Annotated in this window: 46 protein-coding genes and 3 rRNA genes (2 of these 49 only partly in view); 26 read left to right on the top strand and 23 right to left on the bottom strand. The window is 29.5% G+C overall.

Features of this window, described 5'->3' with window-relative positions; all coding sequences use genetic code 4:
* From FG904_RS02655 to FG904_RS02635, 5 genes are all read right to left on the bottom strand, one after another.
* A protein-coding gene (locus FG904_RS02655) for an ABC transporter permease (RefSeq protein ID WP_139592372.1) crosses the window boundary here: on the bottom strand, window positions 1–1,504 show its 5' portion. It extends 4,796 nt beyond the left edge of the window; only the first 1,504 of its 6,300 coding nucleotides appear in the window; its start codon is at window positions 1,502–1,504; the stop codon falls past the left edge of the window.
* A gap of 225 nt (window positions 1,505–1,729) precedes the next feature.
* Window positions 1,730–3,736 carry an ATP-dependent zinc metalloprotease FtsH gene (ftsH, locus tag FG904_RS02650; protein WP_246051800.1) on the bottom strand — a complete coding sequence of 669 codons (2,007 nt, stop codon included), beginning with the start codon at window positions 3,734–3,736 and terminating at the stop codon, window positions 1,730–1,732.
* 334 nt (window positions 3,737–4,070) lie between these two features.
* Window positions 4,071–4,703, bottom strand: coding sequence for a tRNA lysidine(34) synthetase TilS (gene tilS / locus FG904_RS02645; RefSeq protein ID WP_139592370.1), 633 nt, complete (start codon window positions 4,701–4,703; stop codon window positions 4,071–4,073).
* Entirely contained in the window at window positions 4,703–5,260 is a 558-nt protein-coding gene (gene pth, locus FG904_RS02640; protein ID WP_139592369.1) for an aminoacyl-tRNA hydrolase, read from the bottom strand. The genes tilS and pth overlap by 1 nt, the downstream gene beginning before the upstream one ends.
* 7 nt (window positions 5,261–5,267) lie before the next feature.
* Window positions 5,268–7,484, bottom strand: a complete 2,217-nt coding sequence (locus FG904_RS02635; RefSeq protein ID WP_139592368.1) for an AAA family ATPase — start codon at window positions 7,482–7,484, stop codon at window positions 5,268–5,270.
* 282 nt (window positions 7,485–7,766) lie between these two features.
* On the opposite strand from FG904_RS02635, the gene FG904_RS02630 reads away from it, so the two are divergent.
* The 6 genes from FG904_RS02630 (at window position 7,767) to FG904_RS02605 (ending at window position 15,171) form a co-directional block, all read left to right on the top strand.
* Complete coding sequence (locus FG904_RS02630; protein WP_139592367.1) at window positions 7,767–9,176, top strand: DnaA ATPase domain-containing protein; 1,410 nt, start codon at window positions 7,767–7,769, stop codon at window positions 9,174–9,176.
* A gap of 147 nt (window positions 9,177–9,323) precedes the next feature.
* Entirely contained in the window at window positions 9,324–10,454 is a 1,131-nt protein-coding gene (locus tag FG904_RS02625; protein WP_139592366.1) for a DNA polymerase III subunit beta, read from the top strand.
* 1 nt (window position 10,455) lies between these two features.
* Window positions 10,456–10,662: an RNA-binding S4 domain-containing protein gene (locus FG904_RS02620; protein WP_139592365.1), complete on the top strand. Its 207-nt coding sequence runs from the start codon at window positions 10,456–10,458 to the stop codon at window positions 10,660–10,662.
* A 98-nt stretch (window positions 10,663–10,760) separates the two neighbouring features.
* On the top strand, window positions 10,761–11,840 hold the full coding sequence (locus FG904_RS02615) for a DNA-methyltransferase (protein WP_139592364.1): 1,080 nt from the start codon (window positions 10,761–10,763) through the stop codon (window positions 11,838–11,840).
* On the top strand, window positions 11,833–12,570 hold the full coding sequence (locus tag FG904_RS02610; protein WP_139592363.1) for a HinfI family type II restriction enzyme: 738 nt from the start codon (window positions 11,833–11,835) through the stop codon (window positions 12,568–12,570). Before FG904_RS02615 ends, FG904_RS02610 begins: the two co-directional genes overlap by 8 nt.
* 138 nt (window positions 12,571–12,708) lie before the next feature.
* Window positions 12,709–15,171 (top strand): S41 family peptidase, encoded by a 2,463-nt coding sequence (locus tag FG904_RS02605; protein ID WP_139592362.1) that lies wholly within the window; start codon window positions 12,709–12,711, stop codon window positions 15,169–15,171.
* A gap of 38 nt (window positions 15,172–15,209) precedes the next feature.
* Here the strand turns inward: FG904_RS02605 and serS are convergent, their stop codons facing one another.
* Window positions 15,210–16,478: a serine--tRNA ligase gene (gene serS / locus FG904_RS02600; protein WP_139592361.1), complete on the bottom strand. Its 1,269-nt coding sequence runs from the start codon at window positions 16,476–16,478 to the stop codon at window positions 15,210–15,212.
* A gap of 211 nt (window positions 16,479–16,689) precedes the next feature.
* On the opposite strand from serS, the gene rpmH reads away from it, so the two are divergent.
* From rpmH to rrf, 4 genes are all read left to right on the top strand, one after another.
* A complete protein-coding gene (rpmH, locus tag FG904_RS02595) occupies window positions 16,690–16,836 on the top strand; it encodes a 50S ribosomal protein L34 (RefSeq protein ID WP_004794083.1) in 147 nt (48 codons plus the stop codon).
* A gap of 22 nt (window positions 16,837–16,858) precedes the next feature.
* Complete coding sequence (rnpA, locus tag FG904_RS02590) at window positions 16,859–17,188, top strand: ribonuclease P protein component (protein WP_139592360.1); 330 nt, start codon at window positions 16,859–16,861, stop codon at window positions 17,186–17,188.
* Complete coding sequence (gene yidC / locus FG904_RS02585; protein WP_139592359.1) at window positions 17,175–19,157, top strand: membrane protein insertase YidC; 1,983 nt, start codon at window positions 17,175–17,177, stop codon at window positions 19,155–19,157. The genes rnpA and yidC overlap by 14 nt, the downstream gene beginning before the upstream one ends.
* A gap of 51 nt (window positions 19,158–19,208) precedes the next feature.
* Window positions 19,209–19,314 (top strand): 5S ribosomal RNA (gene rrf, locus FG904_RS02580).
* Between the two features lie 54 nt (window positions 19,315–19,368).
* Here rrf and FG904_RS02575 read toward each other — a convergent pair.
* Window positions 19,369–19,905, bottom strand: a complete 537-nt coding sequence (locus FG904_RS02575; RefSeq protein WP_139592358.1) for a hypothetical protein — start codon at window positions 19,903–19,905, stop codon at window positions 19,369–19,371.
* A gap of 79 nt (window positions 19,906–19,984) precedes the next feature.
* On the opposite strand from FG904_RS02575, the gene FG904_RS02570 reads away from it, so the two are divergent.
* The 3 genes from FG904_RS02570 to hinT are packed head-to-tail and all read left to right on the top strand — an operon-like array spanning window position 19,985 to window position 23,768.
* The gene (locus tag FG904_RS02570; protein WP_139592357.1) at window positions 19,985–22,192 is read left to right on the top strand and encodes a HinT-interacting membrane complex protein P80; all 2,208 of its coding nucleotides are present in this window, start codon (window positions 19,985–19,987) and stop codon (window positions 22,190–22,192) included.
* Window positions 22,192–23,421 (top strand): HinT-interacting membrane complex lipoprotein P60, encoded by a 1,230-nt coding sequence (locus FG904_RS02565; protein WP_139592356.1) that lies wholly within the window; start codon window positions 22,192–22,194, stop codon window positions 23,419–23,421. The genes FG904_RS02570 and FG904_RS02565 overlap by 1 nt, the downstream gene beginning before the upstream one ends.
* On the top strand, window positions 23,421–23,768 hold the full coding sequence (gene hinT, locus FG904_RS02560; RefSeq protein ID WP_139592355.1) for a histidine triad protein HinT: 348 nt from the start codon (window positions 23,421–23,423) through the stop codon (window positions 23,766–23,768). Before FG904_RS02565 ends, hinT begins: the two co-directional genes overlap by 1 nt.
* A gap of 26 nt (window positions 23,769–23,794) precedes the next feature.
* On the opposite strand, the gene rsmA is transcribed toward hinT, so the two are convergent.
* The 5 genes from rsmA to pyrH are packed head-to-tail and all read right to left on the bottom strand — an operon-like array spanning window position 23,795 to window position 28,082.
* Window positions 23,795–24,577, bottom strand: a complete 783-nt coding sequence (gene rsmA, locus FG904_RS02555; protein WP_139592354.1) for a 16S rRNA (adenine(1518)-N(6)/adenine(1519)-N(6))-dimethyltransferase RsmA — start codon at window positions 24,575–24,577, stop codon at window positions 23,795–23,797.
* Window positions 24,577–25,371 carry a TatD family hydrolase gene (locus FG904_RS02550; RefSeq protein ID WP_139592353.1) on the bottom strand — a complete coding sequence of 265 codons (795 nt, stop codon included), beginning with the start codon at window positions 25,369–25,371 and terminating at the stop codon, window positions 24,577–24,579. The genes rsmA and FG904_RS02550 overlap by 1 nt, the downstream gene beginning before the upstream one ends.
* Before the next feature lies 1 nt (window position 25,372).
* Window positions 25,373–26,770: a tRNA uridine-5-carboxymethylaminomethyl(34) synthesis GTPase MnmE gene (gene mnmE, locus FG904_RS02545; RefSeq protein WP_139592352.1), complete on the bottom strand. Its 1,398-nt coding sequence runs from the start codon at window positions 26,768–26,770 to the stop codon at window positions 25,373–25,375.
* A gap of 41 nt (window positions 26,771–26,811) precedes the next feature.
* Window positions 26,812–27,363 carry a ribosome recycling factor gene (gene frr, locus FG904_RS02540; protein ID WP_139592351.1) on the bottom strand — a complete coding sequence of 184 codons (552 nt, stop codon included), beginning with the start codon at window positions 27,361–27,363 and terminating at the stop codon, window positions 26,812–26,814.
* Entirely contained in the window at window positions 27,363–28,082 is a 720-nt protein-coding gene (gene pyrH, locus FG904_RS02535) for a UMP kinase (RefSeq protein WP_139592350.1), read from the bottom strand. Before pyrH ends, frr begins: the two co-directional genes overlap by 1 nt.
* 168 nt (window positions 28,083–28,250) lie before the next feature.
* Here pyrH and FG904_RS02530 point away from each other — a divergent pair, with 168 nt between their 5' ends.
* The 3 genes from FG904_RS02530 (at window position 28,251) to FG904_RS02520 (ending at window position 30,465) form a co-directional block, all read left to right on the top strand.
* A complete protein-coding gene (locus FG904_RS02530; protein WP_139592349.1) occupies window positions 28,251–28,778 on the top strand; it encodes a dihydrofolate reductase in 528 nt (175 codons plus the stop codon).
* 82 nt (window positions 28,779–28,860) lie between these two features.
* Window positions 28,861–29,769 carry a Cof-type HAD-IIB family hydrolase gene (locus FG904_RS02525; RefSeq protein ID WP_139592348.1) on the top strand — a complete coding sequence of 303 codons (909 nt, stop codon included), beginning with the start codon at window positions 28,861–28,863 and terminating at the stop codon, window positions 29,767–29,769.
* A 3-nt stretch (window positions 29,770–29,772) separates the two neighbouring features.
* Entirely contained in the window at window positions 29,773–30,465 is a 693-nt protein-coding gene (locus FG904_RS02520; protein WP_139592347.1) for a ribonuclease HIII, read from the top strand.
* Window positions 30,466–30,506: 41 nt separating this feature from the next.
* On the opposite strand, the gene FG904_RS02515 is transcribed toward FG904_RS02520, so the two are convergent.
* The gene (locus FG904_RS02515) at window positions 30,507–30,725 is read right to left on the bottom strand and encodes an NINE protein (protein WP_139592346.1); all 219 of its coding nucleotides are present in this window, start codon (window positions 30,723–30,725) and stop codon (window positions 30,507–30,509) included.
* Between the two features lie 190 nt (window positions 30,726–30,915).
* On the opposite strand from FG904_RS02515, the gene FG904_RS02510 reads away from it, so the two are divergent.
* Entirely contained in the window at window positions 30,916–31,740 is an 825-nt protein-coding gene (locus tag FG904_RS02510) for an HAD family hydrolase (RefSeq protein WP_139592345.1), read from the top strand.
* Between the two features lie 216 nt (window positions 31,741–31,956).
* Window positions 31,957–37,473 carry a M60 family metallopeptidase gene (locus tag FG904_RS02505; protein WP_139592344.1) on the top strand — a complete coding sequence of 1,839 codons (5,517 nt, stop codon included), beginning with the start codon at window positions 31,957–31,959 and terminating at the stop codon, window positions 37,471–37,473.
* Window positions 37,474–37,604: 131 nt separating this feature from the next.
* On the opposite strand, the gene FG904_RS03285 is transcribed toward FG904_RS02505, so the two are convergent.
* Window positions 37,605–37,763: a hypothetical protein gene (locus tag FG904_RS03285; RefSeq protein ID WP_158290332.1), complete on the bottom strand. Its 159-nt coding sequence runs from the start codon at window positions 37,761–37,763 to the stop codon at window positions 37,605–37,607.
* Between the two features lie 274 nt (window positions 37,764–38,037).
* Here FG904_RS03285 and FG904_RS02500 point away from each other — a divergent pair, with 274 nt between their 5' ends.
* Window positions 38,038–38,775: a PQ-loop domain-containing transporter gene (locus FG904_RS02500; RefSeq protein ID WP_139592343.1), complete on the top strand. Its 738-nt coding sequence runs from the start codon at window positions 38,038–38,040 to the stop codon at window positions 38,773–38,775.
* A gap of 556 nt (window positions 38,776–39,331) precedes the next feature.
* Here FG904_RS02500 and FG904_RS02495 read toward each other — a convergent pair.
* From FG904_RS02495 to def, 8 genes are all read right to left on the bottom strand, one after another.
* Window positions 39,332–40,975 (bottom strand): hypothetical protein, encoded by a 1,644-nt coding sequence (locus FG904_RS02495; protein ID WP_139592342.1) that lies wholly within the window; start codon window positions 40,973–40,975, stop codon window positions 39,332–39,334.
* A complete protein-coding gene (locus FG904_RS02490) occupies window positions 40,956–42,122 on the bottom strand; it encodes a S8 family serine peptidase (RefSeq protein ID WP_158290331.1) in 1,167 nt (388 codons plus the stop codon). The genes FG904_RS02495 and FG904_RS02490 overlap by 20 nt, the downstream gene beginning before the upstream one ends.
* 313 nt (window positions 42,123–42,435) lie before the next feature.
* Entirely contained in the window at window positions 42,436–43,293 is an 858-nt protein-coding gene (locus tag FG904_RS02485; protein WP_139592340.1) for a S8/S53 family peptidase, read from the bottom strand.
* A gap of 31 nt (window positions 43,294–43,324) precedes the next feature.
* Complete coding sequence (locus FG904_RS02480) at window positions 43,325–44,635, bottom strand: hypothetical protein (protein ID WP_139592339.1); 1,311 nt, start codon at window positions 44,633–44,635, stop codon at window positions 43,325–43,327.
* Window positions 44,636–44,798: 163 nt separating this feature from the next.
* On the bottom strand, window positions 44,799–45,365 hold the full coding sequence (locus FG904_RS02475) for a DJ-1/PfpI family protein (protein ID WP_139592338.1): 567 nt from the start codon (window positions 45,363–45,365) through the stop codon (window positions 44,799–44,801).
* Window positions 45,365–46,378, bottom strand: a complete 1,014-nt coding sequence (locus tag FG904_RS02470; RefSeq protein ID WP_139592337.1) for an MSC_0882 family membrane protein — start codon at window positions 46,376–46,378, stop codon at window positions 45,365–45,367. Before FG904_RS02470 ends, FG904_RS02475 begins: the two co-directional genes overlap by 1 nt.
* A 2-nt stretch (window positions 46,379–46,380) precedes the next feature.
* Window positions 46,381–47,667 carry a hypothetical protein gene (locus tag FG904_RS02465; protein WP_139592336.1) on the bottom strand — a complete coding sequence of 429 codons (1,287 nt, stop codon included), beginning with the start codon at window positions 47,665–47,667 and terminating at the stop codon, window positions 46,381–46,383.
* 14 nt (window positions 47,668–47,681) lie between these two features.
* Window positions 47,682–48,239, bottom strand: a complete 558-nt coding sequence (gene def, locus FG904_RS02460; protein ID WP_139592335.1) for a peptide deformylase — start codon at window positions 48,237–48,239, stop codon at window positions 47,682–47,684.
* Window positions 48,240–48,316: 77 nt separating this feature from the next.
* Here def and FG904_RS02455 point away from each other — a divergent pair, with 77 nt between their 5' ends.
* Window positions 48,317–48,877: a glycerol-3-phosphate acyltransferase gene (locus FG904_RS02455; RefSeq protein WP_246051798.1), complete on the top strand. Its 561-nt coding sequence runs from the start codon at window positions 48,317–48,319 to the stop codon at window positions 48,875–48,877.
* Window positions 48,871–49,074, top strand: a complete 204-nt coding sequence (locus tag FG904_RS03380; protein ID WP_246051797.1) for a hypothetical protein — start codon at window positions 48,871–48,873, stop codon at window positions 49,072–49,074. The genes FG904_RS02455 and FG904_RS03380 overlap by 7 nt, the downstream gene beginning before the upstream one ends.
* Window positions 49,075–49,114: 40 nt before the next feature.
* Here FG904_RS03380 and eno read toward each other — a convergent pair whose 3' ends face one another.
* Window positions 49,115–50,476 carry a phosphopyruvate hydratase gene (gene eno / locus FG904_RS02450; RefSeq protein ID WP_139592334.1) on the bottom strand — a complete coding sequence of 454 codons (1,362 nt, stop codon included), beginning with the start codon at window positions 50,474–50,476 and terminating at the stop codon, window positions 49,115–49,117.
* Window positions 50,477–50,754: 278 nt separating this feature from the next.
* Between eno and FG904_RS02445 the strand changes: the two genes are divergently transcribed.
* From FG904_RS02445 to secY, 5 genes are all read left to right on the top strand, one after another.
* Window positions 50,755–51,729 (top strand): ribose-phosphate pyrophosphokinase, encoded by a 975-nt coding sequence (locus FG904_RS02445; RefSeq protein WP_139592333.1) that lies wholly within the window; start codon window positions 50,755–50,757, stop codon window positions 51,727–51,729.
* A gap of 1 nt (window position 51,730) precedes the next feature.
* Complete coding sequence (gene rsmG, locus FG904_RS02440) at window positions 51,731–52,417, top strand: 16S rRNA (guanine(527)-N(7))-methyltransferase RsmG (protein WP_139592332.1); 687 nt, start codon at window positions 51,731–51,733, stop codon at window positions 52,415–52,417.
* A 210-nt stretch (window positions 52,418–52,627) separates the two neighbouring features.
* A 16S ribosomal RNA gene (locus FG904_RS02435) occupies window positions 52,628–54,134 on the top strand.
* 296 nt (window positions 54,135–54,430) lie between these two features.
* Window positions 54,431–57,317, top strand: a 23S ribosomal RNA gene (locus FG904_RS02430).
* Together the 16S and 23S rRNA genes form the textbook arrangement of a ribosomal RNA operon.
* Window positions 57,318–57,493: 176 nt before the next feature.
* Window positions 57,494–57,671: the 5' end (the start) of a preprotein translocase subunit SecY gene (gene secY, locus FG904_RS02425; protein ID WP_246051796.1), read on the top strand. It continues 1,220 nt past the right edge of the window; the window shows 178 of its 1,398 coding nt (coding positions 1–178); the start codon lies at window positions 57,494–57,496; its stop codon lies beyond the right edge, outside the window.

Below are 57,671 nucleotides of genomic sequence, written 5' to 3'. Positions count from 1 at the left end.
CAACATTTAATGCTTCAATTAATCTATTTAATTCATTTTTTACATTGTCATTAACAATTGTATTGTTTGAGTGTAAATAAACTGAAGTTCTTAATCTAGCTTTTTTAAGTTCTTCGATTAAGCTTTGTTTTTTGTAATTATCTTGTTCACTAAAACCATATTGGTCTTCACGGCGAGCTAAGTGTAGTTTAACTTGATTAACCTCTTGCATAGATACAACAGGTGTACTTTCATTGACAAATTCCCTGTCATCTTTTAATTCACCATTGGAATTAAATCTTTTTAGATAAGTTGTAATACTTTTGTTTCAATATGTAAACTTTTTGAATTCATCAAATTGAGAGGTGTTTTCAATTTCAGTCATGAAAGTTGAATATGAACCTTCTCACAGGTTTTTGTATTGATCATCAAAGGTTGTTTTATATTCTTTCCTTTGATAATATGTGATTTTCTCTTGCTTTGCGGCTCACTTTGTTGGCAGGTTATATTTCTGACCTATTTCAAAAGTGAATTTCATGTTTTTATCAGCTGTTTTGAATTCTTCTTCAAATAAGTTTGAATACGGAATATCTTGCCTTAAGTTTTTAGTAATAAAATCTGCTGTTGAATCATTTGAATTAATATCGATTAAAAAAGGTGTTGTGTTTTTATCAACAACAAAAATATTTTCATTGTTTTCATACTTTTTAAAACCTAATAGTTTAGCAATTTGATCAGGCATAATTGTGAAAACTGGATTAGTTAATTTTCATTGCTGACCTTTAATTAAGTCAAATGTAGCTTCTTTAGTTACTGTGTTAATAAACAATGAAGATAGTTGAGATAAAATGACTTTAATATTTTCAGAACTTGAAATATAAGCTATATCACTTAAGTTGTATGTTTTGTCTAACCTAAATGTGTCTTGATTGTTGATTGTAATTGTTTCTGTATCATTCTTGTAATTTCCAAGCATATCTTTGACATACAGATCCATTACATAATTTGTTTTTGTTTCAAATATTTTTGCTGGTTCATCGTAATTTAAAGTAATTAAACTACTGTTATTGTTGTCAGTATCATAATTTGAATATAGTTGGACAAAATCTTGTCTTTTAATATATTTATTTTTAAATTTTTCCTTATCAACAAAATGACTTAATGGTAAAAAAGAATCTGTAATTTGTTTTAAATCAATTACATTTGCAAGTTCTTTATAATTTGGTCCATCAACATAGTTTAATGGTTTGTTATATGCGCTAGGTAAAGAATCAGATTGGACTAAGCCATTAATGTAGTATCCGTCGTTGTATGCGTTCCCATTTGCTGGAAGGTTTAAATCAACAGTAATATCATGTGCTATTGATTTATTCTTAATTGTTTGATACTGTTGTTTCATCGCTTTAGCAGTATCGTGTAATAATGTAAAAATTCCAGATGTTAAAAACACCAGAATTGTTAATCCGGCTACAGTAGCTTTGTTTTTGAATAATGACCTAAAAACTTCTTTAAAAAGATGCTTCATAGTCTCCTCCAATCTGCTTCTTTATAATTATTAATAATTATAAAGATTTTTAACAAATTTGCTATGTGTCAAAAATCTGCAAAATTGTAGTGACAAAACAAAAACAACACCTTTGGGTGTTGTTAATTTTTAAACATTATTTTGAATTAAATCTTTGTTTTCTTGTGTTTTTAATTCTTCTGTTGGGTTTTTGGGCAAAAGTCGTATTATTAACTTTTGCCTTAATTACAAATTTTCTTTCAGCTCTGAATTTAAGGGTTCTTTTTTATTTTGACTTTCAGATTTTGATTGTGATTTTTCTTTAGTTGCTTCAATTAATTCATCAACTGATAAAGGCTTAGCTTGTTCAATTTCTTCTTCCATATCATCTGGTGGAAGTGTTAAATGTTTAGCGATATATTGGATTTCTTCAGAAACAATTGTTTCTTTTTCTAGTAACAATGTTTTGATTAATTCCAATAATTCCATATTTTCTTCAATTGTTTTAACAGCTAATTCTTTAGCTTCTAAAATGATTTTTCTTACTTCTAAATCGATTTCATGGTTTAGTTCATTTGAAATTCCAGAAGCTGTTGCGAGGGTTTTTCCTAAGAATGGTGAACCTTCTTCTTCTTGATATTTAATTGGACCTAAATCACTCATACCAAATTCAGTAACCATTCTTTTAGCTATTGTTGTGGCTTTGCTAATATCATCTGCTGCACCTGTTGTTATATGGCTTTTTCCATAAACAATTTCTTCAGCAGCTCTACCACCCATAAAACTTGCAATAGAAGCTAAAAGCTCTTGTTTAGTGTAGTTGTACTTTTCATTTTCAGGCATCATTAAGTTATATCCACCTGCTTGTCCACGTGGAATAATTGTAATTTTTTGCACTTTGTTTCCGCCTGGAACATTAATACCAACTACAGCATGTCCTGCTTCGTGGTAAGCAACTAGTGTTAATTCTTCCTGCGTGATTGTTCTTGATTTTTTAGCTGGACCAGCCATTACACGGTCAATCGCTTCATCAATTTGTTCAAGTGTAATTAATGTTGTTTTTTCTCTAATTGATAATAAAATCGCTTCATTAATAACGTTTTCTAATTGAGCACCTGAAAATCCAGGTGTTCTTTTTGCTATGTTTGCAAAAGTTACTTTTTCAGCGAAACGTTTACCTTTAGCATGTAATTTTAAAATTGCTTCACGTTCTTTAACGTCTGGTAAACCAACTGTAATAACTCTATCGAAACGACCAGGTCTTGTTAAAGCTGGATCTAAAACGTCTGTTCTGTTTGTGGCTGCTACAAATAATAAACCTGAATTTTCTTTAATTCCATCCATTTCAACTAAAAGTTGGTTTAAGGTTTGTTCACGTTCATCATTTCCACCACCAATTCCGCTTCCACGTGTTCTACCAATTGCATCAAGCTCATCGATAAAAATAATTGCTGGAGCATGTTTTCTGGCTGTTTCAATTACTTGTCTAACCCTTTTAGCTCCCATACCAACAAATAACTCAACAAAGTTAGATGCTGATACAAAGAAGAAAGGAACATCAGCTTCACCTGCTGTTGCTTTAGCTAATAAAGTTTTTCCAGTACCAGGAGGACCACCTAATAAAATACCTCTTGGCATTCTTGCCCCTGAAATTTCGTATTTTTTAGGATTTTTTAAATAATCTACTATTTCACTAATTTCTTCAATTGGTTCTTTATTTCCTGCAACATCTGAGAATTTTTTATCTGACTTAACTACTTGTGCTGGATTTTCGTCACCGAACATTCCACCACCACCTCTTCCAGACATCATTCTTGTTTGATATCTGAATAAGAATAGCATTAGCGCAATAAATAATATTGTTGGTAAGAAAGGAAGAATGTATTGTGAGAAGAAACCAGGTTGCGGTGCTGAAGTACTATCAATTAAAATTCCATTAATTGAATTTAATTTCTCACCAAACCCTGACTGCAGTGTATCTAGAAAGCCTAGACTACCTGCTAATTGGAATTTAATATTGCTTCCATTAGTCTCATAAGCACCTGTTATTAAATTGTTATAAGGATTAAACTTAATTTCTTTTAAAACTGTATTGGCTTCTTCACCATTTACAATTTTAATAAGCTTTGTTGAAGTTATAACACTTGGTGCATTTAAATCTTTAAGAAAGATGTAAAGAATTACCGCTATTATAACAAGCGCAAAAATTGCTGTTATGATATAGCTTCAATTTCTTTTTTTATTTGAATTCACTCTTTCTCCTTTCATATAATTAATAAATTAATTATATATTAATTTGTTTAATTAAAACCCCCAGAAAACAGGGGTTAAATTGTATTTTTTCATTTTTGTGGTGTAAATTAATACTAAATTTGAACTTTTCCTTTGATTTTCCTTAAATGCGTTTTTTCTTTAAGTAAAAAATTGCTTGTTCTATTATTTGACAAAACAAAATCAATGATTGAATTTATTTTCTTTTTTGATAGATTGATTTTTTCAAAATGCTGATTAATAAACATAAAAATTAATTCTTGTTTATTTTTTAAATTTTTAAAAGTGTCTTGACTAAATCGGCTATTTTGTCAAATTAAAAATTGTTTTTGAATTTGTTTTTCTTTAATTTTCAAAAAAATGTTTCTAAATTTAAAACACCAAATTTTGAATTTTTTTGAATAAATTTGTTTTTATAATTCATTCTTATTATATTTCTTTGATAAGTTGTTTGAAAGTTTGTATAGTCATCGTTAAAAGGTATTTGATATTTAATGCATTTTCTTAGAATTTGAGACTTAAACATCTTAATAAGCGGTCTTTCGATTATCATATTTTTTATTATGTTTTTTTGTTTAATACCAAAGAATAAAGCTTTTCTTTGACTATTTTTTTGCATCATTGCTGTTTCGAAAAAGTCATCTAAATGATGTGCTGTTAAAAGAGTTTGACAATTATATTTTTTATAAATTCTCTTAAAAAAATCATAACGCTGTTCTCTAGCTCAATCTTGAAAGTTACCTGTTTTAAAATCTGTTTTTTGAAGTCTTAAAATCTCAAATTTTATATTATTTTTTATACAAAAATCAGACACTATTTTAGTGTCTAATTCTGCATCTTCTCTTATTCCGTAATTAACATGGGCAACTACAATATCTTTATTTTTGTACTTATTCAATAAATACATACTGTCAGGGCCACCGCTAATTGCTAATAAATATTTTTTCATTATCCTTTGTGCTTAGAATTAAACTTGTTCATTACTGCATAAATATCATTGAATGCATAAGAAATACTTGCTTCAGCTGCGCTATTTAAAACTTCATTTAAAACCTTTAGCTCAGTGTCGCTAAATTTTCCTAACACAAAATCTCTTAATTGACCTTCAAATGGAATTGTAATACCTATTTTTAAACGTTTGAAGTTTTCAGTTCCTAAGTGTTTAATAACACTTAAAACACCGTTATGACTTCCACCACTACCACCTATTTTGATAGCACTTTTTCCTAAAGGAAAGTCTTTTTCATCATGAATTACTAAAACATCATCTGGTTGAATTTTGAAAAAGTTACATAAAGCTTGAATAAATGTTCCTGACTCATTCATGTAAGTTAAGGGTTTTGCTATAACTAAATCATCTACCTTCGCATAAATACCATTAAATTTAGATTTATTAAGTTCTACATTTAGTTTTTCACATATTTTATCAATAGCTAAAAAACCAGCGTTATGTCTTGTGTATTTATAATTTTCTCCAGGATTCCCTAGTCCTACTATTAATTTCATACAACCTCTAATCTACTAAAAATTTTCTTAAATTAGTTTCTATTTTATTATTAGTTTTGTCTACATCTAAACATTTTTGAATATAAAACTCAGGACTTATAGTAATAATTGTTAAGTTCTTAATTGCTCTGGAAGTTGCTGTATATATTAAGTTTTGTTTTAACATACCTGAATAGTCAGGATGAACCACAAAAATTACTGAAGCAATTTCAGAACCTTGGAACTTGTGAACTGTTGAACCATATGAAAGCTTAACTTCTCTTTCAAACTCATTTTTAGTATATGAAATTTCTTTGTTTGGAGCATCAGGTCTTTCATAACTAACAATAATTTTGTCAATTTGTTGTTTGTTATCTTTTGTCTTTTTATTTGAGTAAATAACATCTTTAATAAAACCAATATCACCGTTGCAAATATCATCAGCAATCCTGTTTTCTAGTTGCATAACTTTATCACCAATTTTAAAAGTTATTTTTTGTGTTTTTCTGTTGCTTTCATAAATAACTTTACCGTCCGGATTAATTCTTTCTTGAATTAATGGATTAAGTTTATCCAATCCTAATTCACCTTTGTTTACAGGGCAAATCAACATTGTATTTTTAATATCGTATTTTTCAACTTTCTTTTCAAAGATGTTTAATATATCTTCTTTAAATGTTTGTGGATTTGATACAACTAAATCAACTACACCTTTTTCAAATTCAGGCATTTTTTTGTTTTTTATTGAACTAAAATGTTTTCAAATTGTTTGTGAATCACTTCTAAAAAACTCTTCAAATTTTACAGTCGGAAACTTTTCAGAATTGATTAAATCATTTAATAAATCACCAGGTCCAATTGCTGGCAATTGATCTTTATCGCCAATTAAGACGATTTTTTCAACACTAGGACATGTTTTAAGTAATTTTTCTAATAGATTTACATCAACCATTGAAAACTCATCAATAACTAATATTTTTAAATCTTTTAACTTATCATAAACATCATAAGGTACTGCTGTTTTTGTGTCTTTTATTTGCAATAAACTATGAATTGTTTTAACTTTAGCCTTTGATTTTGAAGCTATATTTGTTGCAGCTCTACCAGTTGGAGCTAAAATCGCATAATCAACTTCTGATTTTAATTTATTAGATTTAAGAGTATCAAAAATATGCTTAATAATAAATGTTTTACCAGTTCCAGGACCACCTGAAATAATTGATACATTTTCATTTATAAAGTTTGAATAAGCTCTTTTTTGAAGCGGAGTAAGAGCGTGAAGTTGTGAATTAGTTTCACTTGTTAAGCTAATTGTAGGTTTATTTTTTTGTATATTTAATAATTTTTTTGCTATGAATTTTTCTTTGTTTAAAAGTGCCGTTCTAGTAACTTTTAAATTTTCTTGATCGGTTAGTGTTAATGAACCATTTTGCAACATTAAATTAATATATTCATTTTCTATATCTTGATTTAGGTCTTGAAAAAAGTCTTGAACATCTTTCATTACAACATCAATTCTGATCAGAGTTGAATTGTAATTTTCATAAAACTTCATTCGATTTAAAAAATAAGCTTCATATCTATAAAAACAGTCATTTTTTCACCCTAAAGAAAGAGCAAATCTGTCAACAACTTCCATAAAACCTATGTATTCATCGTTAATTAAAATATATGGATTGTTGGTTTTATAATGAGTTACATAATTAATGTCTTGGCCTTCGTGTATTTTGTCTAAAATTGGCAAAATTGTTTCTTGTAAACTGTTGGCATAGAAAAATTCTAAGTGACTTTGTGAATTTTTTTCTGATCCAATCAAACCGTTGATTAAATCTCTTTTTTCATCGTAATACATTTTTATAGATTCTATTTGGCTTTCTTTTATTACTTCTAGAAGTTTTTCTTTATATTTTTCTAAATCGTCAACCATTCTGAAAATATCTTTACCGAAAGCTTTGTTAAGCTTAGCTGCTGATAATTTTCCGATATTTGGTATTTTTGTAAATTGATCTTCTCAATTAATTTCTCTAACTTCGATTATAGGAGTAAATGAATTTAATGTTCAACTACCTTTATCGTTTTGATTTAATGTTACTTTATATCTCATTCTTAAATTTGGAAAGTTTTTTGTCATATAAACCCTGTATGTTACATTTTCTTCTGTTTTAAACAAAAACAAGGCTCAGCCTTCATCTTTTCCACCTTTAATTTTTTGAATAAATAAACCATTTTCATTAACTGTATTCATAATATAAATTATAAGATATTTAAAAAATATAAGTGTAATAATTAGTTAATATTTGTATTTTTTGCACCTGATTTATTCACAGGCTTATTAACAACTTTATTTTAATTAATATCAATTAGTTATTAACAACTTTAAAAAATATTTATTCACATTTGTTAATAAGTTATAAAAACTCTATTTTTTAGTGCTAAAAACTGTGAATTACACTGTTAATTAATTGTAAATTACTTATTTATTAATAGTTTTAAAATTTATATTATTAAAAGTGTATAAAATTTAGTTATGAATAACACGCTAAATAAAAAACCTCCCACACCTGAAGAGGTTAATTTAAATGTTAAAGAAAATCAATTAATTCAGTATTTTAAATCTGAGATTAGAGATCCTTTTTTATTTAATACTTTTTTTAAAAAATTAAAAGTTTTAACAATCGAAGATAAAAATATTGTTATTTTTATAAAGAAACCCTATCCAAATCTAGCTGATTTCAAAAAAAACAACAATGAATTTTTTGAAAAAGCTGTTTTCGATGTTCTTGGTAGAGACTATACTTACACTTTAGTTGATGAATTAACAGTTCAAGCTCAAAAAGAAACACAAAAAGTTGTTAAAAGCATAACTGTAACTAAAAAAATAAATCTTTCATCTATCAAAAAAGATTTAGATAAAACAAAAACTTTTAGCAACTATATAAATTGTCATTTTAATAGTGAAGTTTATGAAATTATTCAATCAATAATTAATAATGAATATTCACACAATGTTCTTTTCATTTCAGGTAAATCAGGGCATGGAAAAACACATATTATTTCAGCCCTTGAAAACGAATTAGTTTCAAAAGGAAAATCTGTTTTTGTTATTAAACCAATCGATTTTACAAACCAAGTTACTTCTTACATGAAAGACAATAGAACTGATGTTATAGATAGGTTAACAAATAGCTTAGTTAAAGAATATGACTATTTATTTTTTGATGATTTTCATGTTTTTGGAGAAGGTAACAAAAAAGCTACAAAAGACTTAATTTTTAAGATTTTAGATGATCGTATTTTTGAAGGTAAAATAACCATAATCACCAGTGAGAAAGACTTAAAAGAAATTTCTAAGAATTTTCATGACCGTATTATTTCACGCATTTCATCTGGTTTTCAAACACGTCTTTTAGAGCCTAATTATAATGATTATAAAAAGCTTTTATGTGCTTTTTTACCTAGTGAGAACTTAGATGAAAACGACTTTAGTGAAGAAGCAATTAAGTACATTGCTAGAAGTACAACCAAAAGCTTAAACACTTTAATTGGCGCAATAAAAAGACTTGGTTTTTATCGTGAAAAAATCAAATCAAGCGACAAAGATGTTGTCTTAAATGTTGTTAAGAATATACTTGTAGATTATGTTACTGAAAAAGAAAAAGCCAAGCCGGAAACTATCTTAAAAGAAGTTGCTAAATATTACAAAATCACTACGAAAGATATCACCGGAAAATCAAGAAAAAAAGAAATCGTAGTTGCCCGTTGAGCAGCTGTCCATATGATAAAAATTTATTTCAAAGATATTTCATCTGTTGAAATAGGAAAAATACTGCAAAAAGACCACGCAACAATTCTTAACGTTTTTAAAAAGAACGAAGAAAACAAAGAATCACTTAATATAGTTGTGAATGAACTAAGATCTAAAATTGATTTTATTTAGACTTATTAACACTTATTAAGAATTTAATTCACATATTGAAATTTAAGAAAAAGTTAATTTTTGGCTTAAAAACAGGCTTAATTTTAACTTTTTGCTTAAATTTAACATATTAACAATCTATATTATTAATATTTATTTGGAGAAAATATGAAATTTCAAATTTCAAAAAACAAAATTGAACATTTAGTTGAATTTATTTCAAACTATATAGATAGTAGTGATACATATCCAACTTTTAGATGTATTAATTTTTCAATCGATAATGAATATCTAACTCTTGTTGGGGCTTCATCTATTATGGGTGCTAAAAAAAGAGTAAAAGTTGATGAAACATCAGTTAAAGTAACAAGAGAAGGTAGTGTCTTAATAAACGCTAACATTCTTAAAAATATAATTAAGAAATTCGATAAATTTGTAACATTCGAAACAAAAGGAAATTTAATTGATATTTATGAAGGAACAACTAAATTTACTTTAACTAAAATAGATGCTTCTGAATATCCTCAAATTTCATTTGATGAACCAGAAAATCCACTTCAAATCAATTCGAAAGAATTTGAAAAAATTGTTTCTGATGTTTCAATATCAACCACTCAAACAAGCGATAAATTAATTTCAGTAATTTATAAATGTATAAACTTACACTATTTACATACAGAAGATAACAAACATGCAATTCGTTTTGTTGCTACTGACTCTTATAGACTATCTACTCAATTATTGTTCATTGACCAACCAATTGATTTAAACATAGTTATTGATGCTAAAAACTTAAAGAAAATTATTACAAAAGATGCACCTGAAAACGTGGGAATTTATTTCACTAAATCAAGAATTGGTATCATTTATGAAGATACGACAGTTTGAGTAGTTTTAAACAAAGCTGAACCAATTCAAATTCAAGGATTATTACAAACCAAATTCTCACGTCATTATCAAATTGATAGAGATGAACTAATTAGAACAATAAATAAAGCTTTATTCTACACAAATGAAAAAGACAAAAAGATGGCATTTAATTTTTCTGAAAATGAATTAAATCTAAACTATGAAATTCCTGAGCTTGGAACCGGTACATCAAATACAAACGGATTAAAAATAGTTAAAGGTTATGGTTTAGAAATTGATTTCAATTACAACTATGTAAAAGAAGCAGCTAGTGTATTAAACCCTGGGCTAATTAATATATTTATTTCAGAAAATGCTGACAAAGTTTTAATTTCATCTGAAAGTGACAAAAACCACATTCAGTTTATTACACCTTTAAGAAGGTATTAAAATGACTTTTAAAATTAAAGATGATCACATTAAATTAAGCCAATTTTTAAAAGTTATAGGATTAATTGATACAGGTGGTGCTTCCAAAAACTTTTTAGAAACAAATACTATATTAATTAACGATAAAGTACCAGCTGGCAGAAGTGCTAAATTAAGAGGTGGCGATGTTATATTCATTAACTCAACATATTACAAAATAGAAAAATAAAGAAAAAACACTCATTTTGAGTGTTTTTGAGTCCGGCAAAATAATTCAACAAAATTTAATTGCTATAATTAAAACAACAAGTACTCATTAAGGATAAAATGAAAAAAAATATTTTAAACACAATAATTAGCGGAGATTCTGTAGAAGAAATGAAAAAACTTCCAAACGAATCTTTTGATTTTATATTTGCTGACCCACCATACTTCATGCAAACAGAAGGTGAACTTTTAAGAGTTGGCGGACAAAAATTTAGTGGTGTTGATGATGATTGAGACAAATTTAACAGTTTTAAAGAATATGATGACTTCAGCATAAAATGGTTAAATGAATGTAAAAGAATATTAAAAAAAGATGGAACAATTTGTGTAATTGGTTCATTCCAAAACATTTATAGATTAGGTTATTTTATGCAAAATCTTGATTTTTGAATATTAAATGACATCATTTGACATAAATCAAATCCTGTTCCAAATTTCGCAGGAACTAGGTTTTGTAACGCTCATGAGACAATGATATGGGCATCAAAAAGCAAGAAAACCAAGTTTACCTTTAATTACAAAACAATGAAGCATTTAAATAATAATAAGCAAGAAAAATCAGTCTGAGAAATACCTTTATGCACTGGAAATGAAAGATTAAAGGATGCAACCGGCAAAAAACTTCATTCAACTCAAAAACCAGAAGCATTACTAGAAAAAATTATTTTAGCTTCTACAAAACCTAATGATATTGTTTTTGATCCGTTTTTTGGAACAGGAACTACAGGTGCTGTTGCTAAAAAGTTAGGTAGAAATTTCGTAGGAATAGAAAGAGAACAAAAATATATTGAAGCAGCTCAAAAAAGATTAGATGAAGTGGAAGCAGAGTTAAACGACATAAACCAATTAACATTAGAGAAAAAACCACCTAAAGTTTCGATGCAAGAATTAATTCATAAAGGTTATTTAAAAATAAAACAAGAATTATTTTCTAAAAACAAAGAATCTCAATGCTTTGTACTAGAGAATGGTCATGTTTCTGACGATGAAGACAAACTATCGATTCATAAAATGAGTGCTAAAAAACTAAATAAAATTAATCACAATGGTTGAGATTACTTTTATGTCTACTATAAAGGTGAATTTATTCCATTGAATGATTTAAGATTTATTTACGAAAGTGATAACTGTAATGAATAATGACAATTTTACAAAATGAGTTGAAGAACGAATTTTAAAAATATTGAATGAAAAAGTATTGACACAAAAAGTAGTTGAAATAGTGCGCAAACAAGATAAAAAAGTTCATATAATACCTAAAAAATACAGAATTTTGGCTGGTTTATTACAAAGCATCAATATTCAATTTGGTAATTTTATTGAAGAATTTATAACGAAACTTTTAGAACTAGATGGTAGATATGAAATTATTAAAAAATATAGCAATAAAAGAAATAATAGTTTTAAACTAAATAACTTAAATGAAAAAATAATTGATGAATATATCAACAAACAAACGACTGTTAAATCTAATGTCGAATACGAATTTTCTAATTTACAGCAGACACTGGTTTTAAATTCGATAAATTATCCTGAAAATTCACATCAAACAATGCAGGATGTTGATTTACTTTTTAAAAATAAAATCTCAAATGAAATTTATTATTTAGAAATTAAATATAATGATGATCATGATACTGGTAAATTTATAAACATAAATAAAAAGCTTATAAGAACTTATTCTTGTTTAATCGAAGAATTTGATGTAAAAGATAAGGAAAATATAAAACCTATTTTGTTTTATTTCAATGATAAGAAAAAGAAAGAAAATTGTTATTTACCTAAAAAAACAGTCATTTTAAGAGAAAAAGAATTTTTTAAAAAAGTTTTTAAAAATAGACTATGAAGAAGTTTCGGATTACCTTTCTAAACTTTCTGAAAATGATTTTGTTAAAAAACAATTTGAAAGAATTATCAAAGAATTATAAAACACTCTTTATGAGTGTTTTTTGTTTTTTAAAACTTATTAATAAACTAGAAATCAAATTTATAAGAATATAATTTCATTATGAATAAATTAACAAAAATAAAAGGTATATTATTAATTTTGTCGTCAACAACAGTTTTGACAACTATTTCAACATCGTGTGTTAATTTAAAATCTGAAAGTAACAAAGATATAAAAACAGAAAATCCAAAAAACAAACGAAATAATGATGAAAAAGTAGCAAAACCAATAATTGATAAAACACCAAAAAATCCAAAGAATTCTGCTAACCCAGGAACAGAAGCTAACCCAGGAACAGAAGCTAACCCAGGAACAGAAGCTAACCCAGGAACAGAAGCTAACCCAGGAACAGAAGCTAACCCAGGAACAGAAGCTAACCCAGGAACAGAAGCTAACCCAGGAACAGAAGCTAACCCAGGAACAGAAGCTAACCCAGGAACAGAAGCTAACCCAGGAACAGAAGCTAACCCAGGAACAGAAGCTAACCCAGGAACAGAAGCTAACCCAGGAACAGAAGCTAACCCAGGAACAGAAGCTAACCCAGGAACAGAAGCTAACCCAGGAACAGAAGCTAACCCAGGAACAGAAGCTAACCCAGGAACAGAAGCTAACCCAGGAACATATATTAACAATAATGCTATTAGTGATACAAGCAAAGATCTGAAACCTGCGACAGAATCAGAAAGCGATACTTCAAAAACTAATTCTAGCGACACAACTACAACCGATGTAACAGAAAAAGAAATTGATAATAAACCATTATTAGATCAATTTATTGAAAAGAGAGATGAAAAAGCCAGATCAACTTTTGTTGTTTCAAAACTCCAAAAAACAACAATTCCGTTTGTGAATACAGATCAAGGCAAAAGATTTACAAAATCATCAATAGATTTATATAAAGTAAATGATAAACATGATTTTTACATCAAATTAAACGACGCGCTTTCGTTTATCAAAGGTAAACCTGTTGACGGCTTATTCAGAGGGTTGTTAAACAAAAACGATATAACCATGACAAGAGTTAAACCAACAATTTATGAGTTTGAAATTGGTCATAACGGTTATGAAAAGAGAAAATTTATTATTGATTCGCTTGAAAACAAAATTATTGCTACTGATAGTAAATTGTTTTTCTTCTCAGAACACCCTGAAGACACAAAACATTTTGATGGTGTAATTAAGACCATAGAGTCAAAAGATAATAAAGACAACAAAAATACAGAGTATGATCTCCAAAAATATGGAGCTGAACTGTATTTTGCACGCGAAGAAAACTCAAACGATATATATATACCTTTTTGACTGTTCAATTTAATTTTCGGCAGCAACAATTATTACAATTTTTACTACAACGGCGACAAAGTTTATGGTGTAAATTTCTTAATTCAAGGTAAAACGGTTCAACAAGTTAAAACTTCAAAATTAAACAGAACTAAACCATCAGTAGAAGATAGACAAAGCGTTTACAATCAATTAAAATTTATTTTAGAGAACTTATACGGGCTTAAAAATATCAAACACATAGATGATTTTGATAATTTCATAGGTCAAGCGAATAAAGTTTTATTATTATCAACAGACCCTGTTGATAACGCTAAAGCTTATTTGGATATCATCGAAAACAAACTTGATGAATTGCACAGTGTTTATCATAATTTAGCTTATTATTTTTCCCCATTACAAAAAGTTGAATTTATTAAAAATTCAACACGTTTTAAATCCACAGGTCATGCAGGTGAAAAGTTTGCGATAGCTTATAGAGCTTTATATACTGCAAGCAAAGATGTTGATAGAGAACTTGGCAGATATGATACCAAAAACCTAGTTATAGAGGGACAAACAGCTTTTATAAAAACAAGTTCATTCACATCAGATTTAAACAATCCTAGTCAAGACACTTTTGAAATATTTAAAGACTCATTTGAGCGAATACAAGCACATAACAAAGAAGTGGAAACAGGTCAAAAAACAGCAAAATATAATTCTTCAATTAAATTAAAACCTAACGCACCAAAAGTTAAAAATGTTGTAATAGATATGTCACAAAATGGTGGTGGGAGTGTAGAAGTACTAAATAGAATTTTAGGATTCTTTACAAACAAAACGTTCAAGAAATACGAATATCATATTGCTGATGATTTGTTAACAACTGAAAATTATAAAGTTGATATCAACAAAGATGGTGTAGTAGATGATTTAGATTCATATACGCAATTTAAATTCTATGTTTTAACATCTGAAGCTACATTTAGTGCAGCTAATGCATTTGCTGCGGTTTTAAAAAATAATAAATTAGCTAAAACAATCGGTAGAACTTCCGGTGGTGGAATGAGTTCAATATTACCGGTAATTTTAAGTGATGGAACAAGTTTCCAGCTAAGTTCAAACAATGCTTTAGTTGTATTAGATGAAAATAACCAAATTCAATTTACTGAACAAGGAATTGAACCAGATATCCAATTAGAATATAATCAATTCATTGATTATGAATATATTGATAACTTATTAAAACAACAACAGTAACTAAAAAATCCTTGATAAAAATCAAGGATTTTATTTTGTTATTTAATTACAGTTAAACCACCCATATATGGAACTAAAACATCAGGAACTGTAATTGAACCATCATGATTTTGATAAAGTTCTAATAAACAAGCAATAACTCTATCTACAGCTAAAGCCGAACCATTCATAGTGTGTGCATATTCAGTTTTCTTATCATCTAAACGATACCTAATCATAGCTCTACGAGCTTGGAAATCACCCATATAAGACACACTAGAAACTTCTCTAAACCTTTGTTCAGAAGGAAGTCATAATTCTAAGTCAATTGTTTTTCTTGATGAGAAACCTAAGTCACCAGTACATAAAAGCAATTCTCGATAAGGGATTTGTAATTTTTCTAATACATCTTTAGCATCTTCCAACATAAGTTGAAACTGTTCGATAGCTTGTTCTGCTGTAGTTACTTTTACTAATTCTATTTTCTTAAATTGATGTTGTCTTAAAATACCTTTAGTATCTTTACCTGAACTACCTGCTTCAGATCTGAAACATTCAGTATAACCAGTTGCTTTAAAAGGGGTTGTTAAATCTACAATTTCATCATTATAAATGTTGGTTAATGTTACTTCAGCTGTTGGAATTAAATACTCATCTGCACCTTCAAGTTTGTATAAATCTTCCTTAAATTTTGGTAATTGACCAGTACCATATAATGTTTTTGATTTAACAATAACAGGTGTATTAAATTCTTGATACCCTTTTTGTTGATGTAAATCAAGCATGAAGTTAATTAAAGCCCTAACAAGCCTTGAACCAGCATTTTTGTAAATTACATATCTAGAACCAGATAATTTAACAGCTCTTTCAATATCAATAATGTCTAGTTTCTTAGCAATTTCATAATGAGGTAAAACATCTTTAACTAAACCTCTACCTAAATCATTTCTAGTCATTAAAACAACGTTTTCATTTTCATCTTTTCCAACAGGAACATCATCTAGAGCAATATTAGGAATTTGTAAAATTAATTCATTAATTTGACTATTTAGAGCTTCTGATTCAGTGCTTAAATCATGTTCTTGTTGCTTAATTTGAGCAATTTGTGTTTTTAATTCTGCCAATTGTTCTGGGTTGTCTTTTAATTTACTAAATTGTTTTGATAGTTGAGCAAGCTCATTTTTCTTTAATTGAGCTTGAGACATTAAGTGTCCTCTTTGTTTCGCTAATTCAACAAATTTGTCATAAATTTTGATATCAAAACCACGATCTAAAAGCTTTTGTCTAACTTCGTTTTCAGCTGATAAAACATATTTTAAATTTAACATTATTACCTCTTTTTATATCTTATTTTAAATTATACAATAATTAAATTTAAATAATTAGCAACAAAATTAAACGCTTTAAATAATGTGAAATTTTTACTTTTAAGGCTAAGGCGCTTGTATAAAAATTACTAATTAGCCTTTAAGGCAGAAAAATGTTTTTGTTGTATAATATACATACGCTTATATATAAAATATAAAATAAGGAGGATTTATGAGTAAAAGAACTTATCAACCAAACAAGCGTAAACATGCTAAAGTGCACGGTTTCAGAGCAAGAATGAAAACTGCAAATGGTAGAAAAGTATTAGCAGCAAGAAGAGCTAAAGGTAGAAAAAGATTAACAGTTTCAGATAAATAATCTTAAATTTTAAAATGAAAAAATATATCGTCTTAGAAAAAACTGAGAATTCGACAAGGTTTTGAATAATGGTAAGGGCGATTTTTTAATTAACAAGCAGTTAATTGTTTATTTTAGAAAAAGCAAATACCACAGAGTTGGATTAACAGTACCTAAAAAATTTGCAATTGCAACTCAAAGAAATTATTTCAAAAGACAACTTAAGGCGATTCTGCATGAAGTAAATATTACAGATTTACTTTATGATTTTGTTTTAATTGTTCGAAAAGATTTTATAAATACTTCATTTCAACACAAGTTAAATGAAACAAAAAAACTTTTTGAGAAATTTAGGAAAAATGAAAAAAAATAATTTTACATACTTCACTGGCGACGGTGACCATAAAGAAAAAAGAAGAGAAATTATCAAGAAAACTCTTAAGTGAATTAAGATAGTTTTCTACATAATTATCTTCGGTTTAGCTTTAACAGGGTGTGTTCAATCTTTTGTAATTAAAAACTCATACAACGTAGGGAACGGTGTAGAGTTTTATAACAACAAAGATGAAGTAGCGCCAAGAGTTAATACTTTAAAAAATAAAGAAATAAAAACAGATTATTCTATTGAAAACTCAACTGAGAAATCACAAGAAATCATTAAAATTAACAAATTAGATGTTGATAGCCAAGCTAATTATTTAGTAACTGATGAAAATGTTTTAAAATCACTAAAAAATCAAACAGTTGCTAATGGTGGTGATTACGGAGTTCAAATTAATTATTTAACATCATTTAAATTTGGTAAAAACATTAATCTCGATGGCTGAAATTCAAGTCCTATTCTTGAACGTAATGGAAAATACTTATTCAGATCTGATAATTCAAAAACTTATGAATATGTATCAAATGCGCAACAACAAGATGTTTATACGCTTGCTTATGCACTTGATACAACATCTGGACAAGAAAATCAAACATTACCAATTTTACTTTTACAAACAAGAGATGTTGAAAAACAACAAAATGGTAAAACAAGCATTGTAAAAGAAAACATCTTTACAACAAATGATTCAGGTCAAAAAGTTTATAATGTTGTTTGAATTCCAGGACTTCAAAAAGTTTATACTTATTCAAACAATGACAACAGTCCAAGAAACGCATTTGCCAGAGATGTTTTACAAATGTTTTATCAATACTCATTTGGACCATCTTCAGAAATTTATCAAGCTTTAGGTAAAGATCCTTCTTTATTCCTTAAAGAAAAAATTGATTCGATTTCACAAGATGTAAGAAACAATAACACTGTTGATTCTAATGGTGCAAACGGAGTATTATTTACTTTAACTGAAAGAGAATATGTAGCAGTAATTGCATATCAAAAAACTCTAACAGAATATCTAAAAGAACTTCAATATTTTAATGGTGAAAATAAAGATGTTATAGCTAAAAATGGATTATTAGTTTCAAAATATGACTATAACACTAATTTATTAAAATCTCAAAACGTATCAAAAGCTCCGCTAAGCGGTGATAATCCTATAAGACCTATTACTTCATGAGGTGAAGCATGAGAATACGGACCATTCTTTGGAATATTTGTTTATCCATTAGCTAAATTAATGCAACCATTACGTCGTGCTCTGCCTGAGTGAGACGGATGAGCTTCAATTATCTGTATTATTCTTGCAGTTATAGTAACTCGTTTAATTAACTTAGCTGTTACTTATAAATCTGTCCTTTTCCAAGGTCTACAAGAAGATTTGAAATACAAGAAAGCAGCAATTGATGCAAAATATGCTGGTTTAGAAAATAATAAAGCGATGAAGGTTAGAAAACAACAAGAAATTCAAGCCTTATATGCTAAAAGCAATGTTAATCCAATGGATCAATTTGCTTCAGTATTACTTACCCTTCCTATTTTTCTTGCTATGTGAAGGGTTATTCAGTCAATACCTGAAATTAAACAAACAACTTGATTAGGATTAAATTTCGCATCAACTTCATATCAACAATTATTTAGTGGACAATTTGTTTACATTTGAATATTAATTGTTACTGTGTTAATCCAACTTGCTTCAATGTACTTACCACAATACTTAAACAAGAAAAAACACAGAAAGAGAATTTCAATTGCTGAAGAGCAAGCACTAAAGAAAAACGAAAAAACCCAAAAAATCGTTATGCTGATAATGTGTGTTTTCACAGTTATTCTTACAGCTGGTGTTCAAGTTTACTGATTATTTGGTGGACTATGAAACATCATGCAAACGCTTTCAGTACACAAAATTACAAGAACCAAATGATTTAAAGAAAAAATAGTCCCTAAAGTTATGAAGAAATAATAAAAAACATAAAAAAATACTTGACTGTTAAATCAAATAGTATACAATTTAATCAGTGGTTATAGCAAAGAGGATCACCTGAACCCATTCCGAACTCAGTAGTTAAGCTCTTTAGTGCCGACGATAGCCGAAAGGTGAAAATAGGGAGCCGCTGTTTTTTTTATGCCTTTTTGATAAAAAAACAGCAATAAAAAATCTGGTATTAACCAGATTAAAATGGTTTAAACGATTCGAAGTAACTTAAATAAGGTACTTGTAAATCATCGTCAATTTTTAAAACATTGTAATAATAAGGGTTGATTGTAATAATCTTTTGATAATTTAAGTCTCGTGATTTACTTTCTGATAAATATAACCAGAACGAAGGCTCATTTGTAAATAAATCATCAATCAATTGATACAAATCAAAATTCCTTTTGATCTTGTTTAATTTATTTTTCAGTTTGGCTTCGTCAAACTGTTTTTTATTAGTTTCAATTAATAGACCAATCTTGACATAGTGATTTTCAATTCTTAAATAAGGCAAAAAATAGTCTAAATCATTTTTATGAAATTCGATTATGTGTGGATAAAAATAATGTAATTTCAATAAGCCTGAAACGGTCATTAGGATTCCTAAATCAGTAAATTCTTGATTAAAATTCTTAATGTGATTTATTGATTCGGTATCTAAAGAATAAACAAATTTTAGCTCATTGGCTAAACTATTCACAGTGCTAAAAACCTGTTTGTATATGCTTCTGACCATAATTAAATTATAATTAATATTTTGATATAATAAATAATAATATTGAAATTTTGAAAAAATTAACTTTTATGAGGTGTAAATGGCTAAAAGACAAAAATCATTTTTTGAACGTCTAACTGAATTGAATGACAGGCATGACGAACGTAAAAACAAAAATACTACTAATAAACAAAAAAGAAGCAAGCTATCAATTATTTTATTTTCAATCTTAACAGTTGGAATAATTGCGGCAATTACTATTCCGTTAACTGTGACAGTGACAAAAGTTTCATATAACCAGCCAGTAGAGGGTGATAAGCCTGTTTTTTCATTTAAGAAACCTAATGGTGATTCATCAAACGTTTTAACTGTTAGTGAATTAACAAATAAAATTGACACAGATGCAGCAAAAACAAATGCTCAAATGTCAGACTTATATCACAAAGCAATCAGTTATTTATATCAACAAGAATATGAAGCTTCAATTCAATACCAAAACATTATCAACGGTTCAAGAACAAACAGTGAACAAGTTCAAAATAATCTCCAATTGAAATCTTTAGATGACATTAAAAAGGATGTTAAAAATCAAATTGAAGATTTAAAATCAAACTTAAAGAAAGTTTATGGTTTTGAAAATTGAAATAAACAATTCACTGCTGAACTACAAAAAGAAGAATATGGAAAAAGTGCCACAGAACAACAAGCAATTGATTTTCTAGTATTTAAACAAATCGAAACAGAAGCAAAAAGAAGATTTGAATTAGAATTTAAACTAACTGATAGGGCGTTCATTGACAGAACAGCAACTAAAACAATTTACAAAGTAGATGCTTTAGGCCAACAAGTTAGAGGCGAAAACGGACAACCTATTGTTTTATTCAATCAAGGTGACAAAGTCTTTCCTTATTTAAAAGAAGATGTAAATTATTTTGTTGATCCTAATAATTCAAACAAAATTGTTACTTTATTAACTAAGTCATTTATTACTGAAAAAACCGGCGGAATGGATTTAAAATCACCAGAGCCATTTATTAATGAACTAGCTAAAAAACAACTTGTAATTCCTACAATTATGCAACTACCAGGTGTTGCGTCAAAAGATTTAAATTCAGCATTTACGGTTGATTCAAACCAACTTCAAACATTAAAGAATTTATTCATGTTTAATGTTTATAAAAATACAGAGGCATCAGCTTCAGCAAGTTTTACACTATCATCAAACTTTGATACTTTAAAAAGCTTTAAAACAGCTCCAAATTATGCACTTAAACAAGATGGTGAAACAGATCAACAATTCGCTGAAAGATTAGCTAGACATCAAGTTCTATTAGGTAAACTAACACTATCAGGAAGCCAAAACTTAGCAACCTCAGGCATTGTAGAAGTTAAAGATTTATTTAGTTCAAACCAATATGCAGCTTTATCATTAATTGCTAACGATGTCTTTTCAAAAGATAACAAATCTTCTATTCCTGAAGTTGATTTAGCCAAAATGTTTAGTAAAGACAATTTAACAGCTGAAATAGCAGGTTCTGATGCATATAAAACAGCAGTAGAAGCATTTGAAGCCTTAAAATCAGCTAATAAGACTTTAGATCAAACAGCTTTAGAGTTAGCTTCAATTAATAAACAAATCGAAGACTTCTTTAACGGTTTATCTGAAATAAACAAACAAAACGTTCTAAAAGCAATTTACAACAAAAATCTAGTTCAAAAAGTTAATTCATCAAACAGAATGTCTTTCACTTACAAAATTAAAGATATGGAAGATGCTTATCTAACAGTTTCTGATAAAGAAATTAACATTGTTAGATTTGACAAAATCAATTCAATTGAAGATATTAAAAAATACATTAAATTAGATGGTCAAAGTTTAGCTTCAACTAATAAAACAAACTTCAATATTGCTAACAAATTAAACAAATCATTATCACAAAATGAAATTATTCAAAAAACCTTAAAACTTGAAGGGTTTAATTCTTACTTACAAGAACAAACAAATGAAGTTTCTGAAAATAAAGACAAATATTCAACAGAATTAATAAATTCATTATCAACAAAAATTGATTCAATTGTTGAAGGAAATATTTTAAAAGCAAAAGTGGATATTCTAACTTCAATTTCAAGTTGAATTCAAAATCAACTAAAAACAGAAACAAGCAATAATTTCACAATTTCAAACGGATTAAATAAGATTGTTTATGATTGAGAAAATCAATCATTTAGTGAAAAATCAGCCATTGATACACTATCAGAAGCGGTCTCAAAAGTAATTCAAGATAAAACTGAAGGAGGTAATAATTAATGAGAAAATGATTTAAATTTTTAACATTAGCCCCTGTTTCAGTTTTACCAGTATCTGCAATTGCTTGTGGTATAGTTGAAGATACAGAAGAAAAAATTAAGCAAGATGCTTTATTTAAAAATTCTGAAGTATCTACAATTGCACAAAATTTATGACTAGATTCAACTTTGAAAGCCTTATACAATATTGAAACTAATTTAACTGACAATGAAGCATTTTTAAATGACGCTTATCAAGCTTATCGATCATATTTAGCTAAACAATATACTGATGGATCAACAGGTACTTTATATCTATCAACTCAATTAAATAAATGACAAACCGAAGGTATTTTTACACCTGAACAATTAGAAGTTTTAAAATCATTAGCATCTACAATTTATAAAACACCATTAACAAAAGAACAATTTACAGTTTTATATAACACAGAAAAAACAGGTGTTAAATTAATCGTTAATAAAGTTTTATTAGTAAATAAATACTTCCAAATTAATGACAAAGATCAGTTATTAAAAACTGAAGCATCAGCTTTTGCTTTATATGGTGATAAATTTGATTTAGATGATTTTAATTTAATTAGTTATGTAATTAACAAGCGTTTAGTTCAATTATGACAATATGATAGTTCAAACCCTGTTGATATCTTTTCAACAGCTCAAACATCTATTTCAAATGTAAGCGATTATATTTCATTAATTCAAAATTCCAATGTTGCTGAAACAATTCCTACAGAAGCTTTATTAATTAATACTAATGCTTCTTATGAATTAACAATGGGTGGATACAAAGGACTTCAATCTGATAATTTAAACAACGATTATTCAGTTGATACTCTTTTAACAAAAACAAATGATGACATTTTAATAGGATTTTATAATCCTATTACAAAACAAATGGTTAAAGTTAATTCAGATGGAGTAGTTGCATCAGCTGTTCCTGTTTCAAATAATAACGCTAATATTTCTGTAATTTATCTATCACAAATTAAACCTGTTGGTAAAAAAGAAACTGTGACTGAAAATGGTACAGAAAATACAAAAACAAAATTAAGTTTTAAAGAAACACCATATGCCAATAACTTAAACAAATTAAGACTTCTAGCAGCTGTTTATGATGATGCATTATACAAAAAAGCTGAATCCACATTTGTTAAATTAGGTTATGTTTTAAAAGTTGATATTGAAGATATCAAAAAACAATTAGAAAACTCAGAGTTTGTAGCCAAATAATGGAAAAGTCAATTTTTACACAAATCATTGAAGGAAATATTCCTGCTAAAAAACTATATGAAGATGATATTGTAATAGCAATTTATGACGCATTTCCACAAACAGAAGGACATTTTTTAGTTATTCCAAAATCACAAGAGCAAAATATCTTGTTAAATGATGAAAACACCTATCTGCATGCATTAAAAGTTGCTAGAAAACTAGCACAAAAACATGTTATAGACCAAGGTATTCCGGGTTTCAAATTATTAATAAATACCGGAAAAACAGCCGGGCAAGTAGTAATGCATACACACATACACATCATTCCATATAGAGAAACAGACAAATTAACTTCAAAACACTAATAAAAAATTCGGAAGCAATTCCGAATTTATTTTTTATTGTTTAAAAGTTCATATAATTCAATAATTTGATTAACAGTTAATTGTTGAATTCTCAAATTATCATCATAATTCATTTTAGAAAAAGCTTCTAATATCTGAGTTTTATTATAAACACTTGAAAGTGAATATGAAAGTTTTTTACGACGATGCTCAAAACATAATTTAAAAAAGTCTTTTACTTCATTTCAAGTGTATTTCAAGTCATTCTTAAACTTAAATGAAATAATAGCTGAATCCACTTTTGGGGCTGGTGAAAAACAATTAGCAGGTACAATAAATTCAAGTTTACAATCAGCCAGATATTGTGCTGACACAGATAATTTTGAATACTCTTTAGTATTAAATTTTGCACAAATTCTTTGCGCAACTTCTTTTTGAACCATTAAAATTACACCCTTGAAATTATCTTTAAAATCAAAGATTTTGAATAAGATATCAGTTGTTATGTAATAAGGAATGTTGGCAATAATAAAGTAATCTTTAAAGTCTGTTAAATCAATTTTTAAAAAGTCCTGATTAATTAAGTTTAGTCTAGAGTCATTGATTTCTGCGTTTAAAACATTAATCATATCAGGATCAATTTCAAAGGCATTTAGAGATGAAACTTTAGGTAATAAAGCTTTTGTCAAAGCGCCACGGCCAGGTCCAATTTCAATAACTTTTTGATCGTTAATATCAAATATATTAACGATTTTATTTATGACATTATTGTCTTTTAAAAAGTTTTGACCAAACTCTTTCTTTGCATATCTTTCTTTTTTGTTATTCATTATTTTATGTTTAAAAATTCCTTTATATTTTTGTTGACTCTAGAAACAAATTTATCCATACCCAAACCTAAAAGGCCACATAAATAATAAGCTGTGTAAATAACGGTGTTTGGTTCATTGATTTCGTTTATGTAAGGATGAGGTCTTAAATAAGGGGCATCAGTTTCAGTTAAAATTCTTTCTAGTGGAACAATTTTAGCAACATCTCTAGCAGTTCGATTTGAGCCAAATGTAATAGTTCCGCTGAAACTAATATACCCATTAAGTTTAATAAATTTATGAGCCCATTCAACTGAACCGGCATAAGTATGAAGCATAAATCTTGGTTTATATTTTTCTAGAATTTCAAAAGCATCTTGATAAGCTAAATCTGAATTCTCCTTATCTCTGATGTGCACAACGACCGGCAAATTGTGTTTTAAAGCCAATATAACTTGATTTTCAAATGAAGACAATTGTATTTGTCTATCTGGGGCGTCATCATAGTAATAGTCTAAACCTATTTCACCTATTGCTTTAACATCGCTATTTAGCATTGGTTCAACTGTTAATCATTCTTGCCCCGTTTTAATAGCCTCTGGATGAATTCCAATTGCAATTTCAACTTTATCAGGCAACGCTTGTTTAAGTGCTAATGTTCTTTGATTATCATAAACATTACCACCATTCACAAAGGTGAATTCAATTCTGTTGTATTGAAAAGCGTTTACTATTTCAACAATAGCACTGTCATTAAATCTAGGATCTGCAATATGACTGTGTGCGTCTATAAATAAAGTTTGTTTCTTAGCCATATTATTTACCTAAACAGAAAGTGCTAAACATAACATCTAGTAAATCTTCTCTGTTTACATTTCCTTTTATATTTTGTAAAGCATCTCAAGCTGCATATAAATCCACAATAATCATGTCAAAAGTTGCGTTGTAATTCAAGGCATCTGTGGCTTGTTTTAGTGAATTTAATGCAGATTTTATAAGTGATAATTGACGAGTGTTGTTGAAAATTCTTTCATCAAAAATGTCAATATTAGCAAAATTAGAAACTAAAGCATTTTCAAGTTCAGAAATATTGTCATGTAATGCAGAAATTTTAACTGTATTTGAAGTTAGAATATCGCTTTTATCTAATAAATCAATTTTATTTAAAACTTTAATATAAAACTTATTTAGTTCTTTAGCTTTTTGTTCAATTAGTTGATCAAATTCATTATTTGTTTGAACTGTATCTGTAACATGAACTACTAAGTCAGCTTTCTCAATTTGTTGTAATGACTTGTCAATTCCTATTTTTTCAATAATTTCTTTTGTGTTTCTTAAACCGGCTGTATCAACAAGTTTAAACAACATGTCATTAATTTTATAAGTTGCTTCAACCAAGTCTCTGGTAGTTCCTGCAATATCAGTTACAATAGCTTTATCCTCTGAAAGTAAGGCGTTTAAAATACTGCTTTTTCCAACGTTTGGTTTACCTAAAAAACCAACTTTTACACCCTCGAATACATATCTGGCATCTTCTGAAACTTTAATGATTTTAGTTAAATCTCTCGTTAGTTCAGCAAGATGATTTAGCATGTTTTGATTATCCATATGTTCAATGTCTTCATATTCTGGATAATCGATGTTGACTTCACAAATACCAATTAAAATAGCTATTTTTTGTAAGAAATTGTCAATTAGATTAGAAGTTTTACCATTAAATTTGTTAACGCTAGCATAAGCTTGTTGTGTAGTTTGAGACATAATTAAATCATGAACAGCCTCAGCTTTAACTAAATCCATTTTTCCATTTAAAAATGCTCTACGAGTAAACTCACCACGCTCTGCAAGCCTAGCACCATGGGCTAAAAGTAATTCTAAAACCTTATTTGTAACAACTATTCCACCATGACAATTGATTTCTATTAAAGGCTCTCCAACATAGTTGTTATAAACCAATTGACCATTTTTATCTTTTTTTCCACTAAATCACATTACTAAAACTTCATCAACTAAAGTTTGATCATCATATAAATGACCATAAGTAATTTGATGATCTTCACCAATTTTACCTTTGTAAATTTTTTTAATAATTGAAACAGCATCAGGACCAGCAAGACGAACGATTGAGATTGGTTGATTAATATGCGAACCAGACGAAATGGCTGCTATTGTGTCAGTTGAATAATTAATCGTAGCATTTAATTGTTCATTCATTTTTCTCCTTGTTATATAAAGAAACCGGCATGGTTAGCCGATTATTTATTCATTAGTTCATCTTGTTTTTGCTTTGTAGTTTCATCAACTACAGCAATTAATTTATCAACTTCTTTTTGGACTCTGTCTAAATAGTTCTTTTGTAAATCCTCTGATAATTCTTCATCAGCTTTAATTTCTTTGTTTACATCTTGACGAGCGTTTCTGACACCTACTTTAGCAGCTTCAGTTAATTTAGTAAGTGATTTAATCATTTCTTTTCTACGGTCTGTTGTAAGTGGTGGAAAAGTTAATCTGATTTGAGAACCTTCATCAACTGGTTGAATTCCTAAGTTTGCTTTTTCTAAAGCTTTATTAATTTCCTTTACTGTTGTAATGTCGTAAGGTTTAATTAATAATTGTTGTGGTTCTGGAACGCTGATGTTTGATAATTCTTCAAGCGGTGTTAAAACATCGTAGTAATTAACTTTAATTCCTTTGATGATTTGTGGATTAGCTCTTCCTGTAGAAATTTTCGATAATTCAAAACGATAATGACTAATCGATTTTTCAGCTTTTTCATGTAACTTTAATAAATAAATATCTAATTCCATTATTTAACTACCTCTGTATGTGTTATTTCGCCTCTAAGTGCTCTTAAAATTGAATCTTCTTCTAATAAGTTAAATACCATTAAACTAATGTTATTATCTCTGGCCATACTTGTAGCTGTAAGATCCATAACTTGTAATTTTTTCTCTAATATTTCATCATATGTTATTTTGTCATAACGTTTAGCATTTGGGTTTGTTTTAGGATCTGAATCATAAACTCCATCAGTTCCGTTTTTACCCATTAAAATAACTTCTGCACCAATTTCTGAAGCATATAAAGTTGCAGCTGTATCAGTTGTAAAGTAAGGTCTACCTGTACCACCAACGAAAATAACAATTTCATCTTGTTCCAAGTATTTAATTGCCTTTTCATTAACATAGTTTTCAGCAACTCTTTCATCAAAGTTTAATGAACTATGAACTCTTGCTTTTAGACCAACGTTTCTAAAACCGTCTGCTAAAGCTAGTCCATTCATAGCTGTAGCTAACATACCAATGTAGTCAGCTGTATTTCTTCGAATACCATTTTTTTCAGCAGAAGCACCTCTTCAAAAGTTTCCCCCACCAATAACAATAGAAACTTGAACACCTTCTTTCACTGCTTCTTTAAGTTGAGCAGCAATCTTATAAACTAGTTCATAGTCAATAGCTAAGTGTTTTTCTTTGTTTGCAAAACCTTCACCTGAAAGCTTGATTAAAATTCGTTTATATTTAATCATTTTCCCCTCTATCAACAATTTGTGCAGATTTGTATCTTCAAACTGTGTTTTTGAAATTTAATAAATTTTACCAAAATATAAGGGTTTATTTCATATCTTTAACCTTTGACAATTTAAAAGTTATATAATATTTTTAAGCCTATGAGAGTATCTTAAAAGGAATATTTTATGAATAAAAAAGTTCAATTCAACTTAATTATTGCACTGACAAAAGACGGTTTAATAGGCCAAAACAAGGTTTTACCTTGAAAAATTAGTGAAGAAATAAGACTATTCAATCAACTTACAAACCAGAAAAACAGTATTTTATTATTTGGTAGCAACACTTTTAATCACCTTCCTTCAATCCAATTAGATAAAAGACAAATAATCATAATTGGCAATAAAGACCAAAACGCCTTAAACACTGTATTAAAAGAATTTGCTTCATTAAATGAATTTTTAAATTATGCATCAGAAGAGTTAAATAATCACACAGTTTGAATTTGTGGTGGTAAAACTCTTTATGAAACTTTTCCTAATGAATTAATTAATAAAGTTTATTGTTCTTTCATTAAAGAAAAATACATTGGTAATAGTTATATAGACCTAAAAGTAAACTTTTTACAAAATTTGCACTTAGTAAAAAGTTATAAAGAATTCGATCTATATTTTAAAGATAATCAAAATGTGGAAATATATGAAACAAAACCATAAAAGCCTCAATTTAAGGATTTTATATTGTTATAATAATATAACAGCATTTTTATAGTCAATTGTAATAAGAAAGGAATTTATTATGTCAGAAAATAAAGAAAGATATTTATTTGCTATCGATTTAGACGGTACAACATTACAATCAAGTGCGACAGGTCAAATTCACGACAGAACAATGAGTGCTATTAAAAGAGCAACAGATGAAGGACACGTTGTATGTATTTTAACAGGACGTCCTTGAAGAAGTACAAAAATGATTTATGAAACACTAGGTTTAAACACAGTTGTTTCAAACTTTAATGGTGCTCACATTCATCACCCAAATGATAAAGAATTTATCCCATATTTAAGATATTTAAACTTAAATGAAGCTTTATATATTCTGGGAGATCCTAAGGTAGCTCAAGAAGTAACAAATATTGCTATTGAAGGACCAGACTGAGTTCAATTACAAAAAAGAGATGAAGAACTTGAAAAAGTTTTTGGATTTAAAACAAGTTCAAAATTACAAATTGGTTTAAACTACCACAAATTACCTTTAAAGCCTACAGGAGTTATTTTTGACGTTAAAAACACAACAAATGTTGAAGCGTTAAGAAAATACTTAAAAGTAAGATATGGTGATTTAGCTGAATTCTCATATTGATCAAAAGGTGAAGGCTTATCACCGGTTTTTGATATTACAAATATTATGGCAAACAAAGGTAAAGCTTTAAGTTTATTAATTCGTTACTATGACATTAAAGTTGAAAACACAGTAGCATTAGGTGACGGATTTAACGATGTTCCAATGTTTAAAATTGCTAACGTCTCAGTAGCGATGGCTAACGCAACAAAAGATGTTAAAAAATATGCTTCAATTAGAGTTACAAAAACAAATAAAGAAGGTGGAGTTGGTGATTATATCCACAAATTCTTAGATAACCCTAAAGCAGAAATTGAAAAATCAAACGCAAGAAAAAGAAAAATTCAAGCAGTTGAGGAAGAATAATTCATGAATTTTTTTGATGATATAAAGAAATTTGATTTAAGTCAAAAGGAAGTTATTGGGGTTGATGAAACTGGAGTTGGTGATTTCTTCACACCTTTAGTAGCTTGTGCAGTTTATTTGCCGAATCAGTTAATTGATCAAGTTAGATTATTAGGGGTTAGAGATTCTAAAAAACTTACTGATAAAAAAATAATTCAAATAGCAAATCAATTAATTGATATTGTTCCATTTTCAAGTTATGTTATGACTCAAAACGGATACAATACTTTGTCAAAAAATTACAATGCAAATGAACTTAAATTTTTTACTCATGCTTCTGCACTAGCAAATTTACACAAATTTAAACCAGAATCACACAAAGCTAATTTAATCATAATTGACAAGTATTCAACAACAAATTCGATTCTAAATTATCATCAAAAAATATTTCAATTTAATAATTGATCAAAATTACAGGAGCTAAATTTAGACACTTTATTAATAAATAAAGCAGAAGATGTTCATTTAGCAGTTGCTTGTGCATCAATAATTGCTAGATACAAACTGCTAGAATATATGGAAAAACAACAAGCTGAATGAAGCTTCACTTTTCCATTAGGGGCATCAAAAGCAGTAAAAGCTAAAGTTAGAGAATTTGCCGAAACTTTTGGTGAAGATCAATTAAAAACAGTTTGCAAAATGAATTTTAAAATGTAATTTAATGAAATAAAAAACCTGCAAATGCAGGTTTTTAATTTTTAAACATTTTTAATGTATAGACCTTGACCATCTTTCATTTGACCTGTCGCTAATAATACAATATCGATTATTCATCAAACGAATCCAATACCAAAACAAATTATTAGGAATAATTTTAATATTCCTAAACCTACACGACCAACATACATACGGTCAATTCCCGGTAAAAGAATAGCCAATAATAACGCTAACACAAAACTTTTACTTGAGTATATCATCCAATCTCCTTTATGATTAATTTCTATAATCATATACTAAAATATTTCAATCTTATATTTTTAAATAAAAGCAGTCATTTGTTTCATATTAAAATCATTCTGCAAATTTGTGAAAACTTAAATTAAATATTAACCACTAATTTATCTTCTTTTATAATTGATAAGCAAGCATTTTTAAAAGGAGAATTACATGAAGTTACTATTTGCTTATGATTTGGATGGAACACTATTACGAAAAGATAATTCTTTACACCCAAATACAAAAGATGCATTAAGAAAAGTTCAACAAGCAGGACACTATAATGTTATAGCAACTGGTAGAGGTCTGTTAAAAGTTCTGCCTTTGTTAGACAAAAAAATCATTGAACACGTTGATTTCTTAGTGTGTTCAAATGGTGCTGTTGTCTATGATGTTAAAAATCAAACAACAAAAGTTCTAAATACAGTTCCTAACAGTGTGTTTTATATTTTAAAAGATTTAGCTCTAAAAAATGATTTAATTTTAACAGTTGATACACCTGACTATAACGGTTCATATTTACCAAATAATGAGTTTCCAAAATGAATGAGCCAGACTCAAATTATGGATATGAATATCTTAAATATTGCTACTTTAGAAAAATTAGAACAAGTGGTTTTAAATAAAGATAACACAATTACACAAATCGCTTTAAGAAACCCGTTGGATCATGCTAAGGCTATTACGGACGAAGTAAGAGAAGCCACAGAAAATTTAGCTTGTGAAGTTTATTTAACAAACTCTATTTACACAGACGTTAACCCTGTTAATATTTCTAAGTTCTCAGGAGTTAAAGAAGTTTTAGATGAGTTAAAATTAACTCCACAATCATTAGTAGCATTTGGTGATAGTGGTAATGATATTGAAATGATTACAACAGCCAATGTTGGTATTGCTGTAGGAAACGCAACCGAAGAAGCTAAAAAATCAGCTGATAGAGTAATTGGTGATCACGAAACTGATGCAATTGGACAAGAACTTTTAACTTTCATTTAATAATTTTCAAAATCAGGATAAAATCCTGATTTTTTAATTTTAAAAATGCGGTTTTAAAAGAAAATATGACAAAAAATTAGTTTTTATCTTAAATAACAGGCTCAACAGTATTAAAGAAAGTTAGAGAAATACATTATTTTATAATATAATAAATTAAATTTTTAAATATGTTATTTAAATGGATTTTAATAGTTTAAATAAAGAAAGAAGCCAAATATGAATAAGAAAAAAGGTTTAGTTTTATTCGGTCTTATTTCTCTTATTGGATTAGCTTCAGCCGGAATTGCTACTGGTATTGTAGCAGGAGGAGCTAAGTCAAATTCAAGTAATAATAAGAAAGAAAATAATATTGAAACATTAAATGATCAGCTTAAGGCATTGACTGTGAGTTATGATCAAAAAAATAATGTTTACCCTTGAAAATCAGATGTAAACAGTTTAAGATTTGATAACTTAAATTCAGCAAGATTCCAAGTTGTTAATCAAAAAATTGTTCCAAACCCTGATAAACCAGGTACTGTAAAAGTACAATATCAAGTTGCTTCAGTTGATAATCCAAATGAAGTTTCAGAAGTTGTGGAAATTGAATTAAACGATTTCAAATGATCTCAAGAAGCTCAAGATTTCCAAAATAATTCAGCCGAACAACTTAAAAATATTACCGCAGCATTCAACGGTGATAAAGCTAACAAATTATTAGATGATGTTACAACATCAGATTTTGTTTTCTCAAATTATGATGAAACAAAATACAATGTTAATTTTGTTAGATTGTCAAAATTATCAGACAACAATACTGCAACATTAGTTTTTGAATTAATTTCAAAAACAAATCCAGACTTAGTTACAGAATCAAAAACACATACAGAAGATGGGTTTAAATCAGCAAACAGTGTTAGAGATGAAATTAAGAATTTAAGAAACTTATTAACAGTTAAAACAACTGCTGAAGGAGCTAATACAGTAGCTGTTGATAATGTTACTATTTCAGGTTTAGATGATGAAACAGTAGAAATTGTAAACAAAAGAATCCGTAGAGACGGTGATAAAGTGTTTATTGATTTTGAATTAAGAAAGAAAGGTTACAGTAGTCCAGTAGATTCATCAACTATCTCAATTCCTGTAACAAGTGATTCTTGAAACAATACATCAAACAACCAAAATGGTTCAAACACAGGTGATAACAACAGTGGTGGTGAAAATCAAAACCCTGAAAATGGTGGAGATAATAACACAACACCTGAAAACGGCGCTTCAGACGCAAACAAAGACAGTAATAACCAATCAAATAATGATCCAGAAAATGGAAACAACACAGCCGCACCTGAAACAACAGATGCTGTTATTGATGATAGTGCTGATGATGAAAAAGCGAAAGAACCTGATAACTTTGATGAGCAAGTAGCTAAAACAACAGTTACTACAAACCCTGCACCAGCTGAAATGTATGCAGTTGATGTAAGACCTTCAAATGTCGTAATTGAAGGATATGACATTGATAAATATGAAGTTAGTGATTTAGAGGTTGCTTTAAAAGAAGATACTAACGCCGTTGTTGTTTCTTATAAACTAAGAAACAAATTTAATGGTAATACATCAGATAAACAAACTAAAGAGGTCACAGGATTTAAGCAACCTGATGATGCAATTAAAGCTATTTTAGAAAAAATCACTGGTGAAGTTTCAAACAAAGGATACTTTATCTCTGATGACACAATTGTTAGAATAACACTAAAAGACTTACCAGAAGATGTTCAAGACTTTACATTTGTATGATACAAAAACGATTTAGAAGACTTTGGTAAAAGAAATTCATCAATTGAAGTTCATAAAAATGAAATTGCAGCTGATTCAACATTTAAAGTTGACATTTTAGCTAAAGGTCAAAAGAAAACAATTGATAATCTAAAAGTTTTCAAAGACAATGTTTTAATGGAAACACACATTAACGTTGACAATAATGGTCTTTTAACAAACAATCAAGCAAACATTACTTTAACAAAAGGTTCAGCAGCTGTTCAAACAGTTGAATGATACAAAGATGGTACAAAAGTTGATGATGCTAGTGGTGAAGCATATTTAAGCCATGAAGTTGGTGATTATTACGCAATAGTTGCTAATGCAGAAGGTGTTAAATATCAAACAAACACAGTTACAGTTTCAGACCGTAAATTGCAAAACGTAATGGAAGACTTTAAACCAAAATTAGTTGAAAGAGCTGTATATTCACCTCTTACAATTAAGACAATTGGTACAGAAGCTAGAACAAACATCCCTACAGCATACTATACAACTGATTTAGAAACAAGATTAAGTCCATTCGGATTTAAATATCCAGGGTGAGATTACAACTATGAAAATAAAGATTTAACAAATTCATTCTTAGATGTAACTAACAATGGACAAACAGAAAGAATAAATGTTTCAACAGCTGTTTTAAACGAGCGTGTTCCAGGGCATAAAGATTGAACATATGCAAATGCAGATTTCATTAAACAAGAAATTGCAAACGGAACACTTAAAAAACACCCTGCGGAAAAAACTTTCTACAAACACACAGTTTCAAACGATGCTAAAGCTGTTAATAAAGAAGTTAGAATTTCTACTTTATCAAAAGGATTTGCTGGTTTAGGGCTATATGCTCCAGCAGCTGAAATTATTGAAATTAAAATTAACCAGGAGTACATTGATACACTAAAACAATATGTTAATGACCACAAGTCAGATTTCTATGGTGATAGAATGGATTGACTAACATTCACAATCAACAGAAACTACTGAAACAACTTTGCATTTGACAACTCAGGTAGAATTAGTAATAGATACCCATACTTGCAATCTACATTCAATTTCAAATTAGCTGATTTATTAGCTAATCCAACAATTAAAATTGCTTCTCCTTTTGGTGGAACGGTTTCATTTGCTGTTAACCACACAGTTTTTGACAGACAAAATACACCTATTGACCTTAAATTCACGATTAAAGGTGCTGTAGAAACATTATTCTATCAATACGGAATTACTACAGAAGAAGACTGAAATAATCAAGTTAACAAACTAAAATCAAACGAAATTTCAGCACCTACAGCAGTATTCCAAAACAACTATGCTGCTATGATAGTTCCATTTGATTCTGATAAAGATATAAGAGCTGTTGCTGGATTAACAGTTGATAACTTTAAATATCCTGGTTTAGTAATGAAGAAATGAAATGATTTCTATTCATTATCACAACTATGAAATAACTTTAATGACCCAAGACTTTCATTAAACTATTCAGACGATATTTGAGGTGGAGCTGCTGCTTGAGGTGGTGGAGCTAACTTATATGCTGCAAGAAATGCTGCTAAAGAATACTTTGCTGGATTGCATAATTTTGGATTTAGTTCATGATTAAACTATCACGAAATTAACCACAACTTCCAAGCATACCAAGATCCATTCAACTTACAAGATCACCCATGAACAAACATTCCTTCAACAGTTAACTTATCATTCTTAAACGATCAGTTAAGATTCAGAAACCTATTAAACTGAGATGGTGAAAACACACGTGGATGAGCTAAATTATCAAACGCATATGCTACAAACAAATTAGGACATGCAAGCGGGGACTGATATCAATTATATGCAACTATGATTTATGGTCTAGGGCCTTTAAACTTCTTAGAATGAGTAAGAACATCAGGAATCCAAGGATACAGCTGAAAAGGACTTGAAACAACAAGATACTTATCAAAACACTTTGGATTAAACTTACACTATGCCGGACAATTCTTTGATCAAATTAGTGACCCTGATTACAGAAAAGCATTCCCACTATTAACAACAGTTGGTTCAGCATCAAGAGAAAAACAAATTCTTGATGAAATTTATTCAAAACCAGCAATGGATTATGTTGGAAACTTATATGCAACAGGAATTTATCTATATAAACCAGATACACAAACATTTGAATATACTTCAGATAATCAACCTGCATTTGAAATTCCAGGATTTGAAGATTACACATTTGATTTTGAAAAAGGAATTGCTACAACAAATCCTAACTTTACATTTGACTTAACAAATGTACCTGCAACTACAAAATTAGGTGGAAAATTAGTTAAAAACGGTAAAAAAGTTACTTATTCACCAAATAAAGAAAACTTAGATCAAGTTGATGAATTTGATATTGAAATTACACCGGGTAACTGAAAAGGTAAACCAGTATTATATGTACCTAAATACATTTTCAAAATAAAAGTAAGAAGTGTGTTAAACAGACCTACTTACACAATTTATCAACAAATTCCAAATGTAAATGATTTAAACAGTGCGATAGAAGCTTCAAAAACAGCTGATGTACTGGCCAAATCAATTAAAGTGCCACAAAGCTTTAGAACTGGAACATTAGATTACTTTTCTAAATCAGGAGCTGGACAAGTTCCAAACGTATTAATTCAAGCAGATATGAAATATGTAGCTCCTGAAACAGGAGAATTTGAATTCTGAGCACAACCTGATGATTCTATGAAGGTATTAATCAATGGTGAAGAAAAAGGTTCAGCTTCATGAACTAGACAAAATCCAACAGTTAAATTATTTAACTTCAACGTTACAAAAGATGAAATGTACAACATTCAAATTTTTGGATACAACAAGAGTGGTGGAGGTAAATTTAACTACTGATTACAAAAACCAGGCAGTGAAGTTAAATACTATCTAGATGACTCTTCTCTAGCACCAAGTTATGCTGCTGATAAACTTAAAGCTGAAGTAACTGTGGCAGACTTGATTAAAGGTGAAAAATTCCAATATCAACCAAGATTTTATGATTTAAAAGACTTAAATCTAGCAGAGGTAAACAGAATTACACCTGATGTTCCAGTTTCAGATAAAGATTATGGAACAATCAGAAAAGGTGCAGTTGATATAAGCACAAACGCTTGAGCTGATCCTAAATACATGATTAATGGTGAATGATGAAATGCATATTATCAAACACAAAATAATGCAATTTCATTCCAATACTTCTTAAGAAATGATCAAATGCAACGTAAAGCAAGAACAATTGATTACTTTGAAGTTATTAGATCTGAAGAACATAGAGACTTATCACCTAACTATGTAAAAATTACAGCTTCATTAGACCCAACTACACCATGATTAGAAGAAACTCTATATGAAGGTTACTTTGATTTAGAAAAACAAGCTAAACAAAAACTATGATTATCTAAACCGGTAAGTTCTACATTCTTATTTTCAGTAATAATGGAAAGAAGAGATTACGATGGTAAAACATTAGATCCTAATAAGAAAGGTTTAAGTTTAGCAGGATTTAAAGCTAAATTCGGTGTAAATCCAACTGAGTTACTTCCTTCAAACACAGATAAAATTAAATATTATGGTTCATGAGACTTAGTTAAAAACGATGCAGAAAACTATCATTCATTAGTAAATGATACAGCTGCTAAAACAACCACACAAGGTGATTACTTTGAAGCTGAATTTGAAGGTAATGCAATTACTATTTTAGGTAAAAAAGCCGAAGGTTCATCATCATTTAAGGTTTATGTTGATGGTAAATTAATTGAAGCAAATGCTAATACAACTAAAGTACCAGCTTCACTAAACGCTATTTTATACCAATCAAGCTTTGACATTGATAAAAATGCAAAACACAAACTTAAGATTGTTACAAATGAACCTAAAGAATTAGTAATTAACTACATTGTAGTTTCAAAAGTTTAAATTTAAGCAAAAATAAAATCACAATCAATGATTGTGATTTTTTGTTTCATTAAAGTTAATTAAATTTCTTTTAAATAATTAAGTTTTGTTGCTTAAAACTTAGATCGCAATTCAGTTTTAAGTATTTCGAATTAAATAAAGATTCATGAAGCTTTTCTTGAAACATTACTGCTGTTTTTATCTGTATTTTTGTCAGATTGAAAACTTTTGCAAGCCATGCTTACAGATGAGATAGAAACAACAGTTAAAACACCACAAACAAGTGGTATTCAAAATTTTAGCTTTCTCATATCTCTTTTTTGTTTTTATTTATTTTTATAGATAAAAGTATTATTTTATCCTAATTTAATATTAATCTTTTTAAAGATTAATAACAGCAAGGAATTAAATATCATTTTTTATCTGAAAAATTCCATATCAAAAATGGATGAAATAAGCAATTTAGTTTTACATACATAATTTTTCTATAAAACCCAACATATTTTTTACTTTTGTAGAAAATAGTTTAAAATTTAATGGATATGCTTATTTTAAGCAACTTTAGTCAAAGGAGACTATTTAGATATGTTGAATATTACATATAATATATTTTTATGGTTATCAGCAGTCTTTGTTATTTCTTTAAGTGTTCCACAATTAGTTAAATTACTTAAAGATAAGAAAACAGGACCTGTTAGCTTTACTTCATTCTGAATTTTCCACATTGGAATTTTATTATGAGTTGTTTACGGTGCTACAGCAAAACAAAATGATTTATTCTTAAACGTTATTGTAGCTGATGGAATTGGATTATTTGTTAATGGTATTATGACAGGTCTGTTATATTACTACAAAAGAGAATTTACATCAGAACAAAAACTATATGGTTACTTAGGAATTTTAGCAACTTGAGCAATTGGTACAATATTTATTGGTCTATATTTTGCAGAATACAATCTAGGACATGGGGCTGCTGTAAGTGGAGCATTTAAATTTAAAGTACCAGAAGAAGCTACTTTAATATTTGGATTTGTGTTCCCTGCATTTACTACACTAGCTTTCTTACCACAATTAATTCAATCATTCAAAACAGGTCAATGACAAGGTGTTTCATATATTATGTACCTACTATACGTAATCAATAACATTGTTTGAATTATTTGATGAGGACTTGGCTTTGCAATTGCAGCAAATAACAATGACTCATATTTAGGATTAATTGGTGGAATCACATGACAAATCATTTCATTAATTCTATTCAGTATTCAATTAACGTTTACATTAATTGATAAGCGTCGTAGAGAATTAGCTGTCCAATTATAATTAAATTACCTATTAGGGTAATTTTTTAATTAATTTGTATATGTAATTTTTAAGCTGAAATTCCAAATAATCCTTATTTTTAGGTGTTTTGGAATAAATAAGCGTCATAACTCAGAAAAGTTAAAATTAAGAAATAGAATAAATTAAAATGTACATTTGAGAATTGCAATAAGACAAATTTATACAAGTAAAAATAAATTCAAAGTCGACTAATAACCCTTATTTATAGGTGTTTTTGAATAAAATTAAGTTGCAACTCAGAAATACAGATGTAAAATATTTAGCATTATTTCTAATCACCTTTTTTTATAATTTTATACATGTAATTTTAAAAATTAAAAATCAAAAACACCTTAATTTAAGGCATAAAAGTAAAATTTTCATTACAAACTCAGAAACCGACATAAAAAAGCTTATAAGTATAAATTTAATACCATTATTTTGAATTTTGTATATGTAATTCTAAAATACTTTATATAAAAAGTACCTAAATTTCAGGGTTAAAAGTTATTTTATATAGACTAACTCAGAAATAAAATTACCCATAAGGGTAATTTTAATTTCATCAAGGAACAAATCCATCTTTATAATAAATTTCGTTTAAGAAATTGTCTTCATATTTACTAAAAGAATGTGTTCTAAAAGGATGGAATACATAAGGGCTTAAAACATTAATTGGCTTAGAATAAGTTTCTGGTTTGCTATCTTTGCTATATAAACCAGTAGCAAAGTAATTTGTATTAGTTTTATAATCACGCTGTTGATTAATAAAAGTTTCAAAGTTGTTGATGTTAATAGCATTAACATTTAAAGTTTTATAAATGTTAATATGCTGTACCGAGAATTTAAAAATAGTTGTTTGATTATTTGTTTCTGAATACTGATTTGATAAATACGGATTGTCTTTTGAAGCATTTGAAAAGAAATCTAGATCAAAAGTATTATTGACATAGAGTGATAATCATCATTCAGTGTCAACAAATCTATGTTCTGGTTTTGATGAAGAAAAGTCTAAAGCTTGTTTTTCAATATTTTTTTTAAATTTAGTGTTATAACTAAATAAATTCTTATAATAATCATATTTAGACTTTATTAAAGAATTTAAACCAGCATTTAATGCTTGGTTTAAATATTTATCAATATAACCTTCATAACTTAAAAAATCAGGTAAATAAGCAAAATTATATAAATAATAATCAATTACACCGTTATATAAAAATGGATCATGATCAAATCTCACTCAGTAGTTTCTAAGGTTGTTATGCTGATTATGAGGAATATTTACACTTATATAAAAGTTATCTTTGACAATTTTTTGATTTGAATTTTTATCAAAGTTTCATCCATATATTGAAGGAATTAGACCGTGAAAATCTCATAATTTTAAAGGTGATGTTTTTCAATCTGTAATTTCTTTACTTAAATGTTTTGAATCAACTATTGGAGTTAATGGAGGAAATTGTTTTGTTTGTATATATAAAGCTTTGTTATCAATGTTTTCTAGTTCGATGTTTTTAATATAATCTAAAGTTTCTGATGACGCATTTAATGAGTCATATAAATGAACCTTTTTTAATGAGTTTCTGTCGTATTCACCGAATTCATAAAATTCGTGATCCTCAGATCGTGTAGGGTCATAACCAACTTCTCAATCATGGTTTCTATAATGTTTTAGTGTAGAAAAAGTCAGATAACTATACCTTCAATAAGGAACAGTGTATTTATTTATTTCTTGATCATTTAACTGATTAAAAATTTTTAAATTATTATTTTCAGAACTAAATAAAGAAATGAACTTTTCCTTTTCTAAAAATTGTTTATATGAGATGAATTTATTTAAATATGTAGTATACAAATTGAATTTAAAAATATTATTCCAAAGATCTTTGTATTCTGAATTAAGTGAATTTATTTCAACTTTGTCTAAATTTGAAAATTTATGATATGCCTCTGAATTAATAAGTGATTGTATTCTTTTATCATGTTTAATAAATTCTTGCTTTATATCCTCTTGCAATTCGTTTTGTGGTTTAGTAAGTTGAAAAACCTCTTTAATGATAGAACTTTTTTGATTAATGATTTCTCTGTTGTTAGCAAAGTTAACATGATAATTTTTGTTATTTGCAATTTGATCAGAGCATGCAGTTAAAAACATAAAAGAAAAGACAAAAGTAAATATTTTAAAATGCTTTAAGTTCATTTATGCAGTATATCTCAAATTCATTATTGAGTAGATCTTTATATTTCTCTACCAATAAATTTAAAAGTTTTTCTTTATTTACTTTGTCTATTTGATCTGTTTTTCTTATTTTTATAACCATATACTCTAACTGAGGAAAAGACATGAATAAATTAGTAGAGGTTTCTAAATTTCTAGAAGTTGATCCATATATAATTTTTTCAGTTGAAGAGTCTTTGGAATTTGAATTTTTTAATTTATGATTAGTAATTTCTCTTAAATCATTTTCTTCTCTATCATAAATTAATTTTCGAACTGTCATGTCTGCGGTTAAATCGAAAATATTTTTCATAAATCTATCATTATTATCTTTAAATATTTTTTTCATGTTTTCAGCTAAAAATAAATATTCACTTTTTTCTTTGCCAAAATGATATTCACTTTTTTCTTCAAAAAATTCAATTATTTGAGGAATTGAATAAATCCTTGAACTAGCAGTAAATGTCTTATAATCAGTAGATATGCCTGTGTTGTATTTATCAAGAATTTGATAAACTGTTTTCCCATTTAAGTAATCATCTAGAACAATATTTTGGAGTTTAAATAAACCAGTTGTATTGCTTATATTTTGTTTTACTTTAGTTTGATACTTCTTATATATGCTCAACATTCTAGAAAAATTTAAATAACCATAACCTGTTCAATTTTTTGAATGATTACTTGTCATTCAATCTAGATTCTTCTCTTCCCATTTCAGTTCTGAAGTGTTTCAATTTCAATATTTTGATGTAGCATATTTTGCAGTGTGAGACATTAAAGATTGAATTGCAGACAAAGGAATAGAAGACTTAGTTAAGGTTTGTAATAAGGACACTGAACCAGCAATCATAGGAGAAGCTAAACTTGTACCATCAAACTTATATAATTCTTGTAAATCTTCCTGAGTTATTTGTATTTCATTTATTTGATCAGGCTTCAACAAATTAAATTCCGACTGATCTTTTAAGTGTATTCTATCTTTGTAATAACCATTTCCAAAAGCAGATATAAAAGGAATTTTATCATGAAACTCAGAGTCGAAATATGAAAAACCAGATCTTCTTGTTGAAGCATCTATAGAACCTACTTGAATTACATTGTCGACAAAATAACTTCTAATATCTACCAATTTGTTTATTTTATAAAATAATGCATCTTCAACATTTTTCTTATTTCTTTTACCTGCTTTGTGTAAAAAACTAGCTTTATCATTTCATAATATGTTAAGTTTTTTCTAAGCTTTACTTTAAAATCATTTAAATATCATTTTAAATGAGAAATTAAAAGGTTAATATCATCAGTTTTTTTAGAATTTTCTAATTGTGCTTCCAAATGTTTAATGATAGAGTTAATTTTTTGAGTATAAGTTGATAATAGATTTAAAAAATGAGACTGTGAAACATTTAATAAGTTTTCATCTATATATTTTCAAAATGAGTCTTTTAAATATACATCAATAAAATTTTTTCAGTTGATCTTTTATTACCAGCTGATTTAAAAATTTTCATTCCGTATTTTCTAATATATTTATTAAAAATTCTAAAAGAATTCTTTTCACTATTCATATATTGAACATAAGCGAACAATTCTTCGTTTGCATTAGGATCAGATATGACGTTTTCAGGTTCAAAAGTAAGTAAACCTATAAAATCAGCAAAAACAGCCATATCTTTTAAATCTTTATCGATTTTATAAAATTGATAATCACCACTAAATATATTTTGTAATTCTGGAGTTAACATAATCTTGTTTATGTGCTCGACTGCTTCCATATAAAATCAGTCATATAAAAAAGGTCTATCAATTCCAAAACTACAATTAATTATGTCTACTTTTTGTTCTGCAAAATACTCAAGTATTTTTTCAAGATTTTCAGGATTATTTTTTCAATTACTGTAATAAATTTTTGATTTATTATTTATTCCTAAGGGAGTGCCTATTGTTGAAACCACTTGTTTTCCGTGCTTCGTTAATTCACCAGTAGCATCGTTATTTTTATAATTTATTATATGTATGTTGTGAGCATTATTTGTAAAACTTACTTCATTTAAAAACTTTAAGTCAAAATCATCCTTAGATTTTTCTATTTCTATTACTCCTACCTTCATAAAATTTATATTGATATCATCAATACTATCTGATGAGGAGTTTTTTAAGTAAGAATCTCACATGTTCATTCTCTTTATATAAGGCTTATATAAAGGTGTATGATTTTCGTTTTGTGATGATGAAACGAATAATAAGGATACTGGTAATAATCCGAATAATCCTCATAATGTTTTTTTAAATCTATTTTTCATTTTTTCCTCTTTTTATTATCATTTCTATTTATTATTTATTAATATACCTACCAAATTTTTCAAGATATTTAAAATAATCAAAAATAATTCTAGGTTTAGTTGTGTCTATGTCATTATCATATTCATATTTAGCATCTGCAAAAAATAAATTATTGATTGTTGACTTGTAAATATTTTTTTCAAATTTAGAAATATTTTCTAAACAAGTAGTAAAGATGTTGAGAAGTTGTGTTTTATTATTGTGTGGCAATGAAATTTTTATTATTAAACCTTTTTTAGGTGGTTCTTGTAAATCATTAACTAATAAATCTTCATTGCTTAAAACAATTTTATTTTCATCTTGAGCATCAGTAGGGCTGGGCGAACCTGGTTTCCAAGAGGTTTTATTTCAAATTTTTATTGTGTTATTTGTTAAGGAAGTATATTCCATAAATTCATTAAAAGTATAAAAGTTTAAAAATCCAAAAGTTAAATCTAACATTTGACTAAATCCATTAGATGCAACAGAAGTACTAATTAAATAATTCTTTACATTGTTTAACTGATTTTCAGGAATATTGACATAAAAATAGTATTCAATATTACTATCTGTCTTTTTATAGCCTTTAAATTCAGGCAAAATAGCTAAAAATCTATTTGAGTTGTAATTTACTAATTTGTTTCAGCCAAAGTTAAAATATTTAGGTTCTTCTAATTTGTAATATGAATAAGCTAAATTTGAAAAGTTAACATATTTATCTGGATCTTTAAAATAATTAGAACGCGTGGGAATATCATCTGATATTACATCTTTAGAAACGCTTTCTAATTCACTTTCACTTGCAGTAGATATCTTAATTTCATTATAAGCAGCGGTTTGCTGAAAAATAGGAACAAAGTTATTAGACTGTACAAAATTAAAATAATGAATTCATTCATTTAAATATTTAGCATATAACTCTAAATTTTCACTTTTACGATAATACTCTGAAATTGTTGACAATTTCGATTGTGATCAAGATTTTATACTTTCTTCTTTATTGTAAATTCATGATGTAATATCATTTTCAAGATTTGGAACTTGCAGTATTTCATTTATTTCATTATTTATCTTAATTAATTCATTTTGAACTTCTTCTGGGAAATTTTGTTGAACTTTAATAGGATTAATTCCAAATTCTCATTTATGCTCATACACTTTAGGTTCAGGTGTTTTTGGCACAGGATTCGGTGTAGGTTCTTTGTGTTTTATTATTGGCTTATGTATTTTTGTTTCTTGGCATGATGCAGAAATAGAAAAAGTGGCAGATGAAAAACAAAAAGCCATCAAGCCGATAGTCGCTTTTAATAATTTAGTTTTCATATTTTTTCTTCAATTTTTGTTTGTTACTTATATTATTTAACTTTATAAAGTGAAAGTTTAAAAATAGTAATAATTAGGGCTAAAGTTTGCAAAATTTGCAGATATGTGGTTAATTATGAAAATAAAAAATCTCACTCAAGTGAGTGAGATGAAATGATAAAGACTAGAATAAGTCTTTATTTTTGTTACCTGACATACGGTGGTAAGTTTGATTTGCTAAGTCTTTATTGAAATAAACTTTTAGAATTGTATAACCTAGTTGAGCAGCTGATAAAGCATTACGTGCTGTAATAACTTTGCCTTGAATTGTAACGTTGCTTTCATTTCTGTTTGAGCCTGCTACTAATAAACCTCATTGACTAGGATATGATGAATAATGGAAGTTGTTATCAAATATTTCAGCTTCACGTAGAGCATTAGGAGCATCGCAAATAGTGAATAAATATTTGTTATTGTTTAAAAATTCTCTAACTAAGTCTAATTCTGGTTTGTTAGCTCTTAAAGCTTGTGCTGACATTCCACCAGGAATAAAGACAGCGTCATAATCGTTTACATCTACTTTGTTTTTTAGATCTCGTAATTTAACAATACCAAATTGTCCTGTAGCATGTGTTAAATTATTTGAGTAATATTCAATGCTTTTCATTTGTTCTGAAGCAATTAAAACTGATAATGTTGATGTTAATTCAATATCATTGAATTTATCACCTACAATTACTAATAATCTCATTATTTTTTACCTCTTCTTATAATTCCTCTTCAAACTAAATAGATGAATAGGATTAATGGAATAAGAACTACAATAATAAACACAATAGTATAAGATTTTATTCAAGCTTTGTTTTCGGATTTTTTCTCAGTAGCAACTGCATTAATAATAGTTGCTGAATCAGCGCCTAAGTTTTCCTTGATTTCAGCTATACGTTTTAAATCAAAAACTCTTACTAGAGTAAATAAAACACACACAATTCCAATAAATACTGTTGACAGAATTAATAATAATTTTGTATTCCCAAAACCATTATTTAAAACTTCTGGTCATTTTAATTCAATAAAGAATGAAAATGATGAGTTATCAACTGGTTTGTGTCCAATTTGTCATGGAGTTGATTGGTTGTAAAGAATTGTAATAATAATTGTAAATAAACCAAAGTAAGTTAAGAAGAAAGCTAAAATTCAGTTTAATCTTAACATCTTGAATGACAAGGATCTGTAAGTATCTTGAAATACTGAAATAGAACTTATATTTCCCTTAGCATAATCATCTCTTGTTTTTTGTTCACCTCTTTTTCAAGATGTGCGTTTAATACTTGATTTAACAGTATAAATTAAAGAAATTAATAATAATACAGAACTAAATAAATAGTAAATAATTCCTTTATTTTGGTCATTTTGTAATGAAAAACGACAAACTAAATAAGTTGCAATAATTCCAGCAATTGAAATTAGTAAAACACTTAATCAAAATAGCATAGCTATTAATGAAATACGCTTTTCACGTTTAAAAGTGTTATATAAGGCTTTTGGTAATTCACCTTTAGGATCAGCCTGATAATTAACATTGTTCATTGAAGTGTTAATTCCAGAAGGTACTTGTGCAGTGAATTGTTGAGCACCTTGAAATTGATTGTATTGTGGTTGTTGATATTGATTGGTGTAATTTGGATTAAAGTTTTGATTTTGATTGTTGTTAAAGTTATTGTTGTTAGGATTATTATTAAAATTTTGATTTTCTGGATTCATAACTATCCTTGTGCGTTTGGCATTAATGCAACTGATTCATCAAGTTGTCTTGGTGATGATTGAGTTGAAGATGAACTTGATGTTGTGTCAGTTGATTTTAAAACCATTTGACCTATTTTTTGGAATTCATCAAATGCGGCTTGCATAACTTTAACGCTATCAAATTTGTCTTTATCATCTGGTAAAGACTTATCTACAAGTCCTGAAACATATTTAACTAAATCTTTTTTAGCTTCATCATTTAAGTTTTTAGCAACAATATCAGCTGTTCTGATGTATTGTCCATATTTTGAAGCATCAATTACACCTGCTTCTTTATTTGAATTTGTATAGTCTGTAATTTTTTGTTTTAAAACATCTATTATGTTATTTGTAAGAATTGCTTTTTTCTGTTCTGGTGTTCCAGTAATGTATTGAGGGTTTGAATTTGAAGCAACATCAGCTAAAGTGATATATTCTTTTAAGTTTGAGTTTCCTACAATATCATCACCTAAATTAGTTTTCTTTAAAATACTAATAGCTGTTGAACGAGTGTTATTATTGTTTAATAATGCCGCAAAACTCTCAGCAGCTTCTTGAAGATCTTTTTTGTTTTCTGAAGTTCATTCACCTGCTGGTTTTTGTAAAATAGCAATTAATTTTTCATCATTTCTAATTACTTTGTAAATGTCTCTAATTGCATAACCTAAGCCTGATACAGAAGCACCTTGTCCAACAGTTAAAGGTTTAACTCCAAATAAATTAGTTGTTTTTTCTAAGAAATCTCTTTCTTTACCTTTGTCATTGGTTAAAGTAATGTTAGCAATTAACATAACACCAGGTATTGAAACTGCGACATTTCCAATACCAGTTAATAATCTTTTAATTTTTGAAATCTTTTTAAGTTTAATGGTTGGTATTCTAATCAGTGATACTAAACCAACAATTAAAGAAAATATAAGTTTTAATACTATGTAAACACTTAAAGCTACTAATGTTGTTGAAAATGCTAAAATTTGGTGATCTGATTGATCATTATCAATTTTACCTTTTATAACAAAGTAAAAAGTTGCAGCTATTCCAACAGTTAAACCGTAAATGATAACTTTTGAAATAATTCATTTAGTTCTTCAGAAAAATCCAAATACAAAAGCAATTAGTAAAGCTAATAAAATATAAGCAGCTGTTAATGCTCAATGATGAGGTAATCAACCTAATGCTTTTTCTAAAAATTCCACAAATGCACTTGAATTGCTGTTTGAATTTGATGACGAACTAGATTGTGTAGTTTCGTAAAATAATTGAATCATTAGTTCCTTTCTTTTTATAATAATTTAGCGTTTGGTAATTTTCTTCAAGGTAGTTTTTTATTAATTCTATCAATAAATAAATGTCCTCTTAAATGGTCAAGTTCATGTTGGAAAACAATGGCTAAATAACCTTTTGCTGAATAACGTAGAAATTGTCTTTGATAATAACTGTAAGCATCAACAACAATTTCTGAAGCACGATAAACATAACCTGCTTGATTAGGTCATGATCCATCCACACTTAAACATCCTTCACCTTCTTCAAGAGCAGTTTTTTTATCAGTTGTATAAACTACTTTTGGATTGAATAAAACATCTTTAAAAACAACATTACCATCATTGTCTTGGATGTAAACATAAAATACATTTTTTAAAATTCCATATTGAACAGCAGCAACTCCAACACCTGGTCTAAATTCAGTTCCTTCTGTTTGAGAATCATCAATATGATAAATCATTCTTTCAGCTAGTTCAATATCTTCATCAGTCAAAGGAATTGGTACATCCACAGACTTTTTACGTAAAACGTCATTTGGTAATTGAACAATATTAATATCAAATTTTTTATTCATATTTTTATTATATTAAATAATAATATTATTTAAAGAGATTAAAAACAAATGTAAAATATTAATGATAAGGAAACAAAATGAACGCATTTAATTCAGTTTTATTTAACATATTTTTAGTCGTTTTTGGCTATATTATAGGGTCTTTAAACACCAGCATCATAGTTGGTAAAATTCTGAAAAAAGACCCTAGAGATTATCATTCAAAAAATGCAGGTGCAACTAACTCTCTAAGGGTTTTTGGTAAAAAAATAGCAATTATGATTCTTATGATTGATGTCATAAAAACTATTTCAGTAGTAGCTATTGGTTACGGATTAACTTATTGATGTAATTTAGCAACTTCAATTGACCAAAATGGCAGTGTGGTAGGAGTTTATGGAATTGGTCTGCCTCCATATTGAGAAGGATTAAGAACAATTTATGGGCTACCTTTATTAGCAGGACTAGGAACAGTGATTGGTCATATTTTTCCTATTTTCTTTGGTTTCAAAGGCGGTAAAGGAGTTGCTTCTTCATTAGGATTGTTAATTAGTTACAATATTATCTTTTTACCAATAGCAGCAGTATTTTTCTTTGGGTTAATTTTTGAAAAAGATATGTTTCACTTGCATCATTGCTTACTGCAAGCGTTATGATAATTTTCGTTTTCATACCTTGATTTAATAACTCAGTTATTGCATTTGCATCAAATGGTATTTATTCAAGCAACATTAACATATTAAATAACTTAAATCCTTTACAAGGGTTTATATATGTCTTAGCAGTGCTTTTAATGTTTTATACACATGTTGAGAACATTAAAAGACTAATTAAGGGTCAAGAAAGAAAGATTTAAAAATCCAGAGCATAAGCTCCGGATTTTTTTGTTTAATTAATTATTTAACAATGTTGTAAAAAGCTTTAACACCTTTGAATTCTGCTGAGTTTTCTAATTCTTCTTCAATTGCTAATAAACGATTGTATTTAGCAATACGGTCTGTACGAGACATTGAACCAGTTTTAATTTGTCCAGCATTCATAGCTACAGCAATATCAGCAATTGTTGTGTCTTCTGTTTCACCTGAACGGTGTGAAACAACTGCTGTCATGTTTGCTTTCTGAGCCATTTGAATAGCATCAAATGTTTCTGTTAATGAACCGATTTGGTTAATTTTAATTAAAATTGAGTTCATTGATTTTTCTTCAATAGCACGTTTTAAGATAGCTGTGTTTGTAACTGTTAAGTCATCACCAACGATTTGTAATTTATCACCCATTTCAGCTGTAAATTTTGTAAATCCAGCTCAATCGCTTTCGGCAAAACCATCTTCGATTGAAATAATTGGGTATTTAGCAACTAAATCTTTTAAGTATTGACCCATTTCATCAGATGTATAAGTTAATTTAACATCTGTTAAATGTTCAAAACCAGGTTTTTTCTCTTCAATAGCTGCTTTTAATTTCTTGAATGTATAAACACCATCTTCATATAATTCACTTGAAGCACAGTCCATAGCAATAGCAACAGCTTTGTCACCTTCTTTGGCAGGAACATAACCAGCTGCTTTAATAGCTTCAACTAAGAAGTCTAAAGCTTCCTCGTGTGATTTAAAGTTAGGAGCAAACCCACCTTCATCACCAACTTGAACACCGTGTCCATGTTTTTTAAGTAATTTAGCTAAGTTGTGGAAAACAAAGTTAGCCATTTGTAATGATTCTCTTAATGATTTTGCACCAACTGGCATAATCATGAATTCTTGGAAATCGATTGTATTTGAAGCGTGTTCTCCACCGTTAATAACATTTAACATTGGAACAGGTAATTCATGGGCGTTAAATCCGCCTAAGTATTTATATAAAGGAACTTGTAATTCATTAGCAGCAGCTCTAGCAACAGCTAATGATACTCCTAAAATAGCGTTAGCACCAAATTTTGATTTGTTTTCTGTACCGTCTAATTGACACATTTTCATATCAATTTTACGTTGTTCAGTAACTTCCATACCTAATAAGTGTGGAGCGATATCGTTGTTAACGTGATCAACTGCTAACATAACACCTTTTCCACCGAATCAATTTGATTCATAAACAGAACCTTTATCTCTTAATTCTAAAGCTTCTCTTGAACCTGTTGATGCACCTGATGGAACTTTAGCAATACCGTATCCACCAAATTCAGTATAAACTTCAACTTCAACAGTTGGGTTACCACGTGAGTCTAGAATTTCACGTGCATGAATTTTTTTAATTGCTGACATTTAGTCTCCTTGTTTTAATAAAAATTTATATAAATTGTTATTTAGTAAATTATAAACTAATTAATAGTTTCTGATAATTGACAGAAAAGTCAAATTAAGATTTTTATTATTGTGAATTTTGTCACTTTTAACAATGGCTAATTTTAGAAATATGGCAAAAAATTTGAAATTACCACATTTTATGTTGACTATTTAGCACTTAGTTTTTTATTAGTTCTTTTATGATGCTATTCGGCAAAAAATATTAAAATTATTTATATATAAACAAAAGGATTTTTATGGACAAAAATAATAGCGTTTTATTTGGTATGGATAATGCTAAAAAATTAGCTCAAAAAGTTTCAGATTACATCAAAATTCCACTTTCTGAAATTGAAAAGACTGTTTATGCCGATGGTGAAGTGATGATTAAAGCAAGTGAAACAGTCAGAGACAAGGACGTTTTCATTGTTGCTAGTACATCAAGACCTGTAAATGATAATTTAGTTGAGTTATTATTATTTATAGATTCACTTAAAAGAGCTAGCGCTAAAAGCATTACAGTTTGTTTAAGTTATTATGGATATGCTCGCCAAGATCGGAAAGTAAGCGGTAGACAACCTATTGGAGCAAAATTAGTTGCAGATTTATTACAACAAGCAGGTGCTACTAAAATGATTTGTATAGATTTACACAACCCTTCAATTCAAGGTTTTTTTAATATACCGGTTGATGATTTAAGAGGACAATACCCATTAGCACTAGCTTTAAAAGAAATTAAAGAACACTTTACAGTAGTTTCTCCAGATCATGGTGGAGCTGTTAGAGCAAGAAAGTTAGCTGAATTAATTTCAGATTCAATCCAAATTTGCATCATTGATAAAAGAAGAACTGCAGCAAACCAAACAGAAGTTATGGGATTAATCGGTGATATCAATCAACAAAATGCGGTTATTGTGGATGATATAATAGACACAGGTGGGACAATAATTAAAGCTGCCCATAAATTAAAAGAAAATGGAGCGAAAAAAGTTATCTTAGTTGCTTCACATGGAATATTCACAAAAGGTTTCGAAATATTTGAAAATGATCCAATCATTGAAAAAGTTATTATTACAGACAGTATTGATAATTACGAATTAGCTTCAAAATTTAAAAAATTACAAATAGTATCATTAGGTGATTTTTTAGGTAAAGTAATTTTGGCAAACCTAAACAAAACAAGCATCACAGAAGTTTATAAGCAAATAAAAGAAAAAATAAGTGAGTTATAAAATGGATTCAAAGGAAATAGTTAAAGAATTATGTGTTCGAAATAGTTGAGATTTTGATTTATTTCAAAAATATGTTGGCTTGATTGAAGAAAAAAACAAGGTTATGAATTTAACCGGATTTTCTGGGGAAAGACTCTGAAATGAAGGAATTTTAGAATCTTTATTATTTATGCAAAAAATAACAGAAGGATTAACGGATAAAACTATATTAGATATAGGCGCAGGAGCAGGATTTCCTTCTATCCCATATGTTTTAACTAAACCTAATAATTTTGTTGTTATTTATGAACCGTTACAAAAAAGAGTTGATTTTCTAAATTTAGTAATCAATGAACTAAATTTAGAAAGATATGTACAAGTTTATAAAATTAGATCTGAAGAGGAACAACAAAAAAACTTATATGATGTAGTTACTGCTAGAGCTGTAGCAAACATTAATGCTTTACTAATGTCTTCTTTCCACCTAGTTAAAGTTGGGGGCAAACTTTCCCTATTAAAAGGTGTTAAATGAAAAGAAGAACTTGACAACGCTAAAAAAACTTTAAAAATGTTAAGTTATGAATTAGAAGTACAAGAATTTAATAATACCTATATAGAAAGAAAGAACTATATAATTAAAATTACTAAAAAAAGATCTACTCCAAAACAGTTTCCTTATAAATGAAAAGATATAGTAAAGAGCAAATAAAATAATTGCTCTTTTTTAAACAAATTTTAAAAAGTGACTTGATTTTAAAAAAAGAACTATTATAATAATTAAGCACCTTGAGCAAATGAATCAAAAAAATTAAAAAAAGATTTGTTTTATCAAAAAACAGTGCTATAATAATCTTGCTAACAACAAGCAAACAGAAGTTCTTTTAAAACTAGATATATAACAAAATACATGACAGTCAATTTTTTCGAGAGTTTGATCCTGGCTCAGGATGAACGCTGGCTGTGTGCCTAATACATGCATGTCGAGCGGAGTTCTTCGGAACTTAGCGGCGAATGGGTGAGTAACACGTACTTAACGTGCCTTTTAGACTGGAATAACACTGAGAAATTAGTGCTAATGCCGGATACTTATACAAATCGCATGATTTCTATATGAAAGAAGCCTCAAAGCTTCACTAAAAGATCGGGGTGCGTAACATTAGCTAGTTGGTGAGGTAACGGCCCACCAAGGCTATGATGTTTAGCGGGGTTGAGAGACCGAACCGCCACACTGGGACTGAGATACGGCCCAGACTCCTACGGGAGGCAGCAGTAGGGAATTTTCCACAATGGGCGAAAGCCTGATGGAGCGACACAGCGTGCAGGAAGACGGCCTTCGGGTTGTAAACTGCTGTTATTTAGGATGAAAAAACCTTGCAGGAAATGGCAAGGCCTTGACAGTACTAAATCAGAAAGCAACGGCTAACTATGTGCCAGCAGCCGCGGTAATACATAGGTTGCAAGCGTTATCCGGAATTATTGGGCGTAAAGCGTCTGTAGGTTGTGTGTTAAGTCTGGCGTCAAAACTTGGGGCTCAACCCCAAATCGCGTTGGATACTGGCACGCTAGAATTGTATAGAGGTTAACGGAATTCCTTGTGAAGCGGTGAAATGCGTAGATATAAGGAAGAACACCAACATGGCGAAGGCAGTTAACTGGGTACATATTGACACTGAGAGACGAAAGCGTGGGGAGCAAACAGGATTAGATACCCTGGTAGTCCACGCTGTAAACGATGATGATTAGCTGATAGGAACTATCGGCGCAGCTAACGCATTAAATCATCCGCCTGAGTAGTATGCTCGCAAGAGTGAAACTTAAAGGAATTGACGGGGATCCGCACAAGCGGTGGAGCATGTGGTTTAATTTGAAGATACGCGTAGAACCTTACCCACTCTTGACATCTTCTGCAAAGCTATAGAGATATAGTGGAGGTCAACAGAATGACAGATGGTGCATGGTTGTCGTCAGCTCGTGTCGTGAGATGTTCGGTTAAGTCCTGCAACGAGCGCAACCCTTATTCTTAGTTAAATCTTCTAGGGAGACTGCCCGGGTAACCGGGAGGAAGGTGGGGACGACGTCAAATCATCATGCCTCTTACGAGTGGGGCAACACACGTGCTACAATGGATGGTACAAAGAGAAGCAATACGGCGACGTGGAGCAAATCTCAAAAAACCATTCTCAGTTCGGATTGTAGTCTGCAACTCGACTACATGAAGTCGGAATCGCTAGTAATCGTAGATCAGCTACGCTACGGTGAATACGTTCTCGGGTCTTGTACACACCGCCCGTCACACCATGGGAGCTGGTAATGCCCGAAGTCGGTTTTGTTAACTACGGAAACAACTGCCTAAGGCAGGACTGGTGACTGGGGTGAAGTCGTAACAAGGTATCCCTACGAGAACGTGGGGATGGATTACCTCCTTTCTACGGAGTACATACGACAACAACTTTAGTTGTCAACATTACCTATTTCAAGACTATTTTTTAAATATTATTAGTCATGTACATTGTTAATAGTCCAATGGTTATATATCTAGTTTTGAGAGGATTTCTCTCATATGTTCTTTGAAAACTGAATAGTAAAGATATTAATATAACAACGACATCAAAAATAAATTAGTCAATTTGTTTTGAACCGAGTTAATTATCTAATTAGATAATAATTTATTAAAATGTCTTTGAATACATCAATAAACGATAGGTAAATATTGTTATTAAACTTTTAAATAAGTAAGAGTTTGTGGTGGATGCCTTGGGTCTGGAAGTCGATGAAGGACGTGATTACCTGCGATAAGCCTCGTGGAGCTGGATATAAGCTACGAAGCGGGGATTTCCGAATGGGGAAACCTAACTAGTGTAATGACTAGTTGCTATGGAATGAATACATAGTTCCATTTGCGAGACACGTTGTGAACTGAAACATCTTAGTAGCAACAGGAAGAGAAAATAAAAATGATTTCATCAGTAGCGGCGAGCGAACGTGAATGAGCCCAAACCAATATTTTATATTGGGGTTGTAGGACTGTTATAAATGAGTTAGAAATTTTTGCTATAGTAGAATAGCTTGGAAAAGCTAGGCATAGAGGGTGAAACCCCCGTATACGAAATGGCAAAAACTCAAACAGTATCCTGAGTAGGTCGGGGCACGTGAAACCCTGTCTGAATCTGCCGGGACCATCCGGTAAGGCTAAATACTAACCAGACACCGATAGTGAACTAGTACCGTGAGGGAAAGGTGAAAAGAACCCCGGGAGGGGAGTGAAATAGAATCTGAAACCACTTACTTACAAGTAGTCAGAGGCCGTTAATGGCTGATGGCGTACATCTTGCAGTATGGACCGGCGAGTTATGTTAACATGCAAGGTTAAGCAGAGAAAAAGCGGAGCCGAAGAGAAATCGAGTCTGAATAGGGCGCTTAGTATGTTGACATATACCCGAAACCATGTGATCTATTCATGAGCAGGCTGAAGCTTGGTTAACCCCAAGTGGAGGGCCGAACCGTAGTACGCTGAAAAGTGCCCGGATGACTTGTGAATAGCGGAGAAATTCCAATCGAACTTGGAGATAGCTGGTTCTCCTCGAAATAGCTTTAGGGCTAGCGTGTGATGTTAAGCTTTGATGGTAGAGCACTGAATATGGAATGGCCGCGCCTAGCGGTACTGACTATAATCAAACTCCGAATATCATTGTGTATTATCATGCAGTCGGAACCGGGGTGCTAACGTCCCGGCTCGCGAGGGCAACAACCCAGATCGTCGGCTAAGGTCCCAAAATTGTGTTAAGTCAGAAAGGTTGTGAGTTTTCATAAACAACTAGGAGGTTGGCTTAGAAGCAGCCATCCTTTAAAGAGTGCGTAATAGCTCACTAGTCAAGAGAACTTGCGCCAATAATGTAACGGGAGTCAAACACAATACCGAAGCCACGGGTACATTTAGTACGTTAGAGGAGCGTTCTTATCGCATTGAAGTCAGACCGTGAGGACTGGTGGAGCGTTAAGAAGTGAGAATGCCGGTATGAGTAACGATTTGAGGTGAGAATCCTCAACGCCTATTGGGAAAGGTTTCCTGGGGAAGGTTCGTCCACCCAGGGTTAGTCAGGACCTAAGGAGAGGCTGAAAAGCGTATCCGATGGACAACAGGTTAATATTCCTGTACCACCTGAAATTAGTGATGGAGTAACGGAGAAGGATAGCACTACCTATTATTGGATTTAGGGGTAAGTAGCGACTGGTGAGTTTAGTTAAATGCGAACTCTATAACCGGAATCTATGATGCATAAGCATTTGCTGAATTGTGTGATTTCATGCTTCCTAGAAAAGCTTCTAAACGTTTTAACATTTCAGGCGCCTGTACCGAGAACGGACACACGTTCCCAAGATGAGTATTCTAAGGCGAGCGAGAAAACCAATGTTAAGGAACTCTGCAAATTAACCCCGTAAGTTCGCAAGAAGGGGTGCCAACTTAAGTTGGCCACAGTAAATTGTGAGGGGCAACTGTTTATCAAAAACACAGCTCTCTGCTAAATCGCAAGATGATGTATAGGGGGTGAAGCCTGCCCAGTGCCCGAAGGTTAAGCGGATGTGTTAGTTTTACACGAAGCATTGAAGTGAAGCCCGGGTGAACGGCGGCCGTAACTATAACGGTCCTAAGGTAGCGAAATTCCTTGTCGGCTAAATACTGACCTGCACGAAAGGCGCAATGATCTCTCAACTGTCTCAACATTGGACTCGGTGAAATTATGGTCCCAGTGAAAACGCTGGGTACCCGCATCAAGACGAAAAGACCCCATGGAGCTTTACTACAACTTCGTATTGGAACTTGGCCTAACATGTGTAGGATAGGTGGGAGACTGTGAGACTAAGGCGCTAGCCTTAGAGGAGTCGACCTTGAAATACCACCCTTGGTATGTTGAGTTTCTAACCTGCCACCGTTATCCGGTGGGGAGACAGTGCGTGGTGGGTAGTTTGACTGGGGCGGTCGCCTCCTAAAAAGTAACGGAGGCGTTCAAAGGTACACTCAATACGGTCAGAAACCGTATGTAGAGCGCAAAGGTAGAAGTGTGCTTGACTGCGAGACCTACAAGTCGAGCAGGTGCGAAAGCAGGACTTAGTGATCCGGCTGTACGTCATGGAACGGCAGTCGCTCAACGGATAAAAGTTACCCTGGGGATAACAGGCTTATCTTGCCCAAGAGATCACATCGACGGCAAGGTTTGGCACCTCGATGTCGGCTCATCGCATCCTGGAGCTGGAGTCGGTTCCAAGGGTTTGGCTGTTCGCCAATTAAAGCGGTACGCGAGCTGGGTTCAGAACGTCGTGAGACAGTTCGGTCCCTATCTGATGTGGGCGTTGGAATATTGATGAGAGCTGCTCTTAGTACGAGAGGACCGGAGTGGACGTACCGCTGGTGTTCCAGTTGTCTCGCCAGAGGCATAGCTGGGTAGCTAAGTACGGAAGGGATAACCGCTGAAAGCATCTAAGTGGGAAGCCTCCTCAAAGATAAGTATTCCCTTGAAATTCCTTGTAGACTACGAGGTTGATAGGATGGAAGTGTAAGTGTAGTAATACATTCAGCTGACCATTACTAATAAATTGATAGGTTTAAAGGTTTAAAATGTATTCAACGACATTTTAGTAGATTATTATTACTATTCAGTTTTCAGAGAATATAAAAATTTTCACCGCTAGGTGATTTTTTTATGCCTTTTTAATTTTATTAATTATAAGACTTCTAAAATATCATTTTTTCTATATAATTGTAAATATATTACAAAGAGGTATTTAATTGCAAAAATTCATATATCATATTCGTAATTATTGAGTCAACTTTTGAAGCACAAAAGATCTAACTAAAAAGATAATTTTCACTTTATTAATGCTAATTTTATATGTAATGGGAACAACTATTACAGCTCCATTTATTAAAGTTGCAAATTCTGAATCAATAGGTTCGAATTCATTTT

It is taken from the genome of Mycoplasma nasistruthionis, from assembly GCF_006228185.1.
Lineage (GTDB): Bacteria > Bacillota_I > Bacilli_A > Mycoplasmatales > Metamycoplasmataceae > Mycoplasmopsis > Mycoplasmopsis nasistruthionis.
The sequence above is the reverse complement of the archived record's forward strand: the minus strand, read 5'-3'. Positions and strand labels throughout refer to the sequence as shown.